The organism is Alphaproteobacteria bacterium, from assembly GCA_018063245.1.
Lineage (GTDB): Bacteria > Pseudomonadota > Alphaproteobacteria > JAGPBS01 > JAGPBS01 > JAGPBS01.
Genome location: JAGPBS010000008.1, coordinates 1 through 50,084 on the forward strand (window position 1 = coordinate 1; position 50,084 = coordinate 50,084).

Genomic DNA, 50,084 nt, shown 5'->3' on the forward strand with positions numbered 1-50,084 from the left:
TCCTGGGAGGCTATCCTTAATTGCTTCCCATTGGTCATCCCTTAAATCATACAACTTTCAACTCCTTTTCTTATTATTAGAAGTTCAGTATATCATAAAAAAAATTAAATGTCGACACTACCTAAGCTCTGGTGGATCATGCAGGACTGGATCCTCGCGCCTTCGCTTCCTCCTACGCACTACGTGCTTCGGCGGACTCGGCTCAGGATGACAAATCTAACGCCAGTTCATACATCTACGTTACAACTTTAATCTTACTGCTTGGCTTTTTCATCTTGGTACTTCAAGATGAGTGGCATTTGGAATCCGCTGAAAATCAGAGTCAAAGGCATAATACCAAAAACTTTAAAACTTGCCCAAAAATCTGTTGAAAAATTACGCCAGACAACTTCATTCACAATAGCGAGGAAAATAAAAAAGACTGCCCAGCGCATTGTGAGAATTTCCCAGCCCTTTTCTTGCAATGGCAACATAGCACCCATAATGTATTTCAAGATGTTCTTTTTTGTAAAATAGCCCCAAAAAAGAACAATGCCAAAAAATAAATTCACAATTGTTGGCTTCAGTTTAATAAAAAGATCATCATGGAGCACCAAAGTGAGCCCACCAAAAATCGTCACAAACACACAGCTAATCAAAGGTACAATCGGCCATTTTTTTTCAAGACGAAAGAAAAAGAAAACAGAGATGAGCGTTGAAATCATCAAAAGTGCCGTTCCCCAATAAATACCACCCAACCAATTTGCCAGAAAAAATATCAAGAGAGGGCCAGCTTCAAGAGCAAATTTTAAAATAGGAGACATCAGATATATTCCTTCGTAAGATTAATATTATTGGAAAGCCGGTTCAAAGAAGCTACGTAACTTCCGGGAATGTAATGTTTCTAACATATGCTCCTTCAGATAGTCAATGGCTCTAATACCAATTCTCAAATGTTGGGCCACTTGTTCTTTATAAAAGCGATTGGCCATGCCTGGTAATTTAATCTCACCCTGCAATGGCTTATCAGACACACAAAGCAATGTCCCATAAGGAACTCTGAAGCGAAAACCATTGGCTGCAATGGTTGCAGACTCCATATCAAGAGCAATGGCTCTATTTTGAGAAAACTTCTGAATCAAACGCCGATGCTCATCAAGTTCCCAATTGCGATTGTCGGTTGTCACAACCGTTCCAGTACGCATAATACTTTTCAATTCATAGCCTCTTTTACCCGTTATATCGCCAACAGCCGTTTCAAGAGCGACCTGAATCTCCGACAAAGCAGGAAGCGGAATATGAGGCGGCAAATGATCATCCAGAACATGATCCTCACGCACATAAGCATGCGCAAGTGCGTAATCTCCAAGCTTTTGTGAAGCGCGTAAGCCAGCGCAATGGCCAAGCATAATCCACGCATAAGGACGTAAAACAGCAACATGATCTGTAATTGTTTTGGCATTTGAAGGCCCAACACCAATATTAATCATCGTAATTCCATGCTTATCTTTAGAAACCAAATGATAAGCAGGCATCTGGAAATTTCCAACTTGAGGAGCCTGAGCTAAAACACCATCTGGCGCCGGACAATTCTCATTGAGCATCACGCCATTACCTGGACGCACAAAATAGAGATACTTTGAGCGCTTCTTCTGTTCAACCGGATCATCTGTTTTTGTCATCATTTCTTCAGCATACTGAATAAATTGATCGATATAGAATTGATAGTTAGTAAACAAAACAAAGCTCTGCACGTGCTTTGAATCTGTCCCCGTATAATGACGCAACCGATGGAGCGAATAGTCAATGCGAGGGGCAGAAAATAAAGCAAGAGGTGCAACGCCATCTTTATTTTCATACTGATTCCCATCCGCAATCGCATCATCCGTAATGGATAATTCTGGCATAGCAAAATAGTCACGCATATGGCGAATTTTTTCTGGCGTCAATTGGCTTTCAATATGCTCACCTTCTTTAAAAGCAAAGTGGATTGGGATCTGCATTTTACTATAGCCAATCTCAAACTCAATATAGGGGTGATTGCTCTGAATCAATTTAAGCTGTTCACAAAGATAGGTTCTGTAAAGATCCGGCCTTGTAATGGTTGTCTCAAAAGTCCCTGTATCAGCTAAAAACCCATATGACAAGCGCGTATCAATATTATGACTATGTCTTTCATTCCGAATGCGAATCAAGGGATAGAAAGCCCTTACGTGATCATGTGAGTCACCTTCTTTATGAGAATAGCTCTCAAATGAGGTCCGTAACTCTTGTATCGCATTATTATAAAGCGTCTCAAGATATGAGACAGCCTCTTCAGCAGAGGTAAAACTTTTCAAAGAAGGATTTGGAGGAGCATGCAACATTCGGTTCTCTTCTCATTTTATGAGGTTATTAGATTAAATTCTTATTTGGCCCATCTTACACGTCATTTTGTGAAATTCCCATTAATGAACGAGCGAAATTTTTTGCATCGAAATCCTGCAAATCTTCAATTTGCTCCCCGACACCAATCGCTCTAATCGGAATTTTATAGCGATCACAAAGACCAACAACAACACCACCTTTCGCTGTACCATCCAATTTTGTAACAATAAGACCATTGATCGATGTAAATTGCTGAAAGATCTCAATCTGCGCGAAAGCATTTTGACCTGTAGTTGCATCAAGCGTCAAGAATGTGGCATGAGGTGCGCTTGCATCTACTTTTTGCATAACACGGATAATCTTTTGCAACTCTGCCATCAAATGAGACTGGTTCTGAAGGCGCCCTGCTGTATCGATAAACAAAATATCAACACCCTTTTCTTGTGCTTTTTGCATGGCTTCAAAAGCAAGACTTGCAGGATCGGCCCCCTGCTCTTTTTTAATCAATTCACAATTGGCTCTTTTTGCCCAAACATCAAGCTGCTCAACGGCAGCTGCTCTAAATGTATCGCCTGCCGCAATCATGACTTTTTTGCCAAGAGCTGTGTACTTATTCGCGAGCTTGCCAATGGTTGTTGTTTTACCCGTCCCATTCACACCCACCATCAAAATGACAAAAGGCTTTTGATCTGATAACTCAAATGTATGTGATATAGCCTCAAGACTCTTCTGAATCTCAAGAGCTAAAGTCTCCCGAATTTCTTCATCTGTGACTTCTTTACCAAAACGCGCCTTGCGCAAAGCTTCAATATAAACAGCAGCCGTTTTGGGTCCAAAATCTGATGCAATCAGAATTTCTTCAATCTCAGCAAGCACCTCATCATCAAGAGGTTTTTTTACCAAGACTGAGTGAATATTCTCAGCGATCTTTTGGGAGGATTTGGATAGGCCTTCTTTTAATTTTTGGAACCAACTCATGAGAGCAACCTTACATAAATGTTGTGAAGATGTTTAGATTATGGCGCATTCCATTCAAAAATGCAAAAATTCATTCACCTCTTCTTTTTAGCTGACATTCAACCGAAGCTTCCTTATCATCATATAATAATAACATATCGATACAAGAGGACCTCAAATGATCATTCAAAAGAATAAATTATCTCTCATAGCGCTCTTTGCAACCGCTCTTTTTATGTCAGCACCCGCAGCAGGAACAATTTTGGCCCCTGAAGCAATGGAGCCTCAAGAAGAACTTCAACCAATCCAAAACAATCCAACCTTAATTGATCAAGATCTAGCAGAAGCAATGGTTAGACCAGTAGACACCAATGACCAAGCACCCGAACTGTCACAAAATGCTCTGATGCATCAAGAAATGATCGACATGCAGCCAGAGGACGAAATTCTTGGTCAAAATGCTCAAGAAATGAACAACCAAATGGCTAATATGCCTGAGGAAGAAGGCGATTACCAAGCAACAGCAGCTGAAGAACCACGACCAGGTTTTTTGAATTTCCTCAACATCCCCAACTTACTCATCGTGCTTCTCGTCCTTGGGTCGGCGATTTACATGATCAGACGCTTCACTTCAAGACGTGATAAAGTTGCCTGCGTTTCATTGATTCGCAATAACAACATCAACAGGTCCTAAAAACCAAGGTTCATTCCTATCGTTTCTATGAACTAATAGATTAAGGTCTCATCAATTATTCTCTTTTATACTAAAGCAAAAAAGGGCTTTAGTATGACAACAGAACCTATTCTTAATCAACAAATCCTCTCACACCTTGAAGAGTTGCTAGGCGATAGTTACCATTTAGTTCTAGAAACCTACATCTCTTCATCACAAACGCTCATAGAAAACCTGGATGAGGCCATGAAAAGCAATGATCTCATTTTACTATCACAATACGCCCATCCTTTAAAATCATCCAGCCTACAGATTGGGGCTGTCACCCTATCTGAATGCGCCGCTCAGATCGAAAATCCGGCTAAAGAAAGTGATCTTAAAAGCATGCAAGAGCTTGTGAGCTATTGCCAAACACTTCATGGACAAGTGATATCAGAGCTACGCAATATCTTACAAGAAGATTGCCAATAAAAAAATCGCCTATTTCAAGCGATTTATTCAGCAGAGCCTCGTCAAAAAGTGGGGGCGTTCTGTTGCCCGGTGCCCCCGTACCGCTAACATCGCTCAAGAGAGCTTTGGCGCATTAAGCAGCCAATGCAACAGCAGGCGAACCTGCTACTTGAGGTCTGTTGTTTTGTAGTTTATGTGCGACATTTATATGTCTTGATCCGATAACGGTGGTATCATGCCGAGCAAAAACATCATCTTTATTACGCACGTCGATCCTGTTTCACCCCCATGAAAAACACTGACTCACATTGTTTGTCCGTGTAAACTCTTTGTTTTTGGTGGAGGTGCCGGGTACCGCCCCCGGGTCCGCAACGCTTATTCCATAACGCGTTTATCGCCATAGTTAGTCTTACCTAACATCCTTAGTATAACATGGTTTTTCAAAAAAGGGTAGTAAAATACGAAAAAATACTAGCTTTGTTGCGATCCCAAAGCCTATACTAAAGCCATGTCTCTCTATGTAAACAATGATACCATCTACGCTCTTGCAACAGCACCGGGGAAAGCCGGGATCGCTGTTATTCGCCTTTCCGGCCCCAAAACGATCGAAATCTGTGAGAAACTCACAAAAAAAGAGATTCCAAAACCCCATTATGCACGCATCCGGTCATTTTACCATCCCAAAACAAGCGATTTGCTTGACAATGGCCTTTTGCTTTTTATGCCAAATCCACATAGCTTTACAGGTGAAGATGTGGCTGAATGCCAAATCCATGGCGGCCCAGCAATCACTGCTGCTTTTCTGGAAGCCTTAAGCCATTTTGAGCAAACAAGACTTGCTGAGCCTGGTGAATTTTCGCGCAGAGCCTTTTTAAATGGCAAGCTTGACCTAACCGAAATTGAGGCTCTGGCTGACTTAATCCATGCCCAAACACAGATGCAGCATCGACTTGCCTTAAGACAAATGGCCGGAAGTCTTACAACTCTCTATCAAAAATGGAGAGAAGATCTAAAAAAATCCCTCGCCTATCTTGAAGCTTTTCTGGATTTTCCTGATGAAGATCTGCCAGAATCCATCAATCCTGTGCTCTATGAAAATGTTCAAAGGCTCAAAGCTGAACTTGCAGCTCATTTGAATGATCAACAGATCGGGGAAAAAATCCGAGAAGGGTTTTATGTCTCAATCACAGGCCTTCCGAATGCCGGAAAATCAACGCTCCTTAATTATCTGGCCAAACGGGATGTTGCGATTGTAACGGACATTGCCGGCACCACGCGCGATCCGGTTGAAGTTGAAATGAACATCGGGGGCTATCCTGTCGTATTGATTGATACAGCAGGCCTACGAGAGACAACCGATATCGTTGAATCAATCGGCATTAAAAAGGCGCTCGAAAAAGCAGAACATGCCGATTTCAACATTCTTTTACTTGAAGGAAAAAATCTGCAGGATCTGCAAAAAGATCTCGCTCAATTGAACAAATTCTTGCCATTTGAAAGCGAGCGCCTTTTGGTGATCAACAAATCTGATCTTCTGTCCGAGTCAGGCATACAAAAGATTTGCGCCTCTCTTACGCAAAATCAGCAACCAATCTTTATTTCATTGAAGGATAGTCAAGGGATTGATGATTTTAAAGACGCTCTCTTGGCTTTTTTCTCATCGCACTTTGCCTTGCCTGAAGGGCCACTCATCACAAGAGAAAGACACCGCGTCCATTTGCAAAAATGCCTTATTGCCCTTGAATCGTTTCTCATCAATCCTGATCAAGTTCTTGCAGCTGAAGATCTGCGTCAGGCCATGCATCAGCTCGGGACCATCACCGGCATTGTTGATGTAGAGGACTTACTCGATGTCATCTTCCGCGATTTCTGTATCGGGAAATGATATCAAGCACCTGAAATTAGAGCAACCCACAAACACCGTCATGGTGAGGAGTCTTGTGACAAAGCAAAGCGAGGGAACAAGATGACGCGACCATCCAGGAACACCTCAACAATTGCGATCCTTGATAAATAGTGACTGGATCCTCACGTCTTCGCTTCGCTCGACTCAGGATGACAAAAAGAAGATATTTCAATCGGTTCAGACCATACTTCTAAGCTTGAAAGAACGCCCTCTCAATCAAAAAACCGACAGCTTAGCGCCCCCTATTAGATGCATGTGAAAATGGGGAACCTCTTGGCCTCCATTCAAACCACAATTAGCAACCAACCTGTAACCCGTTTCATGAACGCCACATTTTTCTGCAATCATGGGGATCACTTGATGAAAGCGATGGATCTCTTCTGCTGATCCTTTGGCATAAAAATCCTGCGCTGAGAGATAGGCTCCCTTTGGTAAAATCAAAATATGAACCGGCGCTTTTGGGTGTATGTCATGGAATGACAAGACAAAATCATCCTCATAAACAGAATTACAGGGTATTTCCTTCCGGAGGATGCGCGCAAATATATTGTTTGAATCATAGGTCATGTAATTTTTCCTTCTTTTTAATCTAAAATGGCTTCTCTTAATAAGGCTTTGGCAAATATAAACTGACCTTCTGTTGTATAAAGAGATAGAGTACCAGCCTGAAAACTCATGAAAACCTCCATTACCGGCTTAAGGGGAACATTCGTCCTCACAACATCTTCAGGGATATGATACAAAAGTTCAAGCCCATAGAACAAACAAACTGCTTTGCGCATTTGAGCCAAATGATTTCGTTCTTCTGCTGTTAGCTTTCTCTTGAAATAAGCTTCCCAAAAGGCCTCTCTGCTACTCTCATCATGGAAATAAAAGAGAGTAACGGTTGCCACATCAAAAAATGGATCATCCTCTGCTGCATTTTCAAAATCGATGACTTTAAACGAATCCCCCTGCCAAATAAAATTATTTGGATTCAAATCGCGATGAGTTGCTGTCTTTTTCTGAACTTTGAGCTTTTTAAGCATTGCAATTTCTGCAATCAACCTATTATGATCGATATCTGAGGGATACTGCTTTATTTGATCAAAACGGTTCGCGATTTGGCTGACAATAGAAAGCCCTTCACAAAATGTAGGTCCATCATGAATCTGATGCAAAAGTGTAGCTAGCTTTTCAGGCAGCTGGTCGACTAACATGGCTGTTGTGGAAGGCCTTAGATATTCCATCAACAAAATACCTTTATCAAGATCATAAGCGATCAACTTTGGCCCATAACCAGCATCCGATGCGACTTGTTGAGCTTTAATTTCTATAACTCTATCTTCAAGACTTCGATTATCAATATTTCGAATCACATAAGAATTGGTTCCATCTGATACCTTATAAAGGTTTGAGCCTGACAATCCGCCCTTTAGCGGTACTTTTTGGGCCCATTGCTGATCTAACAGTTCAGGCGCTTTTTGAGGGGAAACGGAGCAAACTTTAGCTTCATCGCACCCAAATAAAGCCAAAAAACTGAGCAGAAAAAAATTACGAAACGGCATAAACATCAAGCTCATTCTGAAGTTTTTTCACAAATTGCGAGAGGCCAATTTGACGACGACGAATAAGCCTCTCTGTCAAAATAATTGACTCAACTTTTTGCAAGCTTGTTTCAACATCTCGATTCACAATCACATAGTGATACTCTGCCCAATGACTCATTTCATCTGAAGCTTTGCCCATCCTGCGTTTGATTTCGTCTTCTGGGTCTCTGCCACGGCTACGCAATCTACGTTCTAACTCTTTTCCTGATGGCGGCAAAATAAAAACACTCACAATGTCATCAGCCGCTTTTTCAGAGAGCTGCTGCGTTCCTTGCCAATCAATATCAAAGAGGATATCTTGACCTTTTGAGAGAAGTGCTTCCACCTGCTCTCGAGGCGTTCCATAATAATGGCCGAAAACTTTTGCCCATTCTAAAAGCTTATTATTGTCAATTAAACGCTTAAATTCAGGCTCTGTCACAAATACATAATCAACGCCATCAACTTCATTTTGACGCTTGGGCCTTGTGGTATATGAAACAGATAGATGAATATTCGGATCTTTTTCTAGAATTGCACGTGAAATTGTTGTTTTGCCTGCCCCCGAGGGTGAGGAAAGCACAACCATAATGCCTCTGCGACGTATGCCTGTATTGGCACTGAGATTTGTATTTAAATGTTCCATGTAACCACCTCGGTGAATGCCTTTATGCTATCCAAGAGTATAATCGATTTTAAAAAAAAATGTGAGCGTATTTATATGAAAATCGATTTTTCTTGATCTCATCTTCCAGAAAGGGTATACAGGTAACTCAATACCATTTAAGTAAGGAACGATCACAATGCTACAACGTACATTTTCTATCATTAAACCAGATGCGACACGTCGCAATCTTACAGGTGCAATCAATGCTCTCATTGAATCAAACGGCCTTAGAATTATTGCTCAAAAACGTATTCGTCTTTCTCGTGAACAAGCTGAAGGATTCTACGCAGTTCATAAAGAACGTGGCTTTTTCGGTGAACTCTGCGACTTCATGATCTCAGGCCCTGTTGTTGTTCAAGTTCTTGAAGGCGAAAATGCAGTTGCAAAATATCGCGACATTATGGGTGCAACAAACCCAGAGCAAGCAGCTCCTGGCACCATCCGTAAAGAATTTGCTGAATCAATCGAGGCAAACTCAGTTCATGGCTCAGATAGCACTGATAATGCAGCGATCGAGATTAAATTCTTCTTCCCAGATTCTGAAATTACTGGCTAATTTCAATCTTCGAAACCTAAAAAGAGGGGAATGGCAACGTTCCCCTCTTTTTTTACGCCCTTACCTATGAAATATATATATTTAATAAAATTAACGTAAATTTACAATAAATAGACAAATCATGCTATCATAGAGGATGTCATAGTCTATTTTTGCTTATTTTTGATATATAAAATTGAACCAATATTTTAGGGAGGCGACATGGTTGAAAAGATCAAACGACCGCAAACTGAGACAGCAACAGTACCTAAAGACACTGATCACCATGTTAATCAAAATGGCGCAACCAAACGCACCTCTCAAACACACACCCCTCAAGACCCGATTAAAACCAGAGACGTTACCGTTGTAAGCGGGATGACATCAAGCATTTCTAACTACATTCAATATCTGCTGGGTGTGAATGTTGAAAGTAAATTTAGTGAACTCCTCAATAAGAATACGATTTTAAAACAGGCCTACCTTCTGAATCAATTTACGCATGATGACTTCAAACGCTATTTCATGGGAGAAGGCAATGGCAAGCCCTCTCACTTTCAAGAAAATTTCTACCTTCTGGTTGAGAACTCACCTCTTTTTGCTGAAGCTCTCGTGAGTGGGATGCTGCACCAGAAGCATTTTTCAAAACTCCCCAAAGAGACAGCTGTTTACTTAATGACAGCACCAAAAATGCAAGAACGACTCATTAAGATCATCCACCTGCGCGCACCTGACACGGATGATATCATTCGTGATGTCCTTGCTGATGCAGCTGCAACCAAAATGATTCTAGATGATCCCAGCATTCTCAAAAATATCGCAAATCTTGAAAAAGATGTCCGAAAGATTCTGTTTAGCTCAGTCCCCTTACTGATCTTTTATCTCACTCATAAAGATCACAAACTCTCCCCGGAAGCTTTTGGCAATATTCATCAACACATTGGTTTGCTTGAAAGATTAAGAGACTCACCCGATCTTCTCTCTTTAGGTACACAACTCCCTTTCAGTGAAATGATCCGATTGCTTGAAAACCCATTTGCACTATTCCTCATTCAAAACAAAATGTTTCTTGAAAAACTAATCGCACAACAATCGATTGATCTCACCTTAAATCAACTCACCCTTCGTGATGCTGAAGATATTTTTGATATCAACCTATTGCCTATATTGCTTGATATCATCCCTGTCTTACGCAATCGCGTTCTCAAACAGCATGTGACAATGGAAGAATTGATGGAAATACCAATTTCACTCGCCATCAGTTTAATTTCACACCAACAGCAGCATCATGCAAGCAAAGCGGCTATTGATCTCAATCGTATCCTCATGGATCCAAACTTATTCAGACAGCTTTTAAAAAGCCCTCAATTGCTTCAAAAATGCCTTGATGATCGGGATTTTTCGATGGCGATAAAAGCACTTCATAAGAATAATGAGCTTCAAACCCTTTTGAGCAATCCTGAAATTTTAGAGCTCATTCTAATAAAACCAGAACTTATTACACGTCGCCAATTTGCTGATATGAAAAGTCTTCAAGATTTTGCTGTGCTCATAAAGGTGTCACCTTCTTTAAACGCACACTTTGAAGAAACCAATGAAGATAAAGCACTCTATTTTAAATTAAGCATCGAGCATAAAAAAATAGCACAAGCAAATCCACATATGATTCCCTATCTTGCTCTGAAAGAAGAAATCACAATGAAATCCTTTCATGCCTTAATCCCACAAGAAAATCTGCATGATATCCCTATGGGAGATATTATCGATATTGAAGGTATTGTTCTGACGAGAAATCCATTTAAAAGTCTAACCTTAGACATTGATCAGGCCAAAGGACTATGCCTGAAAACACTCGATCTGCTTTTCAAACATCGGCAAACAGTTTTAAAAATGATGCAAGAAAACAAAACAGATTTCCTGCAGGTCGCTCAATCTCCTGATCGACTAGAGAAAATACTAAATGCCCCCTCTGTTGAGAGAGAGCGGGATTCATGATGCATTTGAGAGCTTGCAATATCAATAGCCTTGAATAATCTTCAAATGGATTTAATCTGAAACTTGGTATTATTTTTGCGTCCCAAACTGCTCAAGCATTTGAAGAAAATCATAAAGCCCTATAATTTCTATGCCCTCATTTAAAGGATAACGCTCCTTTCCCGCATAGATAATAAAAGATCTATCGGGTTTTAAGTCCTCTTGAGCGTGATAGAATCCCTTCTGTATTTTAGGAGACAAGCTTCTTTTGATCTCTATAGCCCATAAAGATCTATCAGGCATTTCCAAAAGCAGATCTATTTCAGCTCCAGCAGCGGTTCTATAGAAATAAGCATTAGTCCCAAAAGGAGCACAATTTAAACAATTTTCTATAACAAAAGATTCAAAACTTGCTCCTACGATAGGATGACCTTGGAGCGCCTCCGCATCTTTGATCCCTAACAATGAGTGAAGCAAACCAGAATCTCGAATATAAACTTTAGGTGATTTCACTAACCGTTTACCTATATTCGCATGAAATGGCTGAAGACGCCTAACCAATAAAAGATCCACGAGCAAATCAATATAACGGGTAATTGTCTGCACACTCACACCGAGATTTTTTGCCAGCTGTGAAGCATTTAAAAGACTTCCTTGTATATGAGCCAACATAATCCAAAGCCGTCTCAACGTTTCTGAAGGTATTCTTGGGCCTAATTGTGGAATATCCCTTTCTAAATACGACCGAATAAAATCATGACGCCACTCAAAGCTAAGTTGATCATTTTCACTAAGATAGCTATTTGGAAAACCTCCTCTTACCCAAAGCTGGATATATTCATCCTGAGGCTCACTAATCTCTAAGACTGTTAATGGTGTTAGCTCTAACTGAGAAATACGACCAGCTAATGTTTCAGACGATTGCTTCAGAAGGTCTAACGATGCCGAACCCAACAAAAGGAAATGACCAACTGGTTGCCCCTTTCTTCTCCTTTCATCAATCAACCCTCTCAATGATAAAAATAAATCTGGAACACGTTGGATTTCATCCAGTATAATCAACATATTTTCATGCGAACGCAAATAAAGCAGTGGATCAGATAATTTTTGAAGATCCTCTGGTGATTCTAAGTCGAGATAAATCGAATCTTTTTCTTCACTGACTTGAAGAGCCAATGTTGTTTTCCCAACTTGACGAGGCCCCAAAAGAACAACAGAAGGTTGCCTTGCCAATGCTTTTAGAAGTGTTTTTTGAAGCGATCTGATTATCATAACATTGCAATTTTACCATATCGTGGAAAATTTGCAAGGATATTTCTAAAGTAGTCAAATTTTTTTGAACAAAAAACTTTTGAATAAGAACTACTAAGGGGTGTAATGGTGCTGCCGGAGAGGATTGAACTCTCGGCCTCTCCCTTACCAAGGGAGTGCTCTACCACTGAGCTACGGCAGCAATCTCAAAAATGCACATCTGTGCTATTTCTAAAGAAAAGTGCCACAACTTCCGGATAACTGCAAGCTTTTTTCGTCGATTCTACTCAAAAAGAAAATATAAAATCAGAAGAACGAATACCACTGCGATCACTGCCATCACAGGATTTTCACGCATCCATGCAATAGCTGGATGTTCTTTGGATCCTTTTTTCTTTGCAGGCGCTGCCATTTTGTCAGCTGGTCTCATCGTATCCATTTTCATAACTGGCTTAGCTGCTACTTTTGCTGGCGCTGATTTTACAGCTGGCTTTTTTACAGCTACTTTTTTGGGAGCAGATGTTTTTGCGACTGCTTTTTTAACAACAGCAGGTTTTGAGGCTTTCACAGGAGCCTTCGTCACTTTTGCTGCAACCTTTTTTGGTGCTGCTTTTTTAACTGTGCTTTTTTTCTTTGCAGGCGCTTTTGTTCCTGCTTTTGCTTTCGTTACCACTTTTTTGTCTCCTTTGTTTTTTTGAATCATATCGTAAATTCAAAAATCTACAATTCAAGAATAATCTCATTTTATGTATTAAATATTAATTTGAAAAAGAAGGATTTTTTAAAAATATAAAACCCTTCACCACAAATCTTTATTTTCATTTCATTTCATTTGAAAAAACGCGTAAAATTGGAATGAACAAATGAGGCCAATGTGTCAGAAGAAAAACAACTAAATTGGAATTGGGAAGGTGAAAAACTTCATCTCATCCCACAAGGCAAATGGACGTATCTCGATACCTTCCAGATTCTTCCTTACACAAAAAAAATTCTCAAAGAAAAAAAACCAACCCACATCATTCTCGATTTTCAAGATATCACCACCTTTGATTCCATCGGAGGCGCTGAGTTAAAACTTCTCATCAGCTCTTTTAAACTTGATGCGACAAATATCACTTTTCAAAACATGCCTCAATCGCACACGTGGTTTCTGGATCAATTAAAAGAACCCACTGTTCACGGCGTCTCAATCTCAAAACACTATCAATTTCGAGAAACAGTTGAAACTGTTGGTGAGAACTTTGTTGATGTCTGTAAAGAATTTCATAGCGTTATGAGTTTTTCTGGTCTCTTTTATATGAAAGCGATCAAACTTTTTTTCTCCCCAAAACTTTTCAGAAGCAAGGCCTTTGTGAATCAAATCAAATGGATTGGTATTGACGCTTTGCCTATTGTAATGCTCCTCATCTTTCTGATTGGCATTGTGCTGGCTTACCAGGGTGTTACACAATTTAGAAAATTTGGCGCTGAAATTTTTGTCGTCAACTTACTCGGGGTCTCAATATTGAGAGAAATAGGCGTATTAATAACCGCAATCATCATCGCAGGTCGATCGGGTTCCGCTATTACGGCTCAACTCGGTTCTATGAAAATCAATCGAGAAGTCGATGCCCTTCAAGTCATGGGACTTGATCCTATTTACGTCCTCGTCCTGCCGCGTATTCTTGCCTTGACAGTCACTCTTCCGGTCTTAACATTTATTGCAGATCTTGTTGGCCTTTTTGGAGGTGCCGTTATGTGTCGCTTTTATCTAGACCTGAGTTTTGTTCAATTTCTTGAACAATTAAAAACAGCTGTTGACTTAAAAACCTTCATCGTTGGCTTCGCAAAAGCACCTTTCTTTGGTTTTATTATTGCTTTAATTGCAACCTATCAAGGTTTCCAAGTTTTTGAAAGCGCACAAAGCCTGGGTCGTATGACCACGCGCTCAGTTGTACAATCCATTTTCTCGATCATCGTTCTTGATGCTATTTTCTCAATTCTTTTTGCCATGTACCAGATATAGGAGAACAGATGATCAAAACGCGCACCCCTGTTCTCAAAATTGAAAATCTCACCACAAAAATTCAAGATTTCACGTTGCACCAGCATCTTGATCTTGATCTCTACCCGGGTGAAGTTCTTGGTCTTGTTGGTGGTAGCGGAACAGGTAAATCTGTACTCTTTAACGTGATCTTAGGCCTGCTCCCTATGTCAGCTGGCCACATCACCATTCTAGGACAACATACAACCAAAACAAAACCCGCTGATTTCATAAACGTTCAAAAACAAATCGGTGTTCTTTTCCAGACCTCTGCTCTCTTTTCGGACCTCACCCTCTTCGAAAACGTTAGAATGCCTTTGCTTGAACATACGTCTCTCAGTCCAAAACTTATGGATGAGATTGTTCGTATGAAGCTTGACTTTGTTGGCCTTCTCAAAAAGGACTATCATAAATATCCATCAGAGCTTTCAGGCGGCATGCAAAAACGTGCAGGTCTCGCCAGAGCCCTTGCCCTTGATCCTAAAATTCTTCTACTTGATGAGCCCACTGCCGGGCTTGATCCTATCTCTGCAGCTAAGTTCGATGAATTAATCGCCAACCTGCAAAGCCTTTTAGGCTTTAGCGTTCTGATGGTTACGCATGATCTAGACAGTTTAAAAGCTGTTTGTACAAGAATTGCAGTCCTGATCGATAAGAAGATTATCTCCGGAACACTTTCAGAGCTTTTACAAAATCCAACACCATGGATTCAAGAATATTTCAGTGGACCGCGAGGCATTCAAGCCCGGGTTTTAGACATTTCACGGTAAAATCTAATAAGGTACTGTCAGCAAACACTCCCTGTCATCAACTATGATTGATTTAAAAAGTCGTCATTCAGAGTCACACCCAAAAGGTGTGACGTGGAATCTCAATAAATTAAAATGAAGCGCAATGTTTGTTTTCACATGACAGAGACTCCACGGGCTCCTATAGGAGCCCTCTGAGTGACGGCGCTAATTTAACTTACAATAAATCGAGGTCATGCTGAATTTATTATCGCATCTCTTTGTAATTATAAACAGATCCTGAAACAAGTTCAGGATGACGAGAAGGGAGAAATTATGCTCGGCTCAGGATGACGAATTCAATCTCTTTTATCAATAAATTACGTGACCTTTACAGCAATGACGTTTTTAAGTTAACCGTTCCCAGCTCTTTGCTGTAAGTGAGCCAAGATTGCATGGTAATCTTCAATGGTATCCACACCCAACGGTATCTGTGTCACAAGACCCGCTGAAAGACGCATACCATTTGCCATTGCACGCAACTGCTCGAGTCTTTCTCTTTTTTCAATCTCAGCTTGTGGCAGGCCAACAAAGCGATCTAATGCATCACGCTTATAAGCATAAATACCAATATGATGATAGTGCTCCCCATTGCCTGATGGAATTGGATTGCGTGAAAAATAAAGCGCAGGCCCCATATTTGTTGTAGGATCAATCTCAATCGCTGCTTTCACAACATTCATATTCGTCAATTCAGACAGATCTTTTGAAACAGCAACGAGTGTTGCAATCTCACAATCTGACGCGCGGCTAACCTTATCAACAAAAGCGATTGATGAAGGCTCAATCAAAGGCAAGTCCCCTTGCACATTGATCACACGATCCCACTTTTCACCTTTTGGATCAAGCTCCTTCACAAGGGCATGAATCCGATCAGACCCTGTTGGCAAATCAACCGGAGTCAAACAAGCATTCACGCCATGAGCGGCGCAGCAATCGATGATTTCCTGATCACCAGCGGCAACATAAACAGGCCCGACATTGGCAGCAATAGATTGTTTTGCAACTCTGATAACCATCGGCAAACCATCCATGTCAAGCAAAGGCTTGTTTGGCAAACGTGTTGCAGCAAGACGAGACGGAATAATAACAATTGTTGACATGGGCTTGATCCTCTAAGTTTAAACAATATATTCAGCCTACATTTTATAGGCTTGCGCCAGAAAAGAACAGAAAAAAGTTATACAAAACACCATTTTAAAATTCTACCGCTTCCTCCTACGCTCTTCGAGCTTCGGCGGGACAGGTCACTCGTCGCTTATGTAGGTAAACTACACCGCGTTCCTCGTTCATAGTATAATTTTATCTGGCGTCTTGTATTATAGAATGAACTTAGACAAATCAGTATTCTTCGCCAAAGCTTCAACTTTGTCTCTGACATATTGACCATCGATCACAAGCTTATCACCGCCTCGATCACTTGCTGTGAAGCTAATTTCTTCCAGCAATTTCTCCATGACCGTTTGCAAACGGCGCGCTCCAATATTTTCAACATTGTGATTCACATCAACTGCAATACGTGCAATTTCCTCAATCGCATCTGTCGTAAATTCCAAATCAAAATCTTCAGTCTTCATCAAGGCTATATATTGACTCACCAAACTAGCCTTTGGCTCTAGAAGAATTCTTTTGAAATCCTCTACTGTCAGGGCATTTAATTCAACACGAATTGGCAAACGCCCTTGTAGTTCTGGCAAAAGATCTGATGGCTTTGCGATATGAAAAGCACCAGAGGCAATAAAGAGAATATGATCTGTCTTAACTGTACCGTATTTTGTTGAAACTTGTGTTCCTTCAAGCAACGGTAGTAAATCGCGCTGCACGCCTTCACGAGACACTTCACCACTGCCTCTTGCATCAGATCGAGAGGTGATTTTATCGATCTCATCAATGAAAACAATTGCATTTTGCTCAACATCTTCAATGGCTGCAGACACTGCTTTTTCCTGATCCAGAAGCTTTTCACTCTCTTCAAGCAAAAGCACATCATAAGATTCAGCAACAGTCATCTTCTTCTTTTTTGTTTTTGTCCCAAAAGACTTGCCCAGAATATCATTCAAATTGAGCATGCCCATTTGCGCGCCAGGCATTCCAGGAATGTCAAATGTTGGCATCGATGATTGCAAAGATTCTTCGACATCTATCTCAATTTCACGATCCGCTAATTCACCATCCCTCAATTTTTTCCGGAATTTTTCTTTTGTCTCTTCTGTTGCATTTTCACCAACAATTGCATTGAGCACTTTATTTTCAGCTGCGGCTTCTGCTTTCACGCGCACTTGCCTGCGCATTCTGTCCTTATGCATTGTAATACCAATCTCAACAAGATCGCGAATAATACGCTCAACATCCTGGCCTACATAACCAACTTCTGTAAATTTTGTGGCCTCAACTTTCAAAAACGGACTATCTGCTAATTTTGCAAGACGTCTGGCAATTTCTGTTTTACCAACTCCTGTTGGTCCAATCATCAAAATATTTTTTGGCAGGACTTCTTCGCGTATTTCTTTCGGAAGTTGCTGGCGTCTCCAACGATTCCGTAACGCAATCGCCACAGCTTTTTTCGCTGCATTTTGACCAATGATATATTTATCGAGTTCTGAAACGGTCTCACGTGGACTAAAATCACTCATTATACTTTCCTATCCTTTTAATCTGTCTTTTTTGAAATATCTTTCGGAGAAATCTTTTCAAGCGTAATATTGTGGTTTGTAAAGACACAAATGTCAGCTGCAATGTTCAATGCTCTCGTTGCAATCTCTTCCGCTGAATAAGCCTTATTATCAATCATTGCCCGCGCAGCAGCAAGCGCATAAGACCCACCAGACCCAATGCCGATCAACCCATCTTCAGGCTCAAGCACATCACCATTACCTGTCAAAACAAGACTCACATCTTTATCACAAACAATCATTAAAGCCTCTAGACGGCGTAAATACCGATCGGTCCGCCAATCTTTAGCCATTTCAACACAAGCTCTGGTCAGCTGTCCTCTGTGCATCTCAAGCTTTGCCTCAAGCCTTTCAAATAAAGCCAACGCATCTGCTGTTGCACCAGCAAAACCTGCGATGACAGAACCATCACCCAAACGACGGACTTTACGAGCTTTCGATTTCATAACTGTATTGCCTACTGAAACTTGCCCATCGCCTGCGATTACAACTTCGTCTCCAACTCTTACAGTGATAATCGTTGTTCCATGCCACTGGATCGGATCATTTTGTTCATGTGTCATCTTTTTTCCTCTCATTGTCATGTTTGATATTTAAGAACGATACCTTCCTTCGTCAAGAGCTCCTCAAAATTTTAATTTTAATCTTTCAACATTTTCTTTACACTTCCACCCTAAGATGTGAACTTCTTTATTATAATACCAAGCATCAGATTTGGTATTTTGGCACAACCTGAAAGGGTAAATAATGACGCAACGATCAGAAGCAACAAATGTCTATCTAGAAGTTGAGTTAATGACAAAATTAAAACCGTCAGACCTCTCTGAGCTTTGCGATGCAACATATGCAGCGATTGAAGGCGGTGGTGGATTTGGCTGGGTTAATCCTCCTGCTCGTGAAGTTCTTGAACGATACTGGCAAGGCGTTGCCATGATTCCTGAAAGACATTTATTCATTGGCCGCCTAGATGGCGTTATTGCCGCCTCTGCACAACTTATTCTCCACCCCAAAAACAATGAAGCTCAAGCCTTTTGTGGGCAGGTTATGTCATGTTTCGTAGCACCCTGGGCTCGGAATCATGGGCTTGGTAAAATGCTCATGACCCGCCTTGAAACGGAAGCAAAATCTTTCGGCTTAAAAGCTTTAAGCCTAGATGTTCGTGAGACAATGGAAGCCGCGATTAAACTATATGAATCTATGAAATTCGCGCGATGGGGGACAAATCCGCATTATGCAATGATTGGGGATCACTATCTAAAAGGCTACTACTATACAAAAATAATTTAAGCCGCCGATTCGCCAAATTCCTGCAGTGCATTTGGATCTTCGCGCCACTGTTTCAGGCTTGCACGAGCATGAGAGATGTCCGTTGATTTATAAATTTCACCCATTTTTTGAATGTCTTCTTGTTCAGCTGGCTTTCCGTCTCCAACGTAGACACGTGTCAAAAGAAATACAGCCATATAGTCATTCTCGCTGACCCCAATGGCCTTACAAACGGTGACAAAACTTTTAATTTCACCTTTTTCAATCAAGTATACAATCTGATCTTCTGATAATTTCGTTAACAGAGCCAATAAATATCGGAACAAGGCATATTGTCCTCTACGCAATATGCTAATCAAAACAGCCATTGAGAGAGATCCCGAATTGTACAATTTTTGCGCAATCACTTTTTGATCTTCGGTAATTTTAAGCACTGATCTTGTCTTTTGCGTGAGCGTATTAAATGTTGTATCTAATGCATTTTGCAATGTTTCATCCGAGATCTCATATTGTTTGACAATATCAGCTTTTAAAGCCTCTGAAGCAAACCAATAAATCTTAGCTGCAAAGTCAGCTTTCATCTCAGGCCTTCTCAATAAAGGTTCCTGCAACGCTTTAATAGCTTGACTATATTGAATCCCCTTCTCTAAACCTGCTTGGCTAATCTCTGCCCCCACATTGTTAAATAACCGCTCCATGGCTTGAGGATCACCAGCATTAATAAGAGCATCACTGACCTGCTCACTAATCTGTTCACGCCCAGCAATTGAAAATTGATGCAAAGGCCCTTTATTGGCAATAATGTTAATAAGATCTGTATCTCCAAGCAATCGACTATGTGTCAAAACAGGATGCGCAATACGAATCTCATCATTTGCTAAAGTCACTATAAGCTCTTTCGGGACATTAACCTCATGAGCCAGATTCTCCGATAATACTTTCCTGATATTGTCCTTAGCATTGCTCACAAGACGCATGACAATATCAAACAAAATTCCTTTTTCTAACTTTGTTAAAAGCCCAGGACGTTTGCCTTCTTCTAAATAAAAATGGACCACTTGATCAACCAGCTTAGCACGCCCTTCGGGCGATTTATCAAATGCTAGCTTCTGAAGTGTCGTAATCGTATGTGTTTCCATAATTTCCCTCAATAGTCTCATCATAGCCGACATTTCAATAAAAAAAAGTGAAGAAAGTGTAAAATATTTTCAATCTCACCATAGTAAAACTTGATCTAAAATTTTGCTTGACTTATTTGATAAAATTGTTTAAAATTTTAATTAATAACAATTACATCTCCAGGAGGCAAAAATGATAACAGGTCCAGTTGATCCCAATATCACAAGTCTACTTGCAACGACTGATGCAGCCGATTTAGAAAGCATGGCAACGCAAAAAGGTCACGTTCCTGGCACAGATGAGACAGTTGAGGTTCTTTCAGAACTCAACATTGGGCTTGATGTAGATGATCTTGAAGAATTGTCAGTTGGCATCTCTGAATTACGCGGAAGAGAAATCACAAAAGCATTTGCAGGTAAAGCAGATCGACAAGAAGTTTTCAGAAAAATGGGCAGAGTTTTCGATCTTTTGCCTGACTTAAATGAGCGCGAAAAACTGCTCGATATCGTTGATCTGATCAGAGAATATCTCATCCAAAACAGCCGAGCAACCGATGGAGATATTCTTCAATTTATCCAAGCAAAAACACCCTACAGGGATGTCAGCCATCTTTATGTCACGCTCAAATTTCTGCAAGAGTCTTTTTCGCTCAAGGCCGAAGACAATCAGTTCAAAATCATTATTGAACGCGTTCTCAAATCCTATGCACAAGAAAATGGCGCTGCCATCAAAGCTGGATTAAACATCACAACACTTGCCTTTGCTGAAAGCCAGAAGCCTGGCATGGCATCCACTCAAGACCTACGGGATAACTATCGTGATGTTGTTCTTAAATTCGATGGCTTTCCGAAAACATTCTTAAATCTTTTGAAAAAATATGGAATCGACCATTTCGCACAGGGCGTTCACTTCCTTTATCTCGCTGCTGGCGCTGATATGTCATCTGCCAAATCAAGCATCGAACCTGATGATTTGCAAGAGATCCGTGAAGGCCTCTATCAAATGGCTAGCCTTCAGACAATGATTCAAAAATCAAAGTCTCTTGTAAACCGATTCCACAAAAGTAGAGCTGCATAAGACCAAACACGATTTCGTTAAGGAATCATCATTAATTCTTCGCTACACTCGAGACATGACAAAAGACATCACAATATCAGACAAGCAACTCGAAAAGGAAGCCATTGAGCTTCTTGAAGCCGTCATCCCGCTTTTCGCAGAAAAATGGCTTGATCCAGGCAAATTAATGGCTCTATGTGAAAAATTCACGGGAGCCTCCAAACTGTCGCCTGAAGAAGGTATTGCACAAAAAATTCTCTTCTTCACCGGTCTTTTGAACGATATTATAAAACCGTTACCCTTGCGTTTCTACCAAGATGACTCCCAAAGAACACATATGATCGAAACAATCCAACAAATTATCGATGAATTGGTTCTGCAAGAAGAAGAAATGGTCATCTATGAAGATGTAAGCAATTCTGATGAAACAAAATGAGGTTTAATCATGACTCAACTCAATGAAGCCGTTCGTGAATTTGGTGAAAAAATGGGCCTAAAAGGCTTAGATGTTCCAGAAAAAGGGTCAAGAGCCCTCAATTTTGAAAAAAAAGGCATCTTGAGCTTTGAACGTAAACCTGGAGGCGTTCTTATAAATCTCATTCGGCAACATCCACAACTCTATGAAAACACTTACCAAAAAGCCCTCAGCCTTTCACACTCAGGTATTCACTCGATATTTAATGTAACAGCCGCAACAAAAGGCGACAATATTCTCATTTTTTCTGCCTTTATAGAAGAATATGATATATCTTACCAGAATATACACATGGTATTTGATCATCTCATCAATTTACACCAACAGGTAATGGCTTAACAGACCTGAAGAATTTTCTCACCTCAACTGATTTTGCAATTTCTTATTAACAAGTTTTATGGCATTCTATCAAGCAAACAACAATGATAGGCCAAAAATGGTTGATGACATCAGACCCAATTTACCACCCATGCTCTCTCCGAGAAGCATTGAGTCTATATCGCAAGGCGCACCGAAGGAATCACTCGCACCTGGGGGTCTTCTGACACAGGCAGGCGTTATTATTCGCACATCTGTTAATGAAATTTTCCCAAACAATATAGATCTCGCCTTGAAAATTCTGTTACAGCCTGAGATTGCAAACAAAGAGCTTTTCAACAGAAGTAAATTCAGATCTCAGACAAACTCTGTGAAATCAAAAACCAAAAAACTTGCTGAAAAAAATCCTGAATTTTCAGACATTGCTGCATTTTTTGATGAAGTCTCTGAAAACAATGAAATATTTGACGGATATTTCAATTCAAATCTGCAATCATAAAGGACCTCAGCATGACAGCCGATGAAGATATCCGTGAAAAATACGCCCCTGAAAAAGTGAATGAACTTTCTCAGCAAACGCTGAGAAAAGACTTTGATGATATGGATCGTGAATATCTCTATATTCTGGGCGATGCCTTTCTCCAATGTGGTCATATTGCGAAAGCTTTAAAGATTTTTCAATTTATCGAAAAAATTTTCCCCAAAGATCTGCATGCCCGTAAGTGTATTGCTTATGGTCTTTTGATTCTGCAATCTTATCAAGAATCACTTGCACTTGTTTTGGAACTAAAGCAAAATAAATTAGAAGAAATAAGTGATGCAACTCTCTCCCTGATTCTTGCCAGAATTTATGCAACTCAGGGGAAAATGGAAGAAGCACGGGTCGCAATGCAAGACTTTATCGACATCCGCAAAATGCATGGCAATCCAGACATTCAAAAACAAAAACAACCCTATGGTCCATAAAAAATATGTTTGTAGATAATATCAAAGGCTTCCTTTTACTCATGTCAAGACGAAATGACGTTGCACTTGCTGTTCTGCTTGTTGCAATTATTTTCATGATGATTCTGCCCTTACCAACTGTTGTGATCGATACACTGATCGCTTTCAGCCTTTGTTCTGCAGCGATTCTTTTGATGACAGCTGTTTATCTTCAATCGCCTCTTGAATTTTCAACCTTCCCCTCTGTCCTGCTCATCACGACGATTTATCGACTTGCGCTTGGGATTTCAACAACCCGTGTTATTTTGCTAAATGCAGATGCGGGTGAAATTATTTACACCTTCGGAAACTTCGTTGTTGCAGGGAATCTCATTGTGGGTGCTGTGATCTTTTTGATCATCACCATTGTACAATTTATTGTGATTACAAAAGGGTCAGAGCGTGTTGCAGAGGTTGCAGCTAGATTCTCTCTTGATGCGATGCCTGGTAAACAAATGAGTATTGATGGCGACATGAGAGCTGGTGTTATCGATATGAATGAAGCCAAGCGTCGTCGTGGCCTTGTTGAAAAAGAAAGTCAACTTTACGGGTCCATGGATGGTGCGATGAAGTTCGTAAAAGGTGATGCGATTGCCGGCCTTATCATCATCGTTGTCAACATCATTGGAGGGATCTCAATCGGAACACTCATGCATGGCATGTCTGTTGGTGAGGCTCTCGAACTTTATTCCATTCTCACAATCGGTGATGGCTTGGTTCAGCAGATCCCTGCTCTCTTTATCTCAATCACAGCGGGTGTGATTGTAACGCGCGTTTCAGCTGAAGATGCTGAAAACCTTGGTCAAGACATCGGAAAACAACTCGGAGGTCAACCAAAAGCTCTTTTAATCGCCAGTGCGATTATGTTCCTTTTTGCCCTTATTCCAGGCATGCCTGAGCTCGTTTTCATTCCTCTTTCTATCATTGTTGGAGCAGCAGGCTATTTCAGACTAAAAGCAGCAAGACTTGCTGCTGAAGGAGGCGGCGATACTGAAGGTATTCCATCAATGACACCTGCGGCACAATTACCAGGCGGTAAAAAGGAAGGCGCGAAAGAAGGTGAAGACTTTGCACTCACCGTCCCTCTCCTGGTGGATGTGAGCTCTTCTGTTCAAAAATCGATCAAAGCAGGCGTTCTGAATAGCGAGCTGATGAAGTTACGACGCGCTCTTTATTTTGATTTGGGCGTTCCTTTCCCGGGCATTCATTTACGCTTTAACGATGAGGCTGAGCCAAACACCTACTCAATCTTAATGCAAGAGATCCCGATTGTTCGCGGTCAGCTAAAGCCTGGCTTTATTCTCGCACGTGAATCAAAAGAAGACCTTACGGTCATGAACATCCCTTTCGAAGAAGAACAGGAATTTTTACCGCGCACGCCAACTCTATGGGTTGATGAAAAATACAAAAAGAACATGGATGAGAATGAATTCCGTTATCTCGATAACGTTCAGATCTTAACCTACCACCTCTCCTTTGTGCTGAAAAAGTACGGTGAAGAATTTGTTGGCATGCAAGAAACCAAATTCCTCCTGACAAAAATGGAAGCACAATTCCCTGAATTGGTTAAAGAGGTGCAGCGTATCCTGCCTATCCAGAAAATCACCGAGATTCTGCAACGCCTCATTTCAGAAGAGGTTTCTATCCGAAACCTCAGAACAATTGTCGGCGCTCTGATCGAATGGGGACAAAAAGAGAAAGATACAGTCCTTCTCACAGAATATGTCCGCTCAAGCTTGAAAAGATACATTAGCTTCAAATACAGTATTGGCAATAACATCCTACCAGCCTATTTGCTAACACCTGACTTAGAAGACACAATCCGCAATGCGATTCGCCAAACCTCATCCGGCAGCTACCTTGCCCTTGAACCTAAGGTGACAAAACAAATACTCGATACGATCAAATCAACCGTTGGTGATTTGAGTAAAAGCCAAAAACCACCTGTTTTGGTGACTTCAATGGATATTCGTCGTTATGTTCGCAAACTCATCGAAGGTGATTTGTTTGATCTGCCTGTTATATCATATCAAGAAATAACTTCAGATATCACTGTTCAACCGCTTGAAAGGATCAGCATTGAATAAAATTAACATTTTGTCATGATTTTTATGTCAAAATGATTCAACTAGACATATAATAAACTAACACCTGGCATAATAGGTTATTTTCGAGGGAGTTTTAGGAAAGACGAAGCCGAGCACCGCAGAATATATGGACATATTTGAGGAGCGGAGGCGAGACTTGACGACAAAATCACCGAAAAGAAGCATTATGCCCAATAACAAGAAAAACTAGGATAGACGGATGTCTCCAGACGAAGAAGACGAAACAATTAGCAACGATGACCAAGACATCTCTACTGATGAGGTGAGCTCTCCTGTTTCAACAGATGAAATGGGCAATGGGAATGTGATGCTAAAAATCTTCTCTGGTCCTCATAATGGCGGGGAATTTGACTTAGATGATGCTGAGTACACAATCGGCCAAGACGAAGATTGCGATATTGTTTTTTCAGACCAATCTCTGTCAGGCAAACATGCCAAATTAACCATCCATGATGGTGAATTCGTTATTTCTCCCCTGAATGGGTCGGTTTATCTATCTGGTGAACTTTTGGGTCCAGGCGACCATATCATTCCAAGCTATGAAATGGTCACAATGGGCGGGACAAATTTTGCCTTTGGCTATTCAAAAGATCAGTGGCCTAAGCTCACGATTCCTCTAATCAACAAAATGCTAGATGATCATAATGATCTTCAAAATGATCATCCTCAAACAGAGACACTTGCTGAAAACAGAGATGAGTCCAACAGGCCTGATGCTCCAATTGATGGCTCGCGCGAATCTATTTTTCAAACTGGACGCTGGAGAGAATCATACAGCAAGGTCAAAACACAATTTACAGAAAAACCTCTGATGGCCTTAGGCATCTCTTTGGTTAGTATCCTCTTTTTATCTGGCATCTTTTATGCCATCTTCACAATGATGAGCCCTTCAAAACCATCAATCATTGATCTTGAAAAAACCTATATTCAACGCGCTAATAAAATCATTGAAGAACAAGGTCTCAAAGATCATGTCTTTGCAAGTGGGCCCTTTGATAATTACATTATTGTCAAAGGATATGTCACAACTCAGGCACAAAAAGATAATTTACTCGGAGCCTTCCAGGCCGAAGGAATTTCTGTTGATCCTCAATTATATGTTATCTCAGTGATTGAAGAATCTGCACGCGTTGTTTTATCAGCGTTAGGTTATGACCTCAAGGTTAAAATGATTGAAGATGGTGTCCTTAAAATTCAAGGTGTTGTTGACACTGAAGGCCCTTTGATGGATAAGCTTGTGAGTCTCAAAAATGACGTTGCAGGGATCGAGCGTATTGATGATCAAATTATTGCAATGGATACGCTAGGCTCAACCCTCCATCAGATTGCGAATAAGTATAACCTGCTTGATCATCTCTCTTTTGCCATTTTAGGCAGACAAATTAATGTGACCGGTTCTATCCCCGAGGCTTTATCTGATCCTTACGATAAAATGATCACAGCGGTTAAAGCAATTCTATATGATGAATTCCAAGTACTCGCGCAAGTCAAGATCACATCAAATCCAAATCAGCTAGATACTGCTGAGAAAAAAACATTCGAGCTTCTGAATCAAAACCTCTCTGGTGTTGTGTTAGGGAATGCCCCTTATCTTGTGTTCAATGATACAACGCATTATCCTCTCAAATCCAAACTGCCAGATGGTGCTGAAATCAAAGTCATTAATCAGAATGAAATCATTTTCGTGAAAGATGATGAAGAGACCCCCTATCCTTATCGCAAAGTCGCACAATGGGTTCTTGAAAAAGCAGAAACCAAAACAAGAATACCAACAACCAAACCATCAACCTCGCAAAAGACAAAGCCATGAATACACAACCTTTTTCTCTACATTCAGTTCGATTAACGCCTCTTGCAAAGAAACTTTCTGGTCCAACTGGCAACCAAGAAAATCGGGCTCTCATGGATGATCTTTATCTGTGGAAAGGCAAAACCCAAGCTCACTTACAGGGAAAGCTTTCATCAAAAGAATATGCAAAATATGCACGCTTTCTTGATGCAATTGATGCATCAATTCAATTTTTAATCGCATCAAACGAACAAAAAATATAAGAATGGAGACAAAAAATGGCCAATGACGTACTAAGTATCATGACAATCGCTGAGGCCTTTATTGGTGCAGTGAATCGAAGCAATAAAGAAATCCTGGAACTCATATCCGCTTCAACTGTTGTTACAGGAACAACGGTTATATCTGGGGTAACAACAACACTCTTTCAGTTCGATTTAACAAACCAAGCGAATTTGCAAATCTTTCAAGCAAAAATATCAGCCAACAATATCATCAACCAGACCTCAACAAACACAATTGCGTCTTTTGGACAAGCAACCCAAGCTGTTGCGGCAAATATTCAATAGTCATTCTGACTGATTTCAAGGCACAGACGCTGATATTGAATACCTGGTATTTATGCATAAAGATGTGATATAGTCTCGTATCCCCTTTAACGACTTATGGGCAAAACTGTACACCTATGAAAAAGCTCTATTCATTTTTAAAATTCATTCAACACGCCATTGAGCTCGTTCTTTTTGTTGTCATCTATTTTTTCTTTAAGCTCTTGCCTTTTGATACAGCATCCGCATTGGGCGGCTTTCTCTTTAAAACCATTGCACCCCATTTAAAAATGAACAAGCGTGTTCGCCAGCACTTAAAAATTGCCTTTCCGGAAAAAGACGCAGCCTGGCGCACGGAAACACTTATTGCTTTCTGGGAACAGCTTGGTCGAAATTTTGGCGAATTTCCACATCTTCCATCGTTAAAAGATCCTAAGAAATTTAGAGAGCGCGTTGAATTCAAAGGTGTGGACATTCTCAAAGAAAAATTAAATGAAGACAGGCCAATCATCTGTTTTTCAGGTCACATGGCAAACTGGGAAGTACCAACCTATCTCTCCTATTGTTTCGGTTTTAAAACATCTGTGATTTACAAGGAACTTGAAAATAAGTATCTTGATGTCTTTCTTAAATGGGGTCGCTCTCACGGTGATTATATCACCCTTCTTCCCAAAGGAAATCTCTCTTCTAAGGGTATCATTACTGCCATGCAAGAGAAGCGCATCTTGATGCTATTGGTCGATCAAAATGCCAAAAAAGGTATTGAGACAACATTTTTTGATCAAATTGTCATGTCTCCTGTTGCACCTGCGAAATTCTCACTCAAATACGATGCCAATCTTTTTATTGCAAGACTGATTCGCAAAAAAGGAGCCTATTTCTGCCTTGAATTTAAACCCTTGATTGTCGATTTAAGCCAGTGTAAGAGTCATCTCGAAAAAGAACGTCACATCACCAATCTCATCAACCGTCAATTTGAAGAATGGATTCGCGAAAACCCAGCTCAATGGCTATGGACCTATCGAAGATGGGGAAGCTACTTACTTGAATCTGTTCAAGATGATCTCACAGATTAAATATGATCATGAATAAGATTTTTTTTAAGGCTATGCTTTAATTTTCACGTGATATCTGTGATTTTTGTGCTACAATGATCTTATAAGGGGGAAGTACGTCGATGAAAGATAATATTGATAAACCAACGATCCGTTATGATTTACTTGTTGAAAATGCGCTTCGCATGGTCGTTCGTGATGCATTAAAAGATGTTGAAAAAAATGGTCTTTCTGGAGAGCATCATTTCTATGTTACTTTTAACACGCAGAACCCCAAAATTGTGATCCCTGACTATCTCAGAGAGGGATACGACACAGAGATGACAATTGTCCTTCAATATGAATTTTATGACCTGAAGATTTATCCCGATAAATTCTCAGTCACGCTCAGCTTTGATGATGTCTTAGAGCGTCTAGAAATTCCATTTGCTGCCATCACCAGCTTCGCTGATCCGTCTGTTAACTTCGCGCTCCAATTCAATCCTATAGGAGAAGCTGAAGGTGAAGATGACGAATTTGATGAATTCGATCATATTGCAACAGACATTCTTGATGAAACCGGAAAACAAAAACCGGTCAAACAAGACGATAATAATGTTGTTGCGCTTGATGCCTTCCGCAAAAAACAACAGAAAAAATAGGTTCATCCCCAACAAAACAGAGCCCAATGCATCTTAAAAGCCCTGCAAAAATAAACCTTTACCTCCATCTTTTTGGCAAAAGAATGGATGGGTACCATGCGCTTGAGACTTTTTTCTGCCCTATCAACTTTTATGACGAGATTCGATTAGAACAACAGGATCTCAGGGAAGAATCTCAGCTTCTGCTTGCAGATAAGGTCAATCCTGAACCTGACTTTATCGAAAACAATATCATCTTAAAAACCATCAGGGCCTTTGATAGAGCTTTTGGCACAAAATCATCATTCAAGATATCCCTCAAAAAAAATATTCCCATCCAAGCAGGCCTTGGTGGCGGTTCATCGAATGCAGCCAGCATGCTTCTTTTTCTTGCAGAGCATCATCAAAAATCAGACCAGAAAGAAAAACTCATAGAGATTGGAGCCTCGCTCGGCGCAGATGTCCCAGGCTTTTTGTTTAATGGTCCATCGATTGCCCGCGGACTTGGAGAAAAACTCGAAAAAGCCCCAACCCTGCCCGATTACACAATTCTACTCGTCAATCCCAGAATCCCCATCTCAACGCCCCATCTTTTCAGACAATTATCGTATCCTTTAATTGACAAAAACACGCCCTCACTTTCATTACCAACAGTCAATTTTGATATTATTTGCCATGAACTTAAAAATGACTTAGAGCTCAAAGCTATTGAAATCTGCCCACCTCTCTCTGACCTTTTAGACTCTATCAGAAAACAACAAGGATGTTTTCTCGCTCGACTATCTGGTAGCGGGGCTACTTGTTATGGCCTCTTTCACACAGATAAAGAAGCACAAAAGGCTGAAAAAGCAATCAATGAGCAACACCCTACTTACTGGACGAGGCAGGCAAAAGCCCTTGGCGAAAAAAAATGATCTTTTTCGAAAAGAAAGACTTGCGCTTTTCTCTATTTCCCATTATGTTATTTGTTATCGTTGGGGTGTAGCCAAGTGGTAAGGCAGCGGTTTTTGGTATCGCCATTCGTGGGTTCGAGTCCTACCACCCCAGCCATTAAAGTTGAAAACATGCCTCGCATCTCATATATCATCACCATCTATAATAAGTCACAATTTATTCCCCATCTTATCCATGGGCTTAAATCTCAAATTGGCACTTTTGAGAAAGAGTTTATCTTTGTCGATGATGGCTCAACAGATAATAGCCTTGATCTTTTGCATCAGCTCACAAAAAAATGGGCAAATACCACAATTATGACACAAGAAAATCAAGGCCCTGCAATTGCCTTGAATGCTGGACTAGAACGTGCAACTGGTGATTATATCAAAATGATGGATGGCGATGATCTATTGGCACCTCACGCAACATTAGCCTTGTTAAATGCCCTGATCAAACACAAAGCAGATTTCATTTACACAACACATGAAACTCAAGATCAGTACGATATTGATGCGGCACCCGCACAAGAACCTGTCGATGACACTATCAATGAGCTTACCATCGAGATCATGGATCATCAAAAGCTCTTGAAAAGTGCCTTTACCAGAGCGCAAAGCGTTCCAACAAGTTGGTTTGGAACGGCCGAGCTCTTCAAAAAAACAAAAGGGTCTGATCCACTTGTTTTTGTTCAAGATTATTCATTAGAATTGCGCTTATTTTACTATAGTCAAAAAACCCTTCGCACGAAAGCAAAGCTATTCTCAACACCAAACACGCCTTTAGGCCGACTCTCCCAAGATGAAGCTCAAACACTTCATGATGTAAATCTGGCTCTGATTCGCTTTATCAGTAACAACGCAGCTATTCCGACATCTCTACAACAATACGGAATTATGCGTGTTTTGAGCAGAGCGCGCAATTGGGGAAAACGATATGGCTCATTCAGCGAAAAATGCAAACTCACACTCACTTACCTCAAATGCAAAGCTGGTTACTTTCCATCACTCGAAATGCTGCCTGTTATTGGGTGTCGCATTTTCCACCATAGTCATCCTATTCGGACATTGACTTCTCTGGGGAATCCTTATTCGCCTTCTTGATTTGCTCGCGCACAAAAGTGGTCAGACGTCGACTGTTCGCATAAACTTTGCCGTCAAAACGCGCAACCTCTCTTCCATCTCTATCAATAAAAATAGCCATGGGCAACGATTTCACAATACCTAAATCAACGAGCGATCTGCCAAATTGATCCTGATAAATGCTTAGATGATCAATGTTATGGCTCTCATAGAGATGCCTTAAACGCTTCATTTCAAATTGATCAAGAGAAACGGGAACCACTTCAAACTTTCTCATGCCTATCTTTTGCTGCAAATGATTCAGCGTCACTAGGTCTTTTTGATAGTTCTTACACCAACCTGCCCATAAATAAAGCAGCACAACCTTTCCGCGAAAATCGCTCAGATAAAACTCTTTACGATCTTCATTTAAGAATGAAATATTGATGACATTTTTAACGCCTTCAGAAGGAATAATATCTGTTTTTTGCACAGGACCTGATGTCATGAATGCGCTGACCATGTCATCATCGATAATGATCCAACCCACAAACGAAAATACAATTGTGAACAACACAAAGGTTACCAACAAGGTTGGTGGCATTTTCTTAAAAAAATTGGGCTTAAAAGTATTTTTCCAGTTCATCTTTCTTCTTAACCAGTTCCAGCTGTTTTATCGAAATTCTATAACTCTTCTTCATAAATACAAAATCTCAACCAAAAAATCCATCAAAAAATAACTGAGACTGCTGCGAAAGTCCAATGAAACCAAAATTACGACTTTCTTCCGTCATTCAGAATCGCCAAAAGGCGACGTGGAATCTCATGTAATCAAAAACTTAGCACAATTTTTATTGAGAAGCTGCAGAGACTCCACGGGCCCTTCAGGCCCTCTGAGTGACGCGGATTAGATTTACACGGCAGCCTCATAACCATAATCTTTCTTTTCAAAGAAAAAAAACTAGCCTATACTACTCAAATAAATAATAGGAGCCATATCTTGATAAATCTCATACGCACATTTTCTTTTATTCTTTGCGCTCTGATGCTTAGTCTTTTTGTAATCGGATGCGGCAAAAAACCATCATCCCTTGATCCACCAGAGGGCACGCATGATCCTGAATACCCAAGACAATATCCAGCACCTCTACCTCCTGAAGGCAAGCAGTAATCGTTATTGATTACTTGCAATTTTATAAACCATCGATGTGGTTGAATGCCCGACTTGTAATGGCACCAGAGCAACTCTGCCACCATATTGCTGAACCAAATCAGCACCGACGACTTCATCTATTGTGTAATCGGCTCCCTTGACCAACACGTCAGGCCTCATCGCCTCAATCAATGTTATCGGTGTGTCCTCATCAAAAAAAACGATCATATCAACATCAGCCAGAGACGAGAGCACAAGAGCTCTTGCTGTTTCATTTTGAATCGGACGCAGGGCCCCTTTGAGACGTTTAATTGAAGCATCTGTATTCAGGGCTAAAATAAGACGATCACACTCTTTGCGTGACTGTCTGATCAAATGAACATGTCCAGGATGCAAAAGATCAAAACAGCCGTTCGTGAACCCAATCTTATAACCTTTTTGACGCCAAGCCTTAAGTCGATCAAGAGCCGGCCCCAATTCATGAATCTTAAGGGCATGAGAAAAGGCCTCTTGGTTTTGTAGTGCAGCGCGCAGTTCTTCAAGAGATATTGTCGCTGTACCGACTTTTTCAACAACAAGTCCACCCGCAATATTAGCCAAGAGAGCGGCATCTGAAAGCTCCATTCCAACGCTCATACAAGCTGCAAGTGTTGATACAACAGTATCACCAGCACCCGACACATCAAAAATTTCGCGCGCCTTTGTTGGAATATGGATCGGGACTACTTCTTCTGAAACAAGCGTCATCCCTTTTTCACTCCGCGTTACAAGAACATTCCCAATACCATATGTCTTTTGAATAAATCGCGCTGCCTCAACAATCTCATCATCTTCACGCACAGCACGACCAAATGCTGCAGAGGTTTCCGAAAGATTGGGCGTAATTAAAGTTGCACCGCGATATTTCTCATAGTCAGCCCCTTTTGGGTCAACCAAAACACCAACACCATTTGCACGCGCAAGCTTAATAATTTTTTGACAAAGATATGGTGTCAACACACCTTTTGCATAGTCAGATAAAATAATCAAATCAATCGATTTGATATTCTGTGTTGCATAAGCAATGAGCCTGTCTGCGACTTCTGGCAAAATATCGTGAGAGTCTTCTTCGTCAACACGAAGCAGATGCTGTGTTCCCGCAATAAATCTTTTCTTGAGCGTTGAACGTCTTTTTTCATCCATCCACAAAAGAGACAGATCGCCTATCTTTCCATCAGAGAGCTCTGTAATCTTGTGACCGATCTGATCTTTTCCTAGAACACTCATGAAATGAGCCTGCACTCCAAGAGAGACAAGATTATTGATCACGTTACCAGCACCACCAATCATTTCATCAAAATGATCAAATTTCATAATAGGGATTGGCGCTTCTGGAGAGATACGCTCAACTTTTCCATAAATGAATCGATCGAGCATCGCATCGCCTATACACAGCACATGCGTTCCAGAAAACTGATCTAAAAGATTTAATACTTGTTGCATATTGTCCAAGAAAGTTGTCAAATTTATTTTTAAACAATACTGCATTCAACGCGAAAAGAAAAGTAAAATCAACGGTACCCTCACATGACAGCTTCATCACCAGCCATTGAACTCAAAAATCTCACCAAAACATTCAAAAAGACCAATGTTGTAAACCATATTAATCTACAAATTGAGCGCGGATCAATGACAGCTCTTTTAGGAAGCAATGGGGCCGGCAAAACAACAACTCTTTCAATGATTATGGGCGTTGTCACACCTTCATCTGGCCACGTTTATATCAATGGTGAGGATTTTTACAAAGACCCGCAGTCGCATCTTAAAATGATGAATGTCTCTTCACCTTACATTGAACTCCCTAAAACACTGACAGTTCTTGAGAATCTAAGAGTTTTTGCAGGTCTTTACAATGTAAGAGACCAAAATACCAAAATTGATCAACTTCTCCATGATTTTCGCCTTAAAGATTTCCGCAACAAACCTGCAGGAAGACTCTCTGCAGGACAAAAAACAAGACTTTCTTTGGCCAAAGCACTCCTCAATGATCCACAAATCTTGCTCCTTGATGAACCGACTGCCTCTCTTGATCCAGAGAGTGCGGATTGGATACGCAGCTATCTGAAAACCTACCAGCAAAAAACAAAGGCAACGATTCTCCTTGCCTCTCACAATATGTTTGAAGTTGAAAAATTAGCTGATCATATTTTCTTCATGCATCATGGCAAAATCCTCAAAGAAGGCAATCGCCTTTCATTGCTCGATTACTTTGAGGCCGATTCTCTTGAAGAGATGTTCATTAAGATCGTACGGGAATAACTATAAAGACAGCATCTCTTTTGCTTGCTCATAGTGAAGTGCCTCAATGCATTTTCCATCGAGCTGAATCACTGCTTTTCCTGATTTTTGAGCCTCTTCATAAGCAGCCACAATCGATTTTGCCCAAATCAAATCACTTGAAGATGGCGAATATAGCCGATTCGCTGCCTCAATGGTTTTGGGATGAATCAGGGTCTTGCCATCAAAGCCCATTTCCTTTCCTTGGCGACATGAAAATGCAAAGCCATCATCATCATTCAAATCCAAATGCACACCATCCAAAATCTGAAGACCATGGGCTCTGGCTGCTAAAATAGAATAAGAGAGACTCGTAATCAATGGCAGTCTGTCTTGCGTATGCGCTGCTCTTAAATCTTTTGCCAGATCTGATGTGCCCATCACAAGACAAGACAGCCGCTCTGAACTTCTTGCAATTTCTTTGGCATTTAAAATAGCAAGAGGCGTTTCCATCATTGCCCAGAGCTTAACTGTCTGAGGCGCTTTTTGGATTGTGAGCAGACTTTCGACCTTGTGAATTTGCTGAGCTGATTCAATTTTTGGCAAAAGAATGGCTGACACCTTTGCCCCTGCGAAGACACTCAGGTCATCATACCCCCAGTCTGTTTCAAGTGAATTGATCCTTATGATCAACTTATGAGAGAGGTGTGAGGCTTCAGCACAAAATTGTTTTACTCTCTCTCTGCTTTGGATTTTTTCAGAAGGCGCAATCGCATCTTCTAGATCCAAAATATAAGCATCGGCCGCTAATGCTTGAACTTTAGCTAATGTTTTTTCTTGATCAGCGGGGACATAGAGAACAGAACGAAGGGGATTATATTGCATAGGAGCCTCTCTTTCATTGAACACCTCTTTATCTTGTCGGTGATTCTCAGAAATATCCAGCCCCTTTTTTACTAAAAGGCTTCTTTTATGAGTAATTCCGCAATTTGAACAGCATTGAGCGCCGCCCCCTTACGTAAATTATCAGAGACAACCCAAAGATTTAGCCCATTATCAACCGTTGAATCTTCTCGGATACGAGAGACATAAACCAAATCCTCACCCACGCATTCTTGCGGTGTCACGTAGCCATCATCTGACTTACGGTCAACAACAGAAACACCTGGCGCTGACTTCAAGAATTTTCTTGCTTGCTCAGCTGATATCTCATTTTCAAATTCAATATTGGCTGACATAGCATGGCCAACAAAAACAGGAACACGCACGGAAGTCACAGAAACTTTGATCTTCGGATCAACAATCTTTTTGATCTCAACCATAATTTTCCATTCTTCTTTTGTGCCACCATCATCCATAAACTGATCAATATGCGGGATCACATTGAAGGCAATCTGTTTTGTAAACTGCTCTTTGGTCATTTCTTGGTTCATATAGATACCACGCGTTTGATTAAAGAGCTCATCCATCGCAGCCCGGCCTGCGCCCGACACAGATTGATAAGTTGAAATCACAACACGCTTGATCTTTGCAGCGTCATGAAGTGGCTTTAATGCGAGAACCAGCATCGCAACAACACAGTTGGGATTGGCAATAATCTTCTTCTTTTTGTACAAAGAGAGCGCGCCAGGATTCACTTCTGGAACGATGAGCGGAATATCAGAATCAACCCGAAAATGAGAGCTATTATCAATGAGAATCGCGCCTGATTTTGTGATCTTATCCGCATATTGACTGATCACCTTTGAACCTGCTGATGCTAAAACAATATTCACTTTTGAAAAATCGAATGAGCTTAGTGAATCAACAGAAATATCTTCATTTTCGCCATATGAAATTTGGGCGCCTACAGAATTTTCAGAGGCAAGAACGAAAACATTTTTCTTTGAAAATCCGCGTTCTGCAAGAATTTGAACAATCTCTCTGCCAACATTCCCAGTCGCACCGATCACCGCAATTTTAACGCTCATGAAAAACCTCTTTTTATACTATAATAAAGCTGATATAACTTGGCATGAAACAAACCAAAAGGCAAGAAAATTCAAAGATGTGTGGCATTACAGGATTCTGGGATTTTTTAAAAAATAAATCTCTTGAGGCGCAAACAACTTACCTACACCAAATGACCAATTCAATCGCTTATCGCGGTCCAGATAGTTTTGGCTATTGGCAAGATGAAAAAGCAGATCTGCACTTCGGTCATCGTCGCCTTGCGATCGTTGATCTGTCAGCCAATGGTCATCAACCAATGATCTCTCAAAATGGCCGATACGTGCTCATCTACAATGGTGAGGTTTATAATTCAGCCATCATCAGATCAAAACTTGAAACAGAAGGACTTTCATTCAAAGGTCATTCTGACACTGAAATTATTCTTGAGGCCTTTTCACTTTGGGGCATTGATGAAACACTCGCTCATATGGTTGGCATGTTTGCTCTAGCCCTTTGGGATAAACAAACCGAAACACTTTTTCTCATGCGCGATCGTGTGGGTGTCAAACCACTTTACTGGGGCATACAAAACAATGTGCTTCTTTTTGGCTCAGAATTAAAGAGTCTTAAAGAGCATCCTGCCTTTGATAGCAAAAGAAACCTAGAAGCTCTCTCTCATTATCTAACCTATGGCTTTATCCCCACGCCACTCAGCATCTATGAACACACACAAAAGTGTAAACCTGGGACTTATCTTGTCATCAAGAGCCCTACCGATATCAAAGAAGTTTGCTATTGGAGCCTTTATGACAAAGCAATTGATGGCCTTAAAAACCCATTGCAATCTTCGTTTGAAAAAAATATGACGTCGCTCGAGGCAATATTAGACACAGCTATCTCAAGCCGCATGGTAGCAGATGTTCCTTTAGGTTGTTTTCTCTCCGGCGGTATTGACTCATCCTTGGTTGCGGCACTCATGCAAAAGCATAGTTTAAAACCGATTCAGACCTTCTCCATTGGTTTTGATCATAAGCATTTCAATGAAGCACCTTATGCAAAGGCAATTGCAACTCATCTGGGGACAGATCATCATGAGCATATTTTTAAGCCTCAAGAGGCTTTAGATCTCATGACAAAAATTCCTGAGTGGTTTGATGAGCCTTTTGCAGATTCATCCGCTTTGCCGACCTTTCTTGTTTCAAAAATGGCACGACAAAAAGTCACGGTTGCTCTGTCAGGAGATGGCGGTGATGAATTTTTTGCTGGCTATAATCGTTATCTTTTCGCCGGCAAACATTGGGAAAAACTTAAGAACATACCCGCCCCTTTGAAGGTCATTTTCAAACATATTCTTCAATCTTTATCTCCTAAACAGTTGGATGCTCTTGCAACCATTTTACACAAAAGAATTCGCCCAAATCATTTTGGTGAAAAGGTCATGAAATTTATTCCGCTGCTCGAAGCTGAATCAACTCAAGATCTCTATCGTCACTGTGTTTCTCTGCCTCATCGACACTCTTTCTTGAAAGAATCAAACGCTCCCTCACCTTCCTTTGCTTTTGACCATAAAATGACAAACATCAATGCCATTGAAGCCATGCAAATTTACGATGCTCTTTTTTACATGATGGATGATGTGTTGGTAAAAGTCGACAGAGCCTCTATGGCAACGTCTCTTGAAGCCAGAGAACCACTTTTGGATCATCGACTCATTGAATTCAGTTTCAAATTACCCATGAGTCAAAAAATGTCCGGAAGCCAGGGGAAAATGCCACTCCGGCACATTCTGCACAAATATGTGCCCAAAGCTCTTTTTGAAAGACCAAAGGCTGGCTTTGCCATTCCTGTGGCAGACTGGCTCAAAACAGATTTAAGAGACATGGCTGAAGAGTGCTTTTCAACCCATGCTTTGTCTCAAACACCCGAGCTTCATACCACTCATATTCAAGCAGAGTGGTATGCCTTCAAAAAAGGACAAACACACCTCGCGCATCACCTCTGGGCCCTTTTGATTTATCAATTGTGGGCGAGGGGGTGACTAAATCGATTTTTAGTATCAACTATGAAGGAAAATCAAAATGACGAACGTGACCTTAGCACAGGCTCTCAGTAATATTGAGGCTATTGATAAAACAATTATTGGAGACCTCAGTACAAAGATAGAGTTCGATGAAAATGTCTCTGTTGTCTACACACATCTTCAACCACGAGCAAGTGGGTCCTTTTCTATTTATGACCTGATTCTTTTAAGTGATCGGCCAGGGATTGCATTAAGTGATCGTGAAGTAATCGCTTGCACAGAGATTAAGTACCCTGAAGAAAATTCTTCTCACACTATTCTTAAAAGAGAAATTTTAGCTTGGGTTGTTTTTATGGCCACAGGCTCATACTCTAGACAAGGGGCGGAGCCTTCAATGATCAATTCAAAAACATCATACAGATCATGGTTAGTTTCTGAAGCTTTTAATAGAAAAGAACAATATCAAATTGTTAACCAGGGCAAACAGATCACGATTGATAATGAGACTCACAAATTTATCGCACTAGCAACTGATCTGATAAGTGAAAACCTATTATCATTTGACCAATTAAAAAGCTTTATTAATTTATTTATGATGGCAAACAAAAATTATATAAGCTCGAATTTTCTAGATACACCCTTCTTTACTGCTTTTGAACAAATTTTTAAAAAAGCTTTTGTTCAAGGCTTCTTTGACACAAACCAAAATTTTGATGTTGCTCTTTGTCTTGGGGCGATTTTATCATCAATTAAAACAGATCCTTCGGAATCTGACTCTGCCCGCCGAAAACCTCTTGTTTTAACAACTGATCAAGAAGACCAAATTCTTTCGCTCCTTCAACATTTTTTTAAACAACCTGCCTTTTCAGCCAAGCTATTTAGTACCGTTTGTTTTTCTCCAGATGACTATATTGACGTTCCCGTTGATTACTTAATTCTTTGCCTTAATAACTTTCTCAGCACGCTTAGAAGTGGAATATTTAATTTTCAAATGTTCCAACATTTGAAAGAGCTTGATAGTGAATTCTGTGTAGATATATCCTTTTTTAATAATCATTTTATGAAAGATATTGAACTCAAAAAAGTCCCAGTTGATGTTCATCCTGTAGATGGAAGAGTTCTACCATTCATAAGATTTTTTTATGAATACGATGATGAATTTAAAGACTCTTTTATGCAAGATATGTCTCAACCAGGAACACAAACACCTCTTGCATCTTTTTTAGAGAAAATGGGCGCACCCGTTGAACAACATAGAAAAATGCTTACTCTCTTTACTAACTTAACAGAAGATCTTGAAACTTTTGATGGTGAATTTAATAAAGACCTCCCTATCAGATCAGAGATCATCCAAAATGGTAGATACAATCTTGATGTTGTTTGCCGTGAATTTAAAAGATTTCTAACAGCAACAGAAAAAGCCTATCTTGCATTTATCCAAAGCAGGACCGTACTTAGAAAAAACCCTGAATTCAAAAAATTTCTACTGGATCTAAAACCACTGTTTTGGTTAGAGATTAATATCAATAGCCCCGCCACTTACACTTCTTTAAAAGGATATATTGATGCAAGCATCCATCTTTTCAAACTCCAAATGCGGAGATTTTTTGATGATTCATTTTTACGCACCTTGACACAATTTCCATTTGAACAGATAAAAAGTATATTCGGATTATTCGAAGAAGGCCGAGGATTCATTGTTGAACCAGCTTTACAGAAACTGCAATTAATAATTACCCTAAAAATTGGAGTAATAACAGACTCAGTAGATATACCTAAATCATCAGTTACAGCAATTGATGAAATGATAAATATTTCAATGCACTACCAAAATTGTCTCAGATATAGCTATGCGCATCTTAGATTAGATCCATTAACTCAAATATCTTTTAATACATTAGGATTATTAGAGTATGTAAAAGATTGCACATCAGCCTTAAAAAAACTCATTGAAATGGAAAGTGCCATCGACCATGAATTAATTCCTATCATCCTTGAGGAATTAATGACTCATGCTGACAATATTGTTTTTAGCTATCTTGGTTATAATACAATGACAATACTTTTGCCAAATGCATTTTATTATAACATCCATAAAACACTCCTTCATTATGCTTTTGCAATAGAAAGGGGCATCATCACAACAGAACAATATTGCAAAATACTTGAAAAACATATCCAAAACGAGTTCAATAACACAGCCACTTCTACCGATTTCAACGAAGATTTGACCGATCTCATATTGAAAATCATTGGCCGCTATTTAAGCTATGGAAAAGTTGATAACTTAGAGAAATTAATCAATAAGGCTTAATACATCAGATCCTTCTGTATTAAGTTCTACATCCTCTAAAATTTATATCTCAAAACCCAAAAGCGCTCTTAAGCTAAAACGCCATGGCAATGCTTATACTTCTTCCCCGATCCACATGGGCAAGGCGCATTGCGCTGCACTTTAGACCAGCCATTTGGATCAGAATCCGCCTGTTTCACCGTTCCCTTTTTAGAGGAACCTTGATCGCTACCGCCGTCCATTAAAGCTGGGTCCTGACGTGTTTCATGCATCTTTTTCGGCAAAGCCGGCTCATTCGGAAGATCTTCTACAGAGCTCGCCTGAACCTCAACATGCATCAAGAAGTGCGTTACCATCTCTCTAAAGCTCTCAAGCATTAGCTTGAAGAGATTAAATGATTCTTGCTTATATTCATTCAAAGGATCTTTTTGAGCATAGGCTCTGAGTCCAATACCTTGACGCAAATGATCCAAAGCCAAAAGATGTTCTTTCCAATTCTTATCCAGAATCTGAAGCAAAATACTCTTTTCAGCCGCATGCCAAATCTCAGGACCGTACTTTAAGATCTTACCTGCAACATGATCATCCGCAGCTTTGATAACACGCTCTAAAAGCTCATCACCACCGATTCCGTCTTCATCACCCCATGCTTCAATCGGAAGATCGAGCGCAAGAACTGTCTGAACTTGTTCTTTCAACCCTTTCAGATCCCACTGTTCAGCATATGATTTTGGTGGAATGAATCGATCGACCATATCTTCGATCACATCAAGGCGCATGTCTGTAACCATCTCAGACACATCTGCTTTTGACATAATTTCGCGTCTTTGCTCATAAACAACTTTACGCTGATCATTCATCACATTATCGAACTTGAGCAAATTCTTACGAATTTCAAAGTTGTGAGCTTCAACTTTTTCTTGTGCTTTTTCTAGAGCCTTGCTGATCCACGGATGGATGATCGCCTCACCCTCTTCAAAACCAAGCTTACCCATCATCGATTGAATTCGATCCGATCCGAAAATACGCATCAGATCATCTTCAAGAGACAAAAAGAATTTGGAAGCGCCTGGATCGCCTTGACGCCCTGAACGACCACGTAACTGGTTATCAATACGTCTTGATTCATGACGTTCAGTCCCGATCACATAAAGACCACCTGCTTCAATCACAAGCTTTTTGTCTTCTTCAATCTGAGCAAGAAGCTCTTTTCTTTTCTTATTCAGAGCAGCTTCCGTCATACCTTCTTTCATTTCAGCCTGAAGCATCATATCAATATTACCGCCAAGCTGAATGTCAGTTCCGCGCCCTGCCATATTGGTTGCAATTGTAACCGCACCCGGACGACCTGCTTGAGCAATAATTTCTGCTTCTTTGTCATGGAAACGCGCATTCAACACATGGTGCTTAATCTTGTTTTTTGTCAGTATTTTTGATACATATTCAGATTTTTCAATCGACACAGTTCCAACCAAAACAGGCTGCTTTCTTTTTTGGCATTCTTCAACCATTTTCAGAACAGCATTGTATTTTTCATCAGCTGTCCTATAGATTTCATCATCATGATCAATACGCGAGACATCTCTATTTGTTGGAATTTCTACAACATCAAGCGAATAAATTTCAGCAAATTCAGGAGCCTCTGTCATCGCAGTTCCCGTCATACCTGCCAATTTATTGTATAATCTGAAATAATTTTGGAAAGTGATTGATGCAAGCGTCTGATTCTCTTGTTGAATCGGCACATTCTCTTTAGCTTCAATTGCTTGATGCAGGCCTTCTGAATAACGCCGCCCTTCCATCATACGACCCGTAAACTCATCAATAATGATAATTTTTGAATCTTTAACAATATACTCTTTATCCTTTGAGAACATGTGGTAAGCACGCAATGACTGATTCACATGATGCACAAGACTCACATTCGCGAGATCATACAAATTCCCTGATTCAATGAGGCCTTCTGCTCTTAAAATCTCTTCAAGTTTTTCTGTCCCTACATCTGTTAAGGTAACAGATCTCGACTTTTCATCCTTTTCAAAATCTCCATCTGCTTCTGAAAGACGTGGGATAATTTTGTTTACAGCGATATAAAGCGCTGAGCTATCTTCAGCAGGACCTGAAATAATGAGCGGTGTTCTTGCCTCATCAATCAGAATACTATCAACCTCATCGACAATTGCAAAATGGAAACCACGTTGAACCATTTCAGGTAGACGGAACTTCATATTATCACGCAAATAGTCAAACCCAAGCTCATTGTTTGTTGCATAGGTTACATCACACGCATAGGCGGCTTGACGCTCTTCATCATTCAAACCATGAACAATGCATCCAACGGTCATTCCTAGAAAACGGTAAATAGCTCCCATCCATTCGCTGTCGCGCTGTGCAAGATAATCATTCACCGTCACAACATGAGCACCTTTTCCAGCAAGAGCATTTAAATAAACAGGAAGCGTTGAAACAAGAGTTTTACCTTCACCTGTGCGCATTTCTGAAATACCACCTTCATGAAGCGTAATACCACCCATGATTTGAACATCAAAATGTCTTTGCCCTAAAACACGAAAAGCCGCTTCTCTGACAACGGCAAAGGCTTCATTCAACAAGCTGTCAACTGTCTCACCCTTGGCAAGACGATCACGGAATTCTGTCGTTTTTGCTCTTAATTCTTCATCATTGAGAGCTTTGATTGAAGGCTCAAGCGCATTAACAAGCTGAGCACGCTCGCGTAACTGCTTAATTCTACGATCATTCACAGACCCAAAAACTTTTTTTAACAATGCAAAAACCATTTTATCCTCTTCAACCAAATGAAATTCATCGATAAACTTTACATCATAAAATTCATTAATTCAATGTTATTCAAATATTTTTTGACTCTCTGAAATTTCTGTGCATAATTATAGTCCTTAGCTAAAGTTTTTAAAAACAAAACGCGAAAATGTTGCTCTTCAAAATTGCTTGATTTTCGCGAACTTATAATGGGGAAACACATGAATAAAGTTATCATTACAATCGTTGCTCTGGTTGTTCTTGCTGGCGGCGGTTACGGCGTATATAAATATATGAACAAAAACAAAGATCAATCTAGCGCTGAATCTGTGCTCGCAGAAATCGACTCAGCAAAACCTGGTATTGTTGTTGCAAAAGTAAACAACCAACCGATTACAATGGCTGAGCTCAAGACTTTCGTTAAAATGATTCCACCTCAATATCAACAAATGCCAATGGAAACTTTATATCCTCAATTGGTTCAACAGCTTGTTGTTGCAAAACTGGTTGAAACAAAAGCAAATAGCTTAAATATGGCAAATGATCCTGAAGTTGTTGAAAAAATTGAACAGGCTAAAAAGCAAATCATTGAAGGTACATTTATTCAACGTGAAGTGAATAAAAAGATCAATGACGGCAAACTCAAAGAAGCTTACCAAGCTTTCGTTAAAGAAAACCCAGCAGAAGAAGAAGTTCACGCAAGACATATTCTTGTTGATTCAGAAGATGCAGCAAAAGCAATCATTGCAAAATTAAATGACTCAAATGGTAAAAACTTTGAAGAGCTTGCAAAAACATCATCCAAAGATGTTAACTCTGGTCAAAATGGTGGCGATCTTGGCTACTTCACAAAACAAGAAATGATTCCTGAATTCTCAAATGCAGCTTTTGCAATGAATAAAGGAAGCTTCAGCTCAACACCTGTTAAATCATCATTCGGATGGCACGTGATCAAAGTTGAAGACAAAAGAAAAAGACCACAACCAACATTTGATGAGCTAAAGCCACAAATAGGTGCACAACTGTCACGTGCAGCTTATCAAGACATTGTGACTGATCTTCAAAAGAATGCAACAATTGAGCTTTTCGACATGAAAGGTAAGCCATTGCCAAAAGCAGAAGGTGAACAACCAGCTGCTCCAACAGCAGTGCCTGCGGCTCCTGAAACAAAGACAGCTCCAGCTCCTACAGCTGAGTAAAGAATTGAAAACTCATAAAAAAGCCTCCTTTCTAGGAGGCTTTTTTTACGGCTGAGACCAACCCGACATATAAATAATATCAAACTGCGCTTCGATTAAACCATCGTCTCTTGCAAATAAGTCTTTATACAGACAATCTGCTTCCTTAAAAACATGAGACGATGCAACTGAACGATCTCTGGCATGGAGACTATTATTTTGAGCCATTCCACGCAAGTCTTTCATTAACTGATAAATATCAGCATAACTGACAAAAATTTCTTCCTTATCTAGCACAGGTACAAAAAAACCAGCCAGTTGCATTAATTTTCCTAAATCATTTAAACTCAAAGAGGGCGACAAATGTGGTTTAGCACCACCCAAATGTTTGATCTCAGCCTCCAGTAAAACATGTCGCAAATGGACCAGAGAATTTTCACCGATCAGCGCTGCAATAAACAAACCATCTGGTTTTAAAAGCTTACGCACCATTGTGAGCGTTTGAGGCAATTCATTCAGAAAGTGAAAGGTCAATGGCGCAATAATCAAATCGAATGACCCGTCTTTAAAGGGCGGTCTTTCTTCATCAAGACAGACAAGAGACTCATAGTTTTTTCGATCTGTTTTTTTCAAAAAGCTTTCTGATAGATCTGTTGTGATTAGCTGATCAATTTTCCCTGGATAAGCACGATCAAGCAACCCTGTCAAATATCCATCATGAGCACCTAATTGTAAAATAGCAGGGAAATCTTTTTTAATATCCAAGAGCCTATCAATCAACGATTCACAAACCTCACGGTATAAAAAATCGTGCTGATGAAATAAGTGAGCGGCCCTGTCTCGCTGCTGTTTTTTTAACAATCGATCAAATATTTGATGGGATTCTGCTATCATTATTTCTTCACTCAGATTAAACTTGATCCATGACGACTTTTCATCATATCACGAGAGAGATATTCTCCAAAGCCCGATTCACCAAACCTCTAAAAATTCTTTTAGAGGCGCTTTTGCCATCGCGCTGTCTATCTTGTGGCAAACAAGTAAGTGAACAAGGTCTCGTTTGCGCTGAGTGCTGGTCTGATCTAACCTTTATCACAAAGCCACATTGTCCTTCTTGTTCATTACCTTATCCATTTGAAATTGAAAAGAATATGCTTTGCGTCTATTGCGCGAGCAAGACCTATGCCTTTGATCGAGCTCTTTCTGTTCTCCACTACAATGACATGAGCCGTAAGATTGTGTTGAAGTTCAAGCAATCTGACAAAACCTTCATGGCACCTTACCTTGCCAATCTTATGTATCAGACCGGACGCTCTCTCATAGACGAGGCTGATTTATTGGTGCCAATCCCGCTTCATCCAACAAAACTCTTTTCGCGCAAATTCAATCAAGCTGCGCTTTTATCTTACGCCCTTAGCGCTTTGTCAGGTACACCAACAGCTCCTGACCTATTGCTGCGCCATAAGAAAACCCAAAGCCAGGGTGAAAAATCACGCAAAGATCGCTTTGCAAATGTCAAAAATGCTTTCTCACTCAATGAAGCGCAATTCACAAAATCAGACCTCAAGGGTAAAAACATCTTGCTCATTGATGATGTTTTCACAACAGGAGCAACTCTTTCTTCTTGTGCTCATGTCTTGAAAAAAGCAGGGGCCAAGAGTGTCAAAGCCCTCACCCTCTGCCGCGTTCCAAAGGATTAATTTTTTAATGGAAATTTACCGGAAGTTTACTCGACATTTACCGGAATATTCATTGACAAATATCAACAAAATAACTATACTTATTTTATGAGCTTTACTCCAAAATACACCATCACTCCCCACATCGCTAAGTTACTAAGCGTGATTGAAGCTTCACGTCAATTGATTACGGATTTACCGATAACAGCTAAAATGATCAGCTCACTACGGGAATCTGCCAAAATTGCTTCAACACATCACTCAACCTATATTGAAGGAAACGGACTTTCTTTAGCCGAAGTCAGGACTATCATTCAAGACAACTCACATTTTCCCAATCGTGAAAAAGATGAAAAAGAGATACGTAACTATTACCAAGCCTTAGATGCTATTGATAAAATGGCTCTAGACACAATACCAATCCAAGAGCTTGATATTCAATATCTCCATGGCATATCGTTTTTGGGAAAAACAAAACCGACACCATATCGTGATGGCCAAAATGTCATTCGTGCCGGTAAACTCGTTGTTTATATCCCCCCAAAAGCCACTGATGTTCCATCTCTTATGCAAGATCTTATTGACTGGATCAATCAATCCATTAAAGACGACCTCCCTCTTCCTATTATTACAGGACTTGCTCATTATCAATTTGCAACAATCCATCCATACTATGATGGAAATGGCAGAACAGCACGCCTTCTCGTCACATTGATCTTACATAAATATCATTACGGATTAAAAGGAATCTACTCACTCGAAGAGTATTATGCCAAAGATCTGCATGCATACTACCAAGCTCTCACCGTTGGAAGTGATGAAGATTATTATCAAGGACATAGAGAAGAAGCCGATTTAACAAACTTTCTTGAGTATTTCATAGAAGGTATGGCGCATGCTTTTGAAACAATAAAAACTCAAGCCAAAACAGCTCAAACACAGGGCAGCATAGATCAATCCCCTCTTTTACGAAACCTAACAAGACAGCAAAAATTAACCTTAAAACTCTTTATAACATCAAAAGAAATCACAACAAAAGATATTGCAGACCTTTTTCAATTTAGTGATCGACAGGCTCGGTACTTATGTCAAGAATGGATATCAAATAACTTTATAAAAATTGCAAACCCAGCCTCAAAAAATAGGTCTTATCAACTTACTGAAAAATATGAATCTTTGATTTTGAATTCTATTGAAATTCATGGATAGATCAATACTCACCATAGTGAGTTTCAGGAAGCGTCTGTCCTCCATCAACAATTATTGACTGACCTGTGATGTATCTTGCTTCATCTGACGCTAAGAACAAATGAGCAAAGGCGACTTCTTCAGGTGTCCCTAACCTCTTCATTGGAATGGGAGCAATGCGTTCTTTAATGGCCTGTGGACTATTCGCTTTGGCAAGGCCTTCTGTTTCAATATTTCCAGGCTCAACTGCATTGACGGTAATATTGTACTTTGCAAGTTCGATTGCGATTGTTTTCATAAAACCATTCATACCGCTTTTTGCGGCTGTATAATGTGATTTTCCTGGCAGACCAACGCGTGGACCGGAAATGGATGAAGTCAAAATAATACGTCCGTATTTCTGATCTTTCATGACAGGCACAACTGCTTTCACTGCATAAAATACGCCATTTAGGTTGGTTTGAATCGCTGTATGCCATTCATCTTCGGTCATCTTGTCAATTCTCGATGCTGGATAAAGACCGGCCGCATTATGGATAAAGACATCAATTCGGCCATATTTCTTGGTTGTTTCAGCAACCATTTTCTGCATATCTTCTGACTCTGAAATATCTCCGACCAGATAAGAGACTTCAGCGCCTTTGGCAGTCAAGTCCGCTGTCACTTTTTTCAGATCAGCTTCTGTGCGGCTTAAAATGACAACTTTCGCACCTTCGGCTGCAAAGACCTTTGTAATACCAAGACCAATACCTTTACTGCCCCCTGTAATAAGAACAACTTTATCTTTCATCCGCGCTTCAGCAAAGCAAACTGTTGTTGATGCTGTTAAAAGAATGACCGCTAAAAGAACTGATTTTACAAATGTCATTTTATGCTCCCTTTTTAGAGCATTTTTAGATGATATAAAACGACCTGTCAAGGCCATTTATATTAAAAAACACTTGCAATTTTGTTTTAAAGTAACCATATTTAAATTGGGGTTGGAAACGGATGAGGCACTCGTAAACCCGGTCAGGTCCGAAAGGAAGCAGCCGTAGCGAATCTGTCTTAGGTCGTCTTCCAACCCTTTATATTAAATTAAAATTTATCACATATACATAATAACGCGCAATATTAATAAAGGTTAGGAAAAAACACCGCACCTTAAAAAATAATCCATATCCGATTTTTATCTGTTCAGGAGATGAAATTTTTGGTACAAAAATAGCTAGAGATTTCGTAATTTTTACACTCAGGACATTTTGAATGGCTCAACTCGACATCAAGCAAGCAGCTTACCGTGTCTTAGCACGCAAATACCGACCAAAAACATTTCATGATTTGATCGGTCAAGAGGCTATGGTCAAAACACTTGATAACGCTTACAAAACAAATCGCCTTGCTCATGCCTTTATGCTCACAGGCGTCAGAGGCGTTGGTAAAACAACAACAGCGCGCATTATCGCCAGAGCTATTAATTGCGAAACACCAAATCAAGGCGACATTTATGCAATGTCCCCTTGTGGTACTTGTTCTTCTTGTCAGTCAATTCTTGAAGATCGCAATGTTGACATTATGGAAATGGATGCTGCGACCCGAACGGGCGTTGATGATATTCGCGAAATTATCGAAGGCGTAAAATACGCCCCTGTTTCTGCCAAATATAAGATTTACATCATCGATGAAGTTCATATGCTCTCAAAAGCTGCCTTCAATGCGCTTTTGAAAACATTGGAAGAGCCACCAGAAAAGGTAAAATTCATCTTTGCAACGACTGAGATTCGCAAAGTTCCTTTAACCGTTCTTTCAAGATGTCAGCGATTCGATTTGCGGCGCGTCACCATTAGCGAGCTTCAAAGTTACTTCCAAAAAATTTGTGCGCAAGAACAGGTTGAAATTGAAGAAGAAGCTCTGCACTTTATTGCAAGAGCAGCAGATGGTTCTGTCCGTGATGGACTCAGCCTTTTAGATCAGGCCATTGCGATGTCAACAGGTCACGTCACGAGTGAAGATGTTAAGAACATGCTCGGCCTTTCTGACAGAGCTGAAATGTCAATTCTCTTCAAACATGTTTTGTATGCAAAAACAGAAGATGCATTGAAACTATTTCTAAACATGTATGCCAAAGGGGCAGATCCTCAAGTGATCTTGCAGGACCTGCTAGATCTCACCCACAATCTATCACGCTTAAAAGTATGCAGCACACAAAACAGCACGGCTGATGATATGCCAAGCTGGGCAGTTTCTTTCTATAAAGAAAATGAAGATAGCATTCAAATCTCAACGCTCACACGCATCTGGCAGATTCTAATCAAGGGCCTCAAAGAATGTGATCAAGCACCTTCAACCCAGCAAACAACAGAGATGATCTTGATTCGTCTGTGCTATGCAGCCAATTTGCCTGACCCATCCAAACTCTTGAAAGCCTATTATGACCAAGATTTCTCGGATGAAACCACGACGGCCCTTTTTCAACAACCAGATTC

At 40.2% G+C, this 50,084-nt stretch carries 48 protein-coding genes, 2 tRNA genes and 2 other RNA genes; 31 read left to right on the plus strand and 21 right to left on the minus strand.

The window, feature by feature from the left end:
* Positions 1-254: 254 nt before the first annotated feature.
* Genes KBF71_01745 through ftsY form a run of 3 tightly spaced genes read right to left on the minus strand, consistent with a single transcriptional unit; the run spans position 255 to position 3,324 of the window.
* On the minus strand, positions 255-803 hold the full coding sequence (locus KBF71_01745; GenBank protein MBP9877043.1) for a septation protein A: 549 nt from the start codon (positions 801-803) through the stop codon (positions 255-257).
* A 27-nt stretch (positions 804-830) separates the two neighbouring features.
* Entirely contained in the window at positions 831-2,345 is a 1,515-nt protein-coding gene (locus KBF71_01750; GenBank protein ID MBP9877044.1) for an AMP nucleosidase, read from the minus strand.
* A 55-nt stretch (positions 2,346-2,400) separates the two neighbouring features.
* Complete coding sequence (ftsY, locus tag KBF71_01755; GenBank protein ID MBP9877045.1) at positions 2,401-3,324, minus strand: signal recognition particle-docking protein FtsY; 924 nt, start codon at positions 3,322-3,324, stop codon at positions 2,401-2,403.
* 157 nt (positions 3,325-3,481) lie between these two features.
* On the opposite strand from ftsY, the gene KBF71_01760 reads away from it, so the two are divergent.
* Both KBF71_01760 and KBF71_01765 read left to right on the plus strand, forming a co-directional pair.
* Positions 3,482-3,997 (plus strand): hypothetical protein, encoded by a 516-nt coding sequence (locus KBF71_01760; GenBank protein MBP9877046.1) that lies wholly within the window; start codon positions 3,482-3,484, stop codon positions 3,995-3,997.
* Between the two features lie 93 nt (positions 3,998-4,090).
* Entirely contained in the window at positions 4,091-4,447 is a 357-nt protein-coding gene (locus KBF71_01765) for an Hpt domain-containing protein (GenBank protein ID MBP9877047.1), read from the plus strand.
* Positions 4,448-4,494: 47 nt separating this feature from the next.
* On the opposite strand, the gene ssrA is transcribed toward KBF71_01765, so the two are convergent.
* Positions 4,495-4,883, minus strand: a transfer-messenger RNA (tmRNA) gene (gene ssrA / locus KBF71_01770).
* A 51-nt stretch (positions 4,884-4,934) separates the two neighbouring features.
* On the opposite strand from ssrA, the gene mnmE reads away from it, so the two are divergent.
* Positions 4,935-6,311, plus strand: a complete 1,377-nt coding sequence (gene mnmE, locus KBF71_01775; GenBank protein ID MBP9877048.1) for a tRNA uridine-5-carboxymethylaminomethyl(34) synthesis GTPase MnmE — start codon at positions 4,935-4,937, stop codon at positions 6,309-6,311.
* Between the two features lie 237 nt (positions 6,312-6,548).
* Here mnmE and KBF71_01780 read toward each other — a convergent pair whose 3' ends face one another.
* From KBF71_01780 to gmk, 3 genes are read right to left on the minus strand one after another with little or no spacing between them, the layout of a single operon-like run.
* Complete coding sequence (locus KBF71_01780) at positions 6,549-6,899, minus strand: histidine triad nucleotide-binding protein (protein MBP9877049.1); 351 nt, start codon at positions 6,897-6,899, stop codon at positions 6,549-6,551.
* Positions 6,900-6,916: 17 nt separating this feature from the next.
* Positions 6,917-7,885, minus strand: coding sequence for a phosphotransferase (locus KBF71_01785; GenBank protein MBP9877050.1), 969 nt, complete (start codon positions 7,883-7,885; stop codon positions 6,917-6,919).
* On the minus strand, positions 7,866-8,546 hold the full coding sequence (gmk, locus tag KBF71_01790; GenBank protein ID MBP9877051.1) for a guanylate kinase: 681 nt from the start codon (positions 8,544-8,546) through the stop codon (positions 7,866-7,868). The genes KBF71_01785 and gmk overlap by 20 nt, the downstream gene beginning before the upstream one ends.
* Positions 8,547-8,703: 157 nt before the next feature.
* On the opposite strand from gmk, the gene ndk reads away from it, so the two are divergent.
* Positions 8,704-9,123, plus strand: coding sequence for a nucleoside-diphosphate kinase (ndk, locus tag KBF71_01795; protein MBP9877052.1), 420 nt, complete (start codon positions 8,704-8,706; stop codon positions 9,121-9,123).
* Positions 9,124-9,324: 201 nt separating this feature from the next.
* Positions 9,325-11,097 (plus strand): hypothetical protein, encoded by a 1,773-nt coding sequence (locus KBF71_01800; GenBank protein MBP9877053.1) that lies wholly within the window; start codon positions 9,325-9,327, stop codon positions 11,095-11,097.
* Between the two features lie 69 nt (positions 11,098-11,166).
* Here the strand turns inward: KBF71_01800 and KBF71_01805 are convergent, their stop codons facing one another.
* The 3 genes from KBF71_01805 to KBF71_01815 form a co-directional block, all read right to left on the minus strand.
* Entirely contained in the window at positions 11,167-12,348 is a 1,182-nt protein-coding gene (locus KBF71_01805; protein MBP9877054.1) for an ATP-binding protein, read from the minus strand.
* Positions 12,349-12,454: 106 nt separating this feature from the next.
* Positions 12,455-12,529: transfer RNA gene (locus KBF71_01810), tRNA-Thr, on the minus strand.
* Between the two features lie 81 nt (positions 12,530-12,610).
* Entirely contained in the window at positions 12,611-13,000 is a 390-nt protein-coding gene (locus KBF71_01815) for a hypothetical protein (protein ID MBP9877055.1), read from the minus strand.
* A 201-nt stretch (positions 13,001-13,201) separates the two neighbouring features.
* On the opposite strand from KBF71_01815, the gene KBF71_01820 reads away from it, so the two are divergent.
* Complete coding sequence (locus KBF71_01820; protein MBP9877056.1) at positions 13,202-14,332, plus strand: ABC transporter permease; 1,131 nt, start codon at positions 13,202-13,204, stop codon at positions 14,330-14,332.
* A gap of 8 nt (positions 14,333-14,340) precedes the next feature.
* Complete coding sequence (locus tag KBF71_01825) at positions 14,341-15,120, plus strand: ATP-binding cassette domain-containing protein (protein MBP9877057.1); 780 nt, start codon at positions 14,341-14,343, stop codon at positions 15,118-15,120.
* Positions 15,121-15,491: 371 nt separating this feature from the next.
* On the opposite strand, the gene KBF71_01830 is transcribed toward KBF71_01825, so the two are convergent.
* The 3 genes from KBF71_01830 to hslV form a co-directional block, all read right to left on the minus strand.
* Positions 15,492-16,241 carry a 3-deoxy-manno-octulosonate cytidylyltransferase gene (locus tag KBF71_01830; GenBank protein MBP9877058.1) on the minus strand — a complete coding sequence of 250 codons (750 nt, stop codon included), beginning with the start codon at positions 16,239-16,241 and terminating at the stop codon, positions 15,492-15,494.
* A 216-nt stretch (positions 16,242-16,457) separates the two neighbouring features.
* Positions 16,458-17,774: an ATP-dependent protease ATPase subunit HslU gene (gene hslU, locus KBF71_01835; GenBank protein ID MBP9877059.1), complete on the minus strand. Its 1,317-nt coding sequence runs from the start codon at positions 17,772-17,774 to the stop codon at positions 16,458-16,460.
* Between the two features lie 14 nt (positions 17,775-17,788).
* Positions 17,789-18,373: an ATP-dependent protease subunit HslV gene (hslV, locus tag KBF71_01840; protein MBP9877060.1), complete on the minus strand. Its 585-nt coding sequence runs from the start codon at positions 18,371-18,373 to the stop codon at positions 17,789-17,791.
* A 184-nt stretch (positions 18,374-18,557) separates the two neighbouring features.
* Between hslV and KBF71_01845 the strand changes: the two genes are divergently transcribed.
* Entirely contained in the window at positions 18,558-19,097 is a 540-nt protein-coding gene (locus KBF71_01845) for a GNAT family N-acetyltransferase (protein ID MBP9877061.1), read from the plus strand.
* Here KBF71_01845 and KBF71_01850 read toward each other — a convergent pair.
* Positions 19,094-20,215 carry a DUF2336 domain-containing protein gene (locus KBF71_01850; protein ID MBP9877062.1) on the minus strand — a complete coding sequence of 374 codons (1,122 nt, stop codon included), beginning with the start codon at positions 20,213-20,215 and terminating at the stop codon, positions 19,094-19,096. The genes KBF71_01845 and KBF71_01850 overlap by 4 nt on opposite strands.
* A 172-nt stretch (positions 20,216-20,387) precedes the next feature.
* Here KBF71_01850 and KBF71_01855 point away from each other — a divergent pair, with 172 nt between their 5' ends.
* From KBF71_01855 to KBF71_01920, 14 genes are all read left to right on the plus strand, one after another.
* On the plus strand, positions 20,388-21,272 hold the full coding sequence (locus KBF71_01855; protein ID MBP9877063.1) for a hypothetical protein: 885 nt from the start codon (positions 20,388-20,390) through the stop codon (positions 21,270-21,272).
* Positions 21,273-21,327: 55 nt separating this feature from the next.
* Positions 21,328-21,687 (plus strand): TyeA family type III secretion system gatekeeper subunit, encoded by a 360-nt coding sequence (locus KBF71_01860; protein ID MBP9877064.1) that lies wholly within the window; start codon positions 21,328-21,330, stop codon positions 21,685-21,687.
* A gap of 9 nt (positions 21,688-21,696) precedes the next feature.
* On the plus strand, positions 21,697-22,065 hold the full coding sequence (locus KBF71_01865) for a hypothetical protein (protein MBP9877065.1): 369 nt from the start codon (positions 21,697-21,699) through the stop codon (positions 22,063-22,065).
* A gap of 58 nt (positions 22,066-22,123) precedes the next feature.
* Positions 22,124-22,543 carry a hypothetical protein gene (locus tag KBF71_01870; GenBank protein ID MBP9877066.1) on the plus strand — a complete coding sequence of 140 codons (420 nt, stop codon included), beginning with the start codon at positions 22,124-22,126 and terminating at the stop codon, positions 22,541-22,543.
* 11 nt (positions 22,544-22,554) lie between these two features.
* A complete protein-coding gene (locus tag KBF71_01875; protein MBP9877067.1) occupies positions 22,555-23,010 on the plus strand; it encodes a hypothetical protein in 456 nt (151 codons plus the stop codon).
* 5 nt (positions 23,011-23,015) lie between these two features.
* A complete protein-coding gene (gene sctV, locus KBF71_01880; protein ID MBP9877068.1) occupies positions 23,016-25,115 on the plus strand; it encodes a type III secretion system export apparatus subunit SctV in 2,100 nt (699 codons plus the stop codon).
* 220 nt (positions 25,116-25,335) lie between these two features.
* On the plus strand, positions 25,336-26,946 hold the full coding sequence (locus KBF71_01885; protein ID MBP9877069.1) for an FHA domain-containing protein: 1,611 nt from the start codon (positions 25,336-25,338) through the stop codon (positions 26,944-26,946).
* Positions 26,943-27,188: a hypothetical protein gene (locus tag KBF71_01890; protein ID MBP9877070.1), complete on the plus strand. Its 246-nt coding sequence runs from the start codon at positions 26,943-26,945 to the stop codon at positions 27,186-27,188. Before KBF71_01885 ends, KBF71_01890 begins: the two co-directional genes overlap by 4 nt.
* A 15-nt stretch (positions 27,189-27,203) precedes the next feature.
* Complete coding sequence (locus KBF71_01895; protein ID MBP9877071.1) at positions 27,204-27,494, plus strand: hypothetical protein; 291 nt, start codon at positions 27,204-27,206, stop codon at positions 27,492-27,494.
* A 116-nt stretch (positions 27,495-27,610) separates the two neighbouring features.
* Positions 27,611-28,549 carry a hypothetical protein gene (locus KBF71_01900; protein MBP9877072.1) on the plus strand — a complete coding sequence of 313 codons (939 nt, stop codon included), beginning with the start codon at positions 27,611-27,613 and terminating at the stop codon, positions 28,547-28,549.
* A gap of 101 nt (positions 28,550-28,650) precedes the next feature.
* Complete coding sequence (locus KBF71_01905) at positions 28,651-29,169, plus strand: hypothetical protein (protein ID MBP9877073.1); 519 nt, start codon at positions 28,651-28,653, stop codon at positions 29,167-29,169.
* A 26-nt stretch (positions 29,170-29,195) separates the two neighbouring features.
* Positions 29,196-30,062, plus strand: a complete 867-nt coding sequence (locus tag KBF71_01910) for a 4-(cytidine 5'-diphospho)-2-C-methyl-D-erythritol kinase (protein ID MBP9877074.1) — start codon at positions 29,196-29,198, stop codon at positions 30,060-30,062.
* Positions 30,063-30,123: 61 nt separating this feature from the next.
* Positions 30,124-30,198: transfer RNA gene (locus KBF71_01915), tRNA-Gln, on the plus strand.
* Between the two features lie 14 nt (positions 30,199-30,212).
* Positions 30,213-31,184: a glycosyltransferase family 2 protein gene (locus KBF71_01920; protein MBP9877075.1), complete on the plus strand. Its 972-nt coding sequence runs from the start codon at positions 30,213-30,215 to the stop codon at positions 31,182-31,184.
* Here the strand turns inward: KBF71_01920 and KBF71_01925 are convergent.
* Positions 31,138-31,788, minus strand: coding sequence for a TlpA family protein disulfide reductase (locus tag KBF71_01925; protein ID MBP9877076.1), 651 nt, complete (start codon positions 31,786-31,788; stop codon positions 31,138-31,140). The genes KBF71_01920 and KBF71_01925 overlap by 47 nt on opposite strands.
* 354 nt (positions 31,789-32,142) lie before the next feature.
* Here KBF71_01925 and KBF71_01930 point away from each other — a divergent pair, with 354 nt between their 5' ends.
* The gene (locus KBF71_01930; GenBank protein ID MBP9877077.1) at positions 32,143-32,313 is read left to right on the plus strand and encodes a hypothetical protein; all 171 of its coding nucleotides are present in this window, start codon (positions 32,143-32,145) and stop codon (positions 32,311-32,313) included.
* Positions 32,314-32,316: 3 nt separating this feature from the next.
* On the opposite strand, the gene rfaE1 is transcribed toward KBF71_01930, so the two are convergent.
* Entirely contained in the window at positions 32,317-33,777 is a 1,461-nt protein-coding gene (gene rfaE1 / locus KBF71_01935; protein ID MBP9877078.1) for a D-glycero-beta-D-manno-heptose-7-phosphate kinase, read from the minus strand.
* Positions 33,778-33,861: 84 nt separating this feature from the next.
* Between rfaE1 and KBF71_01940 the strand changes: the two genes are divergently transcribed.
* Entirely contained in the window at positions 33,862-34,593 is a 732-nt protein-coding gene (locus KBF71_01940) for an ABC transporter ATP-binding protein (GenBank protein MBP9877079.1), read from the plus strand.
* On the opposite strand, the gene KBF71_01945 is transcribed toward KBF71_01940, so the two are convergent.
* Both KBF71_01945 and KBF71_01950 read right to left on the minus strand, forming a co-directional pair.
* On the minus strand, positions 34,594-35,436 hold the full coding sequence (locus KBF71_01945; GenBank protein ID MBP9877080.1) for a CoA ester lyase: 843 nt from the start codon (positions 35,434-35,436) through the stop codon (positions 34,594-34,596).
* Between the two features lie 71 nt (positions 35,437-35,507).
* Positions 35,508-36,521 carry an aspartate-semialdehyde dehydrogenase gene (locus KBF71_01950; GenBank protein ID MBP9877081.1) on the minus strand — a complete coding sequence of 338 codons (1,014 nt, stop codon included), beginning with the start codon at positions 36,519-36,521 and terminating at the stop codon, positions 35,508-35,510.
* 44 nt (positions 36,522-36,565) lie between these two features.
* Between KBF71_01950 and asnB the strand changes: the two genes are divergently transcribed.
* Complete coding sequence (asnB, locus tag KBF71_01955; GenBank protein ID MBP9877082.1) at positions 36,566-38,521, plus strand: asparagine synthase (glutamine-hydrolyzing); 1,956 nt, start codon at positions 36,566-36,568, stop codon at positions 38,519-38,521.
* 40 nt (positions 38,522-38,561) lie between these two features.
* On the plus strand, positions 38,562-40,817 hold the full coding sequence (locus KBF71_01960; protein MBP9877083.1) for a hypothetical protein: 2,256 nt from the start codon (positions 38,562-38,564) through the stop codon (positions 40,815-40,817).
* Between the two features lie 68 nt (positions 40,818-40,885).
* Here KBF71_01960 and secA read toward each other — a convergent pair whose 3' ends face one another.
* Positions 40,886-43,594, minus strand: a complete 2,709-nt coding sequence (secA, locus tag KBF71_01965) for a preprotein translocase subunit SecA (protein MBP9877084.1) — start codon at positions 43,592-43,594, stop codon at positions 40,886-40,888.
* Positions 43,595-43,795: 201 nt separating this feature from the next.
* Between secA and KBF71_01970 the strand changes: the two genes are divergently transcribed.
* Positions 43,796-44,773 carry a peptidylprolyl isomerase gene (locus tag KBF71_01970; protein MBP9877085.1) on the plus strand — a complete coding sequence of 326 codons (978 nt, stop codon included), beginning with the start codon at positions 43,796-43,798 and terminating at the stop codon, positions 44,771-44,773.
* A gap of 45 nt (positions 44,774-44,818) precedes the next feature.
* Here the strand turns inward: KBF71_01970 and KBF71_01975 are convergent, their stop codons facing one another.
* Positions 44,819-45,646 carry a methyltransferase domain-containing protein gene (locus tag KBF71_01975; GenBank protein MBP9877086.1) on the minus strand — a complete coding sequence of 276 codons (828 nt, stop codon included), beginning with the start codon at positions 45,644-45,646 and terminating at the stop codon, positions 44,819-44,821.
* Between the two features lie 29 nt (positions 45,647-45,675).
* Here KBF71_01975 and KBF71_01980 point away from each other — a divergent pair, with 29 nt between their 5' ends.
* Both KBF71_01980 and KBF71_01985 read left to right on the plus strand, forming a co-directional pair.
* Positions 45,676-46,452 carry a ComF family protein gene (locus tag KBF71_01980; GenBank protein MBP9877087.1) on the plus strand — a complete coding sequence of 259 codons (777 nt, stop codon included), beginning with the start codon at positions 45,676-45,678 and terminating at the stop codon, positions 46,450-46,452.
* Between the two features lie 141 nt (positions 46,453-46,593).
* A complete protein-coding gene (locus KBF71_01985; GenBank protein MBP9877088.1) occupies positions 46,594-47,640 on the plus strand; it encodes a Fic family protein in 1,047 nt (348 codons plus the stop codon).
* Between the two features lies 1 nt (position 47,641).
* Here KBF71_01985 and KBF71_01990 read toward each other — a convergent pair whose 3' ends face one another.
* A complete protein-coding gene (locus tag KBF71_01990) occupies positions 47,642-48,409 on the minus strand; it encodes an SDR family oxidoreductase (protein ID MBP9877089.1) in 768 nt (255 codons plus the stop codon).
* A gap of 184 nt (positions 48,410-48,593) precedes the next feature.
* Between KBF71_01990 and ffs the strand changes: the two genes are divergently transcribed.
* Together ffs and KBF71_02000 are read left to right on the plus strand one after the other, a co-directional pair.
* Positions 48,594-48,691: signal recognition particle sRNA small type (gene ffs, locus KBF71_01995), an RNA gene on the plus strand.
* Between the two features lie 173 nt (positions 48,692-48,864).
* Positions 48,865-50,084 (plus strand): DNA polymerase III subunit gamma/tau (locus tag KBF71_02000; GenBank protein MBP9877090.1); only part of this gene is annotated, 1,220 nt, incomplete at its 3' end.

Coding starts and splice junctions, on each gene's coding strand:
- KBF71_01745 (MBP9877043.1), bottom strand. CDS start 803: ATGTCTCCTATTTTAAAATTTGCTCTTGAAGCTGGCCCTCTCTTGATA.
- KBF71_01750 (MBP9877044.1), bottom strand. CDS start 2,345: ATGTTGCATGCTCCTCCAAATCCTTCTTTGAAAAGTTTTACCTCTGCT.
- ftsY (MBP9877045.1), bottom strand. CDS start 3,324: ATGAGTTGGTTCCAAAAATTAAAAGAAGGCCTATCCAAATCCTCCCAA.
- KBF71_01760 (MBP9877046.1), top strand. CDS start 3,482: ATGATCATTCAAAAGAATAAATTATCTCTCATAGCGCTCTTTGCAACC.
- KBF71_01765 (MBP9877047.1), top strand. CDS start 4,091: ATGACAACAGAACCTATTCTTAATCAACAAATCCTCTCACACCTTGAA.
- mnmE (MBP9877048.1), top strand. CDS start 4,935: ATGTCTCTCTATGTAAACAATGATACCATCTACGCTCTTGCAACAGCA.
- KBF71_01780 (MBP9877049.1), bottom strand. CDS start 6,899: ATGACCTATGATTCAAACAATATATTTGCGCGCATCCTCCGGAAGGAA.
- KBF71_01785 (MBP9877050.1), bottom strand. CDS start 7,885: ATGTTTATGCCGTTTCGTAATTTTTTTCTGCTCAGTTTTTTGGCTTTA.
- gmk (MBP9877051.1), bottom strand. CDS start 8,546: ATGGAACATTTAAATACAAATCTCAGTGCCAATACAGGCATACGTCGC.
- ndk (MBP9877052.1), top strand. CDS start 8,704: ATGCTACAACGTACATTTTCTATCATTAAACCAGATGCGACACGTCGC.
- KBF71_01800 (MBP9877053.1), top strand. CDS start 9,325: ATGGTTGAAAAGATCAAACGACCGCAAACTGAGACAGCAACAGTACCT.
- KBF71_01805 (MBP9877054.1), bottom strand. CDS start 12,348: ATGATAATCAGATCGCTTCAAAAAACACTTCTAAAAGCATTGGCAAGG.
- KBF71_01825 (MBP9877057.1), top strand. CDS start 14,341: ATGATCAAAACGCGCACCCCTGTTCTCAAAATTGAAAATCTCACCACA.
- KBF71_01830 (MBP9877058.1), bottom strand. CDS start 16,241: ATGTCAACAATTGTTATTATTCCGTCTCGTCTTGCTGCAACACGTTTG.
- hslV (MBP9877060.1), bottom strand. CDS start 18,373: ATGACACATGAACAAAATGATCCGATCCAGTGGCATGGAACAACGATT.
- KBF71_01845 (MBP9877061.1), top strand. CDS start 18,558: ATGACGCAACGATCAGAAGCAACAAATGTCTATCTAGAAGTTGAGTTA.
- KBF71_01850 (MBP9877062.1), bottom strand. CDS start 20,215: ATGGAAACACATACGATTACGACACTTCAGAAGCTAGCATTTGATAAA.
- KBF71_01855 (MBP9877063.1), top strand. CDS start 20,388: ATGATAACAGGTCCAGTTGATCCCAATATCACAAGTCTACTTGCAACG.
- KBF71_01860 (MBP9877064.1), top strand. CDS start 21,328: ATGACAAAAGACATCACAATATCAGACAAGCAACTCGAAAAGGAAGCC.
- KBF71_01865 (MBP9877065.1), top strand. CDS start 21,697: ATGACTCAACTCAATGAAGCCGTTCGTGAATTTGGTGAAAAAATGGGC.
- KBF71_01870 (MBP9877066.1), top strand. CDS start 22,124: ATGGCATTCTATCAAGCAAACAACAATGATAGGCCAAAAATGGTTGAT.
- KBF71_01875 (MBP9877067.1), top strand. CDS start 22,555: ATGACAGCCGATGAAGATATCCGTGAAAAATACGCCCCTGAAAAAGTG.
- sctV (MBP9877068.1), top strand. CDS start 23,016: ATGTTTGTAGATAATATCAAAGGCTTCCTTTTACTCATGTCAAGACGA.
- KBF71_01885 (MBP9877069.1), top strand. CDS start 25,336: ATGTCTCCAGACGAAGAAGACGAAACAATTAGCAACGATGACCAAGAC.
- KBF71_01890 (MBP9877070.1), top strand. CDS start 26,943: ATGAATACACAACCTTTTTCTCTACATTCAGTTCGATTAACGCCTCTT.
- KBF71_01895 (MBP9877071.1), top strand. CDS start 27,204: ATGGCCAATGACGTACTAAGTATCATGACAATCGCTGAGGCCTTTATT.
- KBF71_01900 (MBP9877072.1), top strand. CDS start 27,611: ATGAAAAAGCTCTATTCATTTTTAAAATTCATTCAACACGCCATTGAG.
- KBF71_01905 (MBP9877073.1), top strand. CDS start 28,651: ATGAAAGATAATATTGATAAACCAACGATCCGTTATGATTTACTTGTT.
- KBF71_01910 (MBP9877074.1), top strand. CDS start 29,196: ATGCATCTTAAAAGCCCTGCAAAAATAAACCTTTACCTCCATCTTTTT.
- KBF71_01920 (MBP9877075.1), top strand. CDS start 30,213: ATGCCTCGCATCTCATATATCATCACCATCTATAATAAGTCACAATTT.
- KBF71_01925 (MBP9877076.1), bottom strand. CDS start 31,788: ATGAACTGGAAAAATACTTTTAAGCCCAATTTTTTTAAGAAAATGCCA.
- rfaE1 (MBP9877078.1), bottom strand. CDS start 33,777: ATGCAACAAGTATTAAATCTTTTAGATCAGTTTTCTGGAACGCATGTG.
- KBF71_01940 (MBP9877079.1), top strand. CDS start 33,862: ATGACAGCTTCATCACCAGCCATTGAACTCAAAAATCTCACCAAAACA.
- KBF71_01945 (MBP9877080.1), bottom strand. CDS start 35,436: ATGCAATATAATCCCCTTCGTTCTGTTCTCTATGTCCCCGCTGATCAA.
- KBF71_01950 (MBP9877081.1), bottom strand. CDS start 36,521: ATGAGCGTTAAAATTGCGGTGATCGGTGCGACTGGGAATGTTGGCAGA.
- asnB (MBP9877082.1), top strand. CDS start 36,566: ATGAAACAAACCAAAAGGCAAGAAAATTCAAAGATGTGTGGCATTACA.
- KBF71_01960 (MBP9877083.1), top strand. CDS start 38,562: ATGACGAACGTGACCTTAGCACAGGCTCTCAGTAATATTGAGGCTATT.
- secA (MBP9877084.1), bottom strand. CDS start 43,594: ATGGTTTTTGCATTGTTAAAAAAAGTTTTTGGGTCTGTGAATGATCGT.
- KBF71_01970 (MBP9877085.1), top strand. CDS start 43,796: ATGAATAAAGTTATCATTACAATCGTTGCTCTGGTTGTTCTTGCTGGC.
- KBF71_01975 (MBP9877086.1), bottom strand. CDS start 45,646: ATGATAGCAGAATCCCATCAAATATTTGATCGATTGTTAAAAAAACAG.
- KBF71_01980 (MBP9877087.1), top strand. CDS start 45,676: ATGACGACTTTTCATCATATCACGAGAGAGATATTCTCCAAAGCCCGA.
- KBF71_01990 (MBP9877089.1), bottom strand. CDS start 48,409: ATGAAAGATAAAGTTGTTCTTATTACAGGGGGCAGTAAAGGTATTGGT.